At 71.8% G+C, this 57,671-nt stretch carries 50 protein-coding genes and 1 pseudogene (2 of these 51 running past the window's edge); 43 read left to right on the forward strand and 8 right to left on the reverse strand.

Annotated elements, in window-relative coordinates; all coding sequences use genetic code 11:
- On the forward strand, positions 1-1,866 hold the 3' portion of the coding sequence (locus HYQ63_RS35070) for a bifunctional (p)ppGpp synthetase/guanosine-3',5'-bis(diphosphate) 3'-pyrophosphohydrolase (RefSeq protein ID WP_179937762.1). Its footprint begins 663 nt before the window's first position; only the last 1,866 of its 2,529 coding nucleotides appear in the window; its start codon lies off the left edge, out of view; its stop codon occupies positions 1,864-1,866.
- A 68-nt stretch (positions 1,867-1,934) separates the two neighbouring features.
- Here the strand turns inward: HYQ63_RS35070 and HYQ63_RS35075 are convergent, their stop codons facing one another.
- A complete protein-coding gene (locus tag HYQ63_RS35075) occupies positions 1,935-3,164 on the reverse strand; it encodes a DUF349 domain-containing protein (RefSeq protein ID WP_179937763.1) in 1,230 nt (409 codons plus the stop codon).
- Between the two features lie 214 nt (positions 3,165-3,378).
- Positions 3,379-4,242 carry a peptidylprolyl isomerase gene (locus HYQ63_RS35080; protein ID WP_179937764.1) on the reverse strand — a complete coding sequence of 288 codons (864 nt, stop codon included), beginning with the start codon at positions 4,240-4,242 and terminating at the stop codon, positions 3,379-3,381.
- Between the two features lie 157 nt (positions 4,243-4,399).
- On the opposite strand from HYQ63_RS35080, the gene HYQ63_RS35085 reads away from it, so the two are divergent.
- The 4 genes from HYQ63_RS35085 (at position 4,400) to HYQ63_RS35100 (ending at position 8,776) form a co-directional block, all read left to right on the forward strand.
- Entirely contained in the window at positions 4,400-5,119 is a 720-nt protein-coding gene (locus HYQ63_RS35085) for an MBL fold metallo-hydrolase (protein WP_179937765.1), read from the forward strand.
- 14 nt (positions 5,120-5,133) lie between these two features.
- Entirely contained in the window at positions 5,134-6,396 is a 1,263-nt protein-coding gene (gene hisS, locus HYQ63_RS35090) for a histidine--tRNA ligase (RefSeq protein WP_179937766.1), read from the forward strand.
- A 271-nt stretch (positions 6,397-6,667) separates the two neighbouring features.
- Positions 6,668-7,324, forward strand: a complete 657-nt coding sequence (locus HYQ63_RS35095) for a vitamin K epoxide reductase family protein (RefSeq protein ID WP_179937767.1) — start codon at positions 6,668-6,670, stop codon at positions 7,322-7,324.
- Positions 7,325-7,408: 84 nt separating this feature from the next.
- The gene (locus HYQ63_RS35100; protein ID WP_179937768.1) at positions 7,409-8,776 is read left to right on the forward strand and encodes a replication-associated recombination protein A; all 1,368 of its coding nucleotides are present in this window, start codon (positions 7,409-7,411) and stop codon (positions 8,774-8,776) included.
- A 95-nt stretch (positions 8,777-8,871) separates the two neighbouring features.
- On the opposite strand, the pseudogene HYQ63_RS35105 reads toward HYQ63_RS35100, so the two are convergent.
- Positions 8,872-9,617, reverse strand: a pseudogene (locus HYQ63_RS35105) (DUF2470 domain-containing protein).
- 193 nt (positions 9,618-9,810) lie between these two features.
- Between HYQ63_RS35105 and rpsD the strand changes: the two are divergent.
- The 14 genes from rpsD (at position 9,811) to nusB (ending at position 23,890) form a co-directional block, all read left to right on the forward strand.
- Positions 9,811-10,422, forward strand: a complete 612-nt coding sequence (rpsD, locus tag HYQ63_RS35110; protein WP_009713641.1) for a 30S ribosomal protein S4 — start codon at positions 9,811-9,813, stop codon at positions 10,420-10,422.
- Between the two features lie 298 nt (positions 10,423-10,720).
- The gene (locus tag HYQ63_RS35115) at positions 10,721-11,161 is read left to right on the forward strand and encodes a DUF948 domain-containing protein (protein ID WP_179937769.1); all 441 of its coding nucleotides are present in this window, start codon (positions 10,721-10,723) and stop codon (positions 11,159-11,161) included.
- An 8-nt stretch (positions 11,162-11,169) separates the two neighbouring features.
- Positions 11,170-11,502 carry a DUF6167 family protein gene (locus HYQ63_RS35120; protein ID WP_179937770.1) on the forward strand — a complete coding sequence of 111 codons (333 nt, stop codon included), beginning with the start codon at positions 11,170-11,172 and terminating at the stop codon, positions 11,500-11,502.
- Positions 11,502-14,189: an alanine--tRNA ligase gene (alaS, locus tag HYQ63_RS35125; RefSeq protein ID WP_179937771.1), complete on the forward strand. Its 2,688-nt coding sequence runs from the start codon at positions 11,502-11,504 to the stop codon at positions 14,187-14,189. Before HYQ63_RS35120 ends, alaS begins: the two co-directional genes overlap by 1 nt.
- Positions 14,190-14,191: 2 nt before the next feature.
- A complete protein-coding gene (ruvX, locus tag HYQ63_RS35130) occupies positions 14,192-14,656 on the forward strand; it encodes a Holliday junction resolvase RuvX (protein WP_179937772.1) in 465 nt (154 codons plus the stop codon).
- A gap of 91 nt (positions 14,657-14,747) precedes the next feature.
- The gene (gene mltG / locus HYQ63_RS35135) at positions 14,748-16,505 is read left to right on the forward strand and encodes an endolytic transglycosylase MltG (RefSeq protein ID WP_179937773.1); all 1,758 of its coding nucleotides are present in this window, start codon (positions 14,748-14,750) and stop codon (positions 16,503-16,505) included.
- A 7-nt stretch (positions 16,506-16,512) separates the two neighbouring features.
- The gene (locus tag HYQ63_RS35140; protein ID WP_179937774.1) at positions 16,513-17,355 is read left to right on the forward strand and encodes a shikimate dehydrogenase; all 843 of its coding nucleotides are present in this window, start codon (positions 16,513-16,515) and stop codon (positions 17,353-17,355) included.
- A gap of 147 nt (positions 17,356-17,502) precedes the next feature.
- Positions 17,503-18,687 carry a chorismate synthase gene (aroC, locus tag HYQ63_RS35145; protein ID WP_179937775.1) on the forward strand — a complete coding sequence of 395 codons (1,185 nt, stop codon included), beginning with the start codon at positions 17,503-17,505 and terminating at the stop codon, positions 18,685-18,687.
- Positions 18,688-18,734: 47 nt separating this feature from the next.
- Positions 18,735-19,217: a shikimate kinase gene (locus HYQ63_RS35150; RefSeq protein WP_257232689.1), complete on the forward strand. Its 483-nt coding sequence runs from the start codon at positions 18,735-18,737 to the stop codon at positions 19,215-19,217.
- Complete coding sequence (gene aroB, locus HYQ63_RS35155) at positions 19,214-20,323, forward strand: 3-dehydroquinate synthase (RefSeq protein WP_179937777.1); 1,110 nt, start codon at positions 19,214-19,216, stop codon at positions 20,321-20,323. The genes HYQ63_RS35150 and aroB overlap by 4 nt, the downstream gene beginning before the upstream one ends.
- Before the next feature lie 268 nt (positions 20,324-20,591).
- Positions 20,592-21,533, forward strand: coding sequence for an AAA family ATPase (locus HYQ63_RS35160; RefSeq protein WP_179937778.1), 942 nt, complete (start codon positions 20,592-20,594; stop codon positions 21,531-21,533).
- A 112-nt stretch (positions 21,534-21,645) separates the two neighbouring features.
- Complete coding sequence (locus HYQ63_RS35165) at positions 21,646-22,752, forward strand: aminopeptidase P family protein (RefSeq protein ID WP_179937779.1); 1,107 nt, start codon at positions 21,646-21,648, stop codon at positions 22,750-22,752.
- A 95-nt stretch (positions 22,753-22,847) separates the two neighbouring features.
- On the forward strand, positions 22,848-23,414 hold the full coding sequence (efp, locus tag HYQ63_RS35170; RefSeq protein WP_179937780.1) for an elongation factor P: 567 nt from the start codon (positions 22,848-22,850) through the stop codon (positions 23,412-23,414).
- 2 nt (positions 23,415-23,416) lie between these two features.
- Complete coding sequence (gene nusB, locus HYQ63_RS35175; protein ID WP_179937781.1) at positions 23,417-23,890, forward strand: transcription antitermination factor NusB; 474 nt, start codon at positions 23,417-23,419, stop codon at positions 23,888-23,890.
- Positions 23,891-24,011: 121 nt separating this feature from the next.
- On the opposite strand, the gene bldD is transcribed toward nusB, so the two are convergent.
- Positions 24,012-24,512, reverse strand: a complete 501-nt coding sequence (gene bldD, locus HYQ63_RS35180) for a transcriptional regulator BldD (RefSeq protein WP_014056259.1) — start codon at positions 24,510-24,512, stop codon at positions 24,012-24,014.
- A 221-nt stretch (positions 24,513-24,733) separates the two neighbouring features.
- Here bldD and pyrR point away from each other — a divergent pair, with 221 nt between their 5' ends.
- The 14 genes from pyrR (at position 24,734) to HYQ63_RS35250 (ending at position 41,462) form a co-directional block, all read left to right on the forward strand.
- Entirely contained in the window at positions 24,734-25,318 is a 585-nt protein-coding gene (gene pyrR / locus HYQ63_RS35185) for a bifunctional pyr operon transcriptional regulator/uracil phosphoribosyltransferase PyrR (protein ID WP_179937782.1), read from the forward strand.
- A gap of 147 nt (positions 25,319-25,465) precedes the next feature.
- Positions 25,466-26,446 (forward strand): aspartate carbamoyltransferase catalytic subunit, encoded by a 981-nt coding sequence (locus HYQ63_RS35190; RefSeq protein ID WP_179937783.1) that lies wholly within the window; start codon positions 25,466-25,468, stop codon positions 26,444-26,446.
- A gap of 2 nt (positions 26,447-26,448) precedes the next feature.
- Positions 26,449-27,744: a dihydroorotase gene (locus tag HYQ63_RS35195; RefSeq protein WP_179937784.1), complete on the forward strand. Its 1,296-nt coding sequence runs from the start codon at positions 26,449-26,451 to the stop codon at positions 27,742-27,744.
- Between the two features lie 5 nt (positions 27,745-27,749).
- Entirely contained in the window at positions 27,750-28,352 is a 603-nt protein-coding gene (locus HYQ63_RS35200) for a hypothetical protein (protein ID WP_179940829.1), read from the forward strand.
- Positions 28,349-29,488 carry a glutamine-hydrolyzing carbamoyl-phosphate synthase small subunit gene (gene carA, locus HYQ63_RS35205; protein WP_179937785.1) on the forward strand — a complete coding sequence of 380 codons (1,140 nt, stop codon included), beginning with the start codon at positions 28,349-28,351 and terminating at the stop codon, positions 29,486-29,488. Before HYQ63_RS35200 ends, carA begins: the two co-directional genes overlap by 4 nt.
- Positions 29,481-32,792 (forward strand): carbamoyl-phosphate synthase large subunit, encoded by a 3,312-nt coding sequence (gene carB / locus HYQ63_RS35210; protein ID WP_179937786.1) that lies wholly within the window; start codon positions 29,481-29,483, stop codon positions 32,790-32,792. Before carA ends, carB begins: the two co-directional genes overlap by 8 nt.
- A 76-nt stretch (positions 32,793-32,868) precedes the next feature.
- Positions 32,869-33,969, forward strand: coding sequence for a quinone-dependent dihydroorotate dehydrogenase (locus tag HYQ63_RS35215; RefSeq protein ID WP_179937787.1), 1,101 nt, complete (start codon positions 32,869-32,871; stop codon positions 33,967-33,969).
- 95 nt (positions 33,970-34,064) lie between these two features.
- Complete coding sequence (gene pyrF, locus HYQ63_RS35220; protein WP_179937788.1) at positions 34,065-34,922, forward strand: orotidine-5'-phosphate decarboxylase; 858 nt, start codon at positions 34,065-34,067, stop codon at positions 34,920-34,922.
- A gap of 204 nt (positions 34,923-35,126) precedes the next feature.
- Positions 35,127-35,450, forward strand: coding sequence for an integration host factor (locus HYQ63_RS35225; protein WP_009713618.1), 324 nt, complete (start codon positions 35,127-35,129; stop codon positions 35,448-35,450).
- A gap of 39 nt (positions 35,451-35,489) precedes the next feature.
- Complete coding sequence (gene gmk / locus HYQ63_RS35230; protein WP_009713617.1) at positions 35,490-36,056, forward strand: guanylate kinase; 567 nt, start codon at positions 35,490-35,492, stop codon at positions 36,054-36,056.
- Between the two features lie 58 nt (positions 36,057-36,114).
- Positions 36,115-36,375: a DNA-directed RNA polymerase subunit omega gene (rpoZ, locus tag HYQ63_RS35235; RefSeq protein WP_020867048.1), complete on the forward strand. Its 261-nt coding sequence runs from the start codon at positions 36,115-36,117 to the stop codon at positions 36,373-36,375.
- A 96-nt stretch (positions 36,376-36,471) separates the two neighbouring features.
- Positions 36,472-37,689, forward strand: coding sequence for a bifunctional phosphopantothenoylcysteine decarboxylase/phosphopantothenate--cysteine ligase CoaBC (gene coaBC, locus HYQ63_RS35240; protein ID WP_179937789.1), 1,218 nt, complete (start codon positions 36,472-36,474; stop codon positions 37,687-37,689).
- 321 nt (positions 37,690-38,010) lie between these two features.
- Complete coding sequence (gene metK / locus HYQ63_RS35245) at positions 38,011-39,219, forward strand: methionine adenosyltransferase (protein ID WP_179937790.1); 1,209 nt, start codon at positions 38,011-38,013, stop codon at positions 39,217-39,219.
- A 92-nt stretch (positions 39,220-39,311) separates the two neighbouring features.
- Positions 39,312-41,462: a primosomal protein N' gene (locus HYQ63_RS35250; protein ID WP_179937791.1), complete on the forward strand. Its 2,151-nt coding sequence runs from the start codon at positions 39,312-39,314 to the stop codon at positions 41,460-41,462.
- A gap of 8 nt (positions 41,463-41,470) precedes the next feature.
- Here HYQ63_RS35250 and HYQ63_RS35255 read toward each other — a convergent pair whose 3' ends face one another.
- Positions 41,471-41,989 (reverse strand): hypothetical protein, encoded by a 519-nt coding sequence (locus HYQ63_RS35255; RefSeq protein ID WP_179937792.1) that lies wholly within the window; start codon positions 41,987-41,989, stop codon positions 41,471-41,473.
- Between the two features lie 234 nt (positions 41,990-42,223).
- Between HYQ63_RS35255 and fmt the strand changes: the two genes are divergently transcribed.
- From fmt to HYQ63_RS35275, 4 genes are all read left to right on the forward strand, one after another.
- A complete protein-coding gene (gene fmt, locus HYQ63_RS35260) occupies positions 42,224-43,156 on the forward strand; it encodes a methionyl-tRNA formyltransferase (RefSeq protein WP_179937793.1) in 933 nt (310 codons plus the stop codon).
- A gap of 151 nt (positions 43,157-43,307) precedes the next feature.
- Positions 43,308-45,236, forward strand: a complete 1,929-nt coding sequence (locus HYQ63_RS35265) for an ABC transporter ATP-binding protein (RefSeq protein ID WP_257232331.1) — start codon at positions 43,308-43,310, stop codon at positions 45,234-45,236.
- A gap of 51 nt (positions 45,237-45,287) precedes the next feature.
- Positions 45,288-46,736 carry an RsmB/NOP family class I SAM-dependent RNA methyltransferase gene (locus HYQ63_RS35270; RefSeq protein WP_179937794.1) on the forward strand — a complete coding sequence of 483 codons (1,449 nt, stop codon included), beginning with the start codon at positions 45,288-45,290 and terminating at the stop codon, positions 46,734-46,736.
- Positions 46,737-46,834: 98 nt separating this feature from the next.
- Entirely contained in the window at positions 46,835-49,054 is a 2,220-nt protein-coding gene (locus HYQ63_RS35275; RefSeq protein WP_179937795.1) for an NADP-dependent isocitrate dehydrogenase, read from the forward strand.
- Between the two features lie 81 nt (positions 49,055-49,135).
- Here HYQ63_RS35275 and HYQ63_RS35280 read toward each other — a convergent pair whose 3' ends face one another.
- Positions 49,136-50,056: a serine hydrolase gene (locus tag HYQ63_RS35280; protein ID WP_179937796.1), complete on the reverse strand. Its 921-nt coding sequence runs from the start codon at positions 50,054-50,056 to the stop codon at positions 49,136-49,138.
- A gap of 240 nt (positions 50,057-50,296) precedes the next feature.
- On the opposite strand from HYQ63_RS35280, the gene rpe reads away from it, so the two are divergent.
- From rpe to HYQ63_RS35295, 3 genes are all read left to right on the forward strand, one after another.
- Positions 50,297-50,995 carry a ribulose-phosphate 3-epimerase gene (gene rpe, locus HYQ63_RS35285; RefSeq protein WP_179937797.1) on the forward strand — a complete coding sequence of 233 codons (699 nt, stop codon included), beginning with the start codon at positions 50,297-50,299 and terminating at the stop codon, positions 50,993-50,995.
- 112 nt (positions 50,996-51,107) lie between these two features.
- Complete coding sequence (locus HYQ63_RS35290; protein WP_179940831.1) at positions 51,108-52,097, forward strand: sugar-binding transcriptional regulator; 990 nt, start codon at positions 51,108-51,110, stop codon at positions 52,095-52,097.
- Between the two features lie 83 nt (positions 52,098-52,180).
- A complete protein-coding gene (locus tag HYQ63_RS35295; RefSeq protein WP_179937798.1) occupies positions 52,181-53,629 on the forward strand; it encodes a GuaB1 family IMP dehydrogenase-related protein in 1,449 nt (482 codons plus the stop codon).
- Between the two features lie 77 nt (positions 53,630-53,706).
- Here the strand turns inward: HYQ63_RS35295 and HYQ63_RS35300 are convergent, their stop codons facing one another.
- Both HYQ63_RS35300 and HYQ63_RS35305 read right to left on the reverse strand, forming a co-directional pair.
- The gene (locus HYQ63_RS35300) at positions 53,707-54,507 is read right to left on the reverse strand and encodes a DUF2637 domain-containing protein (protein WP_179937799.1); all 801 of its coding nucleotides are present in this window, start codon (positions 54,505-54,507) and stop codon (positions 53,707-53,709) included.
- Positions 54,504-54,749, reverse strand: a complete 246-nt coding sequence (locus HYQ63_RS35305; protein WP_179937800.1) for a hypothetical protein — start codon at positions 54,747-54,749, stop codon at positions 54,504-54,506. Before HYQ63_RS35305 ends, HYQ63_RS35300 begins: the two co-directional genes overlap by 4 nt.
- Positions 54,750-55,061: 312 nt before the next feature.
- On the opposite strand from HYQ63_RS35305, the gene HYQ63_RS35310 reads away from it, so the two are divergent.
- From HYQ63_RS35310 to HYQ63_RS35320, 3 genes are all read left to right on the forward strand, one after another.
- Positions 55,062-56,534: an amino acid permease gene (locus tag HYQ63_RS35310; protein WP_179937801.1), complete on the forward strand. Its 1,473-nt coding sequence runs from the start codon at positions 55,062-55,064 to the stop codon at positions 56,532-56,534.
- A 10-nt stretch (positions 56,535-56,544) separates the two neighbouring features.
- Positions 56,545-57,000, forward strand: a complete 456-nt coding sequence (locus HYQ63_RS35315) for an Lrp/AsnC family transcriptional regulator (protein ID WP_179937802.1) — start codon at positions 56,545-56,547, stop codon at positions 56,998-57,000.
- A 188-nt stretch (positions 57,001-57,188) separates the two neighbouring features.
- On the forward strand, positions 57,189-57,671 hold the 5' portion of the coding sequence (locus HYQ63_RS35320; RefSeq protein ID WP_179937803.1) for a carbon-nitrogen hydrolase family protein. The gene runs 315 nt beyond the window's last position; only the first 483 of its 798 coding nucleotides appear in the window; it begins with the start codon at positions 57,189-57,191; the stop codon falls past the right edge of the window.

Below are 57,671 nucleotides of genomic sequence, written 5' to 3' on the forward strand. Positions count from 1 at the left end.
AAGATGGTCGTCGCGATGGCCAAGGACCCCCGGGTCCTGGTGATCAAGCTCGCCGACCGGCTGCACAACATGCGCACCATGCGCTACCTGAAGCGGGAGAAGCAGGAGAAGAAGGCCCGCGAGACGCTGGAGATCTACGCCCCGCTCGCCCATCGGCTGGGCATGAACACCATCAAGTGGGAGCTGGAGGACCTCGCCTTCGCGATCCTCTACCCCAAGATGTACGACGAGATCGTCCGGCTGGTGGCCGAGCGCGCCCCCAAGCGCGACGAGTACCTTGCCGTCGTCACCGACCAGGTCCAGGGCGATCTGCGGGCGGCCCGGATCAAGGCGACCGTCACCGGGCGCCCCAAGCACTACTACTCCGTCTACCAGAAGATGATCGTGCGGGGCCGGGACTTCGCCGAGATCTACGACCTGGTGGGCATCAGGGTGCTCGTCGACACCGTCCGCGACTGCTACGCGGCGCTGGGGACCATCCACGCGCGGTGGAACCCGGTGCCCGGGCGGTTCAAGGACTACATCGCGATGCCCAAGTTCAACATGTACCAGTCGCTGCACACGACGGTCATCGGGCCCAGCGGCAAGCCGGTCGAGCTACAGATCCGCACCTTCGACATGCACCGCCGCGCCGAGTACGGCATCGCCGCGCACTGGAAGTACAAGCAGGAGGCGGTCGCCGGGACCTCCAAGGTGCGCACCGACGTGCCCCGGGGCAAGGCGGGCAAGGACGACGCCGTCAACGACATGGCGTGGCTGCGGCAGCTCCTGGACTGGCAGAAGGAGACCGAGGACCCGGGCGAGTTCCTGGAGTCGCTGCGCTTCGACCTGTCCCGCAACGAGGTCTTCGTCTTCACGCCCAAGGGCGACGTCATAGCGCTGCCGGCCGGGGCCACCCCGGTGGACTTCGCGTACGCCGTCCACACCGAGGTCGGCCACCGCACCATCGGGGCCCGGGTCAACGGGCGGCTGGTGCCGCTGGAGTCGACCCTCGACAACGGCGACCTGGTGGAGGTCTTCACCTCCAAGGCGGCCGGTGCCGGGCCGTCCCGCGACTGGCTGGGCTTCGTCAAGTCACCGCGGGCCCGTAACAAGATCCGCGGCTGGTTCTCCAAGGAGCGCCGCGACGAGGCCATCGAGCAGGGCAAGGACGCGATCGTCCGGGCGATGCGCAAGCAGAACCTGCCGATCCAGCGGATCCTGACCGGCGACTCGCTGGTCACCCTCGCCCACGAGATGCGCTACCCGGACATCTCCTCGCTCTACGCGGCCATCGGCGAGGGCCATGTCTCCGCGCAGAACGTGGTCGGCAAGCTGGTCTCGGCCCTCGGCGGCGAGGAGGCCGCCAACGAGGACATCGCCGAGACCGCCCCGCCCATCCGGCGCTCCAAGCGCCGTTCCAGTGCCGACCCGGGCGTCGTGGTCAAGGGCGTCGAGGACGTGTGGGTCAAGCTGGCCCGCTGCTGTACGCCGGTGCCGGGCGACCCGATCATCGGCTTCGTCACCCGCGGCAGCGGCGTCTCGGTGCACCGCGCCGACTGCGTCAACGTGGACTCGCTGTCCCAGCAGCCCGAGCGCATCCTCGACGTCGAATGGGCGCCCACCCAGTCGTCGGTCTTCCTGGTCGCCATCCAGGTCGAGGCGCTGGACCGGTCCCGGCTGCTGTCGGACGTCACCCGCGTCCTGTCCGACCAGCACGTCAACATCCTCTCCGCGGCCGTCCAGACCTCCCGCGACCGGGTGGCCACCTCGCGCTTCACCTTCGAGATGGGCGACCCCAAGCATCTGGGGCACGTTCTGAAGGCCGTACGCGGCGTCGAGGGCGTCTACGACGTGTACCGGGTCACTTCGGCCCGCGCACGCTGAGAAAGCGCCGCAGAACGCGAACGGCGGCCCCGGTCTCCGGGGCCGCCGTTCGCGTCAGGTGTCGGGCGTCAGCCGCCGAACTCCTCCAGGCCCTTCAGCGCCTGGTCCAGCAGCGCCTGCCGGCCCTCCAGCTCCTTGGAGAGCTTGTCGGCCTTCGCGTTGTTCCCCGCCGCGCGGGCCGCGTCGATCTGGGAACGGAGCTTGTCGACCGCGTCCTGGAGCTGGCCGGTGAGCCCCTGGGCGCGCGCCCGCGCCTCGGGGTTCGTACGCCGCCACTCGGCCTCCTCGGCCTCCTGGAAGGCGCGCTCGACCGCGTGCAGCCGGCCCTCGATGCGGGAGCGGGCGTCCCGCGGCACATGGCCGATGGCCTCCCACCGCTCGTTGATCGACCGGAACGCCGCGCGGGACGCCTTCAGGTCCGAGATCGGCAGCAGCTTCTCGGCCTCGACGACCAGCTCCTCCTTGCGGGTCAGGTTCTCCCGCTGCTCGGCGTCCCGCTCCGCGAAGACCGCGCCCCGGGCCTGGAAGAAGACGTCCTGGGCGCCCCGGAAGCGGTTCCACAGGTCGTCCTCGTGCTCGCGCTGCGCGCGGCCCGCGGCCTTCCAGTCGGCCATCAGCTCCCGGTAGCGGGCCGCGGTCGGCCCCCACTCGGTGGAACCGGACAGTGCCTCCGCCTCGGCGACCAGCTTCTCCTTGGTCTGCCGGGCCTCCTCGCGCTGCGCGTCCAGCGCCGCGAAGTGCGCCTTGCGCCGCTTGGAGAACGCCGAGCGGGCGTGCGAGAAGCGGTGCCACAGCTGGTCGTCCGTCTTGCGGTCCAGCCGCGGCAGGCCCTTCCAGGTGTCGACCAGGGCGCGCAGCCGCTCCCCGGCCGCCCGCCACTGCTCGCTGGCCGCCAGCTCCTCGGCCTCGGCGACCAGCGCCTCCTTGGCGTGGCGCGCCTCGTCGGCCTGGACCGCCTTGGCCGCCCGGCGCTCCTCGCGGCGCGCCTCGACGACCTTGGCCAGCTGGTCGAGCCGCTTGCGCAGCGCGTCCAGATCGCCGACCGCATGGTGCTCGTCGACCTGCTGCCGGATGTGCTCGATGGCCGCCGTCGCGTCCTTGGCCGACAGGTCGGTGGTCTTGACCCGGCGCTCGAGAAGGTCGATCTCGACGACCAGACCGTCGTACTTGCGCTCGAAGTAGGCGAGGGCCTCGTCCGGCGATCCCGCCTGCCACGACCCGACGACCTGCTCACCGTCGGCCGTACGCACGTACACGGTCCCCGCCTCGTCGACGCGGCCCCAAGGCTCGCTGCTCACAGCGCCTCCTCCACATGATGCCGGGGCGGGCGTGCGGCCCGCGGGCATCGTCCACAGTTTCCAACGGCCGGGCAGCGACGCCCGGGCCGGTCTCCCAGCAGGGTGGTGCGGCCATCGCGGCAGACACCCTGCACAACGCCAACATAGGCGACCGGTGCCCCGGCTGTCCGTATCCTGCGCGACCGAAATTTCGCAGTACGCACGCCCGGCGACCTCAGGACTTGCCGACCGTCGCCTTGTTGATCACCACGCTGGCGTTCGGAGCGGTGTTCCCCATCTGATCCGGGGCCGCCGCTCCGGCGGAGGCGATCTTCTTCAGGACCTTCATGCCGTCCTCGGAGACCTTCCCGAAGGGCGTGTAGTCCGGCGGCAGCTGACTGTCCTGGTAGACCAGGAAGAACTGGCTGCCGCCGCTGTTGCGGCCCTGCTTGGTCTGCGCGTTGTACTGGTTCGCCATCGCGACCGTGCCCGCCGGGTACTTGCCGCCCTTGAGCGAGGGGTCCTTCAGGTTCTCGTCCGGCAGTTTGTAGCCGGGGCCGCCCGCGCCGGTGCCCTGCGGGTCACCGCACTGGAGCACGTAGATCCCCTGGTTCACCAGCCGGTGGCACTTGGTGTGGTCGAAGTACCCCTTCCCGGCCAGGAAGTCGAACGAGTTGACCGTGTGCGGCGCCTTGGCCGCGTCCAAGTCGATGGAGATGTCCCCGCAGGTGGTCTCCAGCTTCATGGAGTACGAGGCCGACTTGTCGATGGAGACCGCCGGCTCCTTCTTGAACGACATCTTCTTCGGCTTCTCGCCCGCGACCGCCTTCGCCTCCTTGGCGCACGGGTCCGGCGCCTTGCTGTTGGCGGGGGCCGAAGGAGTGGACGCGGCGGCGTCGTCCTTCTTCTTGTCCTTGTCGTCCCCGGAGAACGTGCCCGCGGCCGCCACGGCACCGCCGCCGGCCAGCACCACGGCCAGCACGGAGGCGATCACCACATTGCGCTGCCGGGACTTGCGCCGTGCCGTCTCGCGCCGCTGCTGCTGCCTCAGGTACTTCTCCCGGGCAAGTTGCCGCCGCCGCTGCTCGCTACTGACCACCGGGTCGTCTCCTCACGCCGTATGTCATCGGTGTCCTGCCGGAGGGCTCGGCCGTACCGTATACGGGTTCGCTGTGCCGGGCCCGCCGCCGGTAGGCTCTGGAGCTGCCGACATTCTTCCGCCGGCCGACTCTTCCGGACGACATTTAAGGACGATCGTGCTCATTGCCGGGTTCCCCGCCGGGGCCTGGGGGACCAACTGCTACCTGGTCGCCCCCGCCGCAGGCGAGGAGTGCGTGATCATCGACCCGGGCCACCAGGCGGCCGAAGGCGTCGAGGAGGCCGTCGCCAAACACCGGCTCAAGCCCGTCGCCGTCATCCTCACCCACGGCCACATCGACCACGTCGCCTCGGTGGTCCCGGTCTGCGGCGCCCATGACGTACCGGCGTGGATCCACCCCGCCGACCGCTACATGATGAGCGACCCGGCCAAGGCGCTCGGGCGGTCCATCGGTACGCAGCTGATGGGCGAGCTGACCGTCGGCGAACCGGACGACGTCAAGGAGCTGGCCGACGGCTCCGGACTGAAGCTGGCCGGGCTGGAGTTCACCGTCGCGCACGCGCCGGGCCATACCAAGGGGTCGGTGACCTTCAGGCTGCCCGAACAGGCGGACATCCCGTCCGTGTTCTTCTCGGGCGACCTGCTCTTCGCCGGCTCCATCGGACGCACCGATCTGCCCGGCGGCGACCACGCCGAGATCCTCGAGTCCCTGGCCCGTGTGTGCCTGCCGCTCGACGACTCGACCGTGGTGCTGTCCGGCCACGGCCCCCAGACCAGCATCGGCCGCGAGCGCGCCACCAACCCCTTCCTGCGGCAGGTGGCCGCCGGCCCCGGAGACGCCGCCGACGCGGCCGCGCCTCCGCGACGAGGAATGTGACGAGAGAACCCACGTTGAGCACCTTCAAGGCCCCCAAGGGCACCTACGACCTGATCCCGCCGGTCTCCGCGACCTACCTCGCGGTGCGGGACGCCATCGCCACCCCGCTCCGGCGGTCCGGCTACGGCTACATCGAGACACCAGGCTTCGAGAACGTCGAACTCTTCGCGCGCGGCGTCGGCGAATCCACCGACATCGTCACCAAGGAGATGTACACCCTCACCACCAAGGGCGGCGACGAGCTGGCGCTGCGCCCCGAGGGAACCGCGTCGGTGCTGCGCGCCGCGCTGGAGGCCAACCTGCACAAGGCCGGCAGCCTGCCCGTCAAGCTCTGGTACTCCGGCTCGTACTACCGCTACGAGCGCCCCCAGAAGGGCCGCTACCGCCACTTCTCGCAGGTCGGTGCCGAGGCGATCGGCGCCGAGGACCCGGCCCTGGACGCCGAGCTGATCATCCTCGCGCACGACGCCTACCGGTCGCTGGGGCTGCGCAACTTCCGGATCCTGCTGAACTCGCTGGGCGACGCCGAGTGCCGCCCCGTCTACCGGGCCGCCCTCCAGGACTTCCTGCGCGGGCTCGACCTGGACGAGGACACCCGGCGGCGCATCGACATCAACCCGCTGCGGGTGCTCGACGACAAGCGCGACGCCGTCCAGAAGCAGCTGGCCGGGGCGCCGCTGCTGCGCGACTACCTGTGCGACGGCTGCCGGGAGTACCACGCGCGGGTGCGCGAGCTGATCACCGCGCAGGGCGTGGTCTTCGAGGACGACGTGAAGCTGGTCCGCGGCCTCGACTACTACACCCGGACCACGTTCGAGTTCGTCCACGACGGGCTCGGCTCCCAGTCCGCGGTCGGCGGCGGCGGCCGGTACGACGGCCTGTCCGAGATGATCGGCGGCCCGGCCCTGCCGTCGGTGGGCTGGGCGCTCGGCGTCGACCGTACGGTGCTGGCGCTGGAGGCCGAGGGCGTCCGGCTGGACCTGCCCGACGCGACCAGCGTCTTCGCCGTGCCGCTGGGGGAGGAGGCCCGGAAGGTCCTCTTCGGCCTGGTCGGCGAGCTGCGCAAGGAAGGCGTGGCGACGGACTTCGCGTATGGCGGCAAGGGGCTCAAGGCCGCGATGAAGGCCGCGAACCGCAGCGGCGCGCGGTACGCGATCGTGGCGGGCGAGCGGGACCTCACGGAGGGCGTGGTCCAGCTGAAGGACATGGAATCGGGCGAGCAGGAGGCCGTTCCGCTGACCAAGATCGTGACCACGGTCCAGTCGAAACTGGGCTGACCGCCGGGGGCGGGGTCGTCGTCAACGCGGCGGGCCCGATTCATCCTGCCAATCGAGGCCGTCCCGCGCCTGCCGGTCCCGCCCCTCCCGGGGCGGGATATCGGCCCCTCGGGGCGGGTTCTCAGCCCCCTCCGCCAGTCCTTATCCCCGCTGAACGGGGGACCCGGGAAGATGGTCGGGCCCTGACAACGGGACGTTGCGGCGCCGTGGGTTGGGGCACAATGGCCGTGCCCGACGGGGCCGGACAGTGTGGAGAGCGACGGACGGCGATATGGCGACGACACTGATGGACGACGTGGAGTCCGACGAGGCGCGGGACGGCTCGCGGGCCGGAACGGGAGGCGGCCGCGCCTTCGCGCTCCTGCTCGTGATCACCGGCGCGATGGGGCTGCTGGCGGCCTGGGTCATCACGCTCGACAAGAACAAGATCCTCGAGTACAAGGCCGACGGCAAGGTCTTCACCCCCGGTTGCAGCCTCAACCCCGTGGTCTCCTGCGGCAACATCATGGAGAGCAAGCAGGCCGAGGCGTTCGGCTTCCCGAACCCGATGCTCGGCCTGGTCGCCTACGGCATCGTGATCTGCGTGGGCGTGTCCCTGCTGGCCGGGGCGCGCTTCCCGCGCTGGTACTGGCTGACGTTCAACGCGGGCACCCTCTTCGGCGCCGGATTCGTGACCTGGCTCCAGTACGAGTCGCTGTACGTCATCGGCTCGCTGTGCCTGTGGTGCTGCCTCGCCTGGGTCGCCACCATCGTGATGTTCTGCTACGTCACCGGCCACAACCTCAAGCACGGATACCTCCCGGCACCGGACGGGCTGCGGCGCGGGCTGCTGGAGTTCCACTGGGTGGTGCCGGTGATGTGGCTCGGCGTGATCGGGATGCTCATCCTGACCCGCTGGTGGGACTTCTGGACCGGAGCCCAGGGCTGAAGACGCTTCCGCTACACCATCGATGAGCACTGACGACGCCGCCGCCCCGGCGGCGTTGTCAGTGCGGTGTCATACGCTGCCGGGGTGGAGCCAGATCTGTTCACCGCCGCCGCCGAGGACCGCCAGGAGAAGGACCCGTCCAGCAGTCCGCTGGCCGTGCGCATGCGCCCGCGCACGCTGGACGAGGTCGTGGGCCAGCAGCATCTGCTGCGCCCCGGATCGCCGTTGCGGAGACTGGTCGGCGAGGGCAGCGGAGGACCGGCAGGGCCGTCCTCGGTGCTGCTGTGGGGCCCGCCCGGCATCGGGAAGACCACGCTCGCGTACGTGGTCAGCCAGGCCACCCAGAAGCGGTTCGTGGAGCTGTCGGCGATCACCGCGGGGGTGAAGGAGGTGCGGGCCGTCATCGACGGGGCGCGCCGCTCCTCGGGGGCGTACGGCCGGGAGACCGTGCTCTTCCTGGACGAGATCCACCGCTTCAGCAAGGCGCAGCAGGATTTGCTGCTGCCCGCCGTGGAGAACCGCTGGGTCACCCTGATCGCGGCCACCACCGAGAACCCGTACTTCTCGGTGATCTCCCCGCTGCTGTCCCGCTCGCTGCTGCTCACCCTGGAGTCGCTCACCGACGACGATCTGCGCGGGCTGCTGCGCCGAGCGCTGGCCGACGAGCGGGGGCTCGGCGGCGCGGTCACCCTCCCCGACGAGGCCGAGGCGCATCTGCTGCGGATCGCGGGCGGCGACGCCCGGCGGGCGCTCACCGCCCTGGAGGCGGGTGCCGGGTCGGCGATCGCCAAGGGCGAGGCGGAGATCACGCTGACCACGCTGGAGGAGGCGGTCGACCGGGCCGCGGTCACCTACGACCGCGCCGGTGATCAGCACTATGACGTGGCGAGCGCGCTCATCAAGTCGATCCGCGGCTCGGACGTGGACGCCGCGCTGCACTATCTGGCGCGGATGATCGAGGCGGGGGAGGACCCGCGGTTCATCGCGCGCCGGCTGATGATCTCGGCGAGTGAGGACATCGGGCTGGCCGATCCGACCGCCCTGCCCACCGCCGTGGCGGCGGCGCAGGCGGTCGCGCTGATCGGTTTCCCCGAGGCCGCCCTGACGCTGAGCCACGCCACGATCGCGCTGGCGCTCGCGCCCAAGTCCAATGCGGCCACGACGGCGATAGGGGCGGCGCTGGCGGATGTCCGGGCGGGGCTCGCGGGCCCGGTGCCGCCGCATCTGCGGGACGGGCACTACAAGGGCGCCGAAAAGCTCGGCCATGCCCAGGGCTATCTGTATCCGCACGATCTGCCGGGCGGCATCGCGGCACAGCAGTACGCGCCGGACAAGATCCACGGAAAGCGCTACTACGAGCCGACGCGGTACGGGGCGGAGGCCCGCTACGCCGATGTGGTCGAGCGGGTCCGGGCGCGGCTGCGCGGTGACCCGCCGCCGGAGTCCTCGTAGCGGAGCCCTCGTAGGGAGCGGGGGTTGCCCGCCGCCCCCGCACCCCTGGTCCGGGGGCGCCGTACGGGCTCGTCCGCTCCGGGCCGGACCCCGGCCTAGTCGGCGGCAGCCTCGAACAGGGCGTGCATCGCGCGGCGCAGTTCGGAGACGCTCCGCACCGGCTCCGGGAAGTCGAAGCGCGCGTCGAACGGCCGGTCGGCGTCGTCCGTGAAGCGGACCCGCAGGCCGAACCGGTCGAGGGCCACGGGGGTCGCGGGGCCGCGGGTGCACACCATGGACGAGCGCTCGCCCAGCAGGGCGCACAGCCCGCGCACCTGGTCGCTGTGGGCCGCGTGCAGGTGCTGGAGCAGCTCGGCCTCGTGCGGGGCGAGCGGGTCGGGGGTGGCCTGCGCGAAGTCGTCCGGCTCGACGCCGTCCGCACCCCACAGATCGTCCACACAGGCCTCGGCGACCTCCAGCCGCAGCAGCATCCAGGCGGCGGTCCGCGCGCGCGGACCGCCGGTGGAGTCGGGCTGGAGGGCCTCCCGAGGCCCAGCAGCTCGCCGACCGGATGGTGCTGGGCGAGCAGGGCCGCGCTCGCGGCGCGGTCGCCGCCGCGTACGGGGGTGAGCCAGCCGGCCACCCAGGCGCGGCCGCGGATGCGCTGGGGTACCGAGACCGGGGCGACATCCGTGATCTCCATCACGCAGGTCAGGTCGTCGTCCTGCGCGTAGGCCGCGGCGCGGGCCGCGGGTGAGCCGCCTGGCACCAGCAATAGCACATCGCCGTCCGGGGTGACGGTGCGAGCGGCCGGTCCGTCCGCGCCGAGATCGTCGGGGACCTCGATTCCGGGAATCGTCAACGACGCCGTAGCCTTGGCATCAACGAGAGTCCGTACACGCTCTGCCGCCGTCGGCCGCAGGGCGTCTTCCTTGGGACGCGGCTGACCCTCCTGAAGGCTCTGACCAGTGCTGGGCAGGGGGATCCCAGGTCGAAACATGCGTTCTCCTCGGCTAAGGTAAGGCTCACCTAACTTACATGGAGGTTCGTTCCACGTGAACCAGTCGCGTCCCAAGGTCAAGAAGTCGCGCGCACTCGGCATCGCGCTGACGCCGAAGGCCGTCAAGTACTTCGAGGCCCGTCCCTACCCGCCCGGCGAGCACGGCCGTGGCCGCAAGCAGACCAGTGACTACAAGGTCCGGCTGCTGGAGAAGCAGCGCCTGCGCGCTCAGTACGACATCAGCGAGCGCCAGATGGCCCGTGCCTACGACCGCGCTCGGAAGGTCGATGGCAAGACAGGCGAGGCCCTGATCATCGAGCTTGAGCGCCGTCTGGACGCGCTCGTCCTGCGGTCGGGAATCGCCCGCACGATTTACCAGGCCCGCCAGATGGTGGTCCACGGTCACATCGAGGTGAACGGCCGCAAGGTCGACAAGCCCTCCTTCCGGGTCCGCCCGGACGACGTGGTGATGGTCCGCGAGCGCAGCCGCGAGAAGCACCCCTTCCAGGTGGCCCGTGAGGGTGGGTACGCCCCCGACGGCGAGACCCCGCGCTACCTCCAGGTGAACCTGAAGGCGCTCGCCTTCCGCCTCGACCGGGACCCGAACCGCAAGGAGGTCCCGGTGATCTGCGACGAGCAGCTCGTCGTCGAGTACTACGCCCGCTGACCCAGCGGACCGTACGCACTCTGCATCGAGGCTCGGTTCGCCTCCGGGGCGCCTCAGCCCCTTCGGCTCACTCGCCATCCAGCCCGCGGGTTCCCCATCGACCGGTGTGTCGGGGGGAACCCGCGGGCTGTTTGGCCGAGCGGAATGCGTTTCAGCCGGGCCTGCCCGGCGCGATAGGGTCGATACCTGCCGCCCGCGCCCGGATGACCGCCCGAGAACGCCGGGCGACGGACGACTCGAACGACGGACGACCTGAACAACGACGACCGACGTGATCGGCAGCAGGGAGCGGTGCAACGTGTCCGGTGGAGAGGTGGCCGGGATCCTCGTGGCCGTCTTCTGGGCGATCCTGGTGTCCTTCCTCGCCCTCGCCCTGGTGAGGCTCGCCCAGACGCTCAAGGCGGCGACCCGGCTGGTGGCGGAGGTGACCGAGCAGGCGGTGCCCCTGCTCAGCGAGGCGTCCGCGACCGTGCGCGAGGCGAACACCCAGCTCGCCCGCGTGGACTCGATCGCCTCCGACGTCCAGGAGGTCACCTCGAACGCCTCCGCGCTGTCCTCGACCGTCTCCTCCGCCTTCGGCGGACCGCTGGTCAAGGTGGCGGCGTTCGGCTACGGCGTCCGGCGCGCGATCGGCCGAAAGGCAGCTCCCGAAGACGCGCCCGCGCGCACCGTCGTCATCGGCAAGACCCTGCCGTCCGCCCGCCGGGGCGGCCGCCGCAACCGTGGATCGAAGGGCTGAGAGACCGGATGTTCCGCCGCACATTCTGGTTCACCACCGGCGTCGCAGCCGGTGTGTGGGCCACCACCAAGGTCCAGCGCAAGCTCAATCAGCTCACCCCCGAGAGCCTGGCGGCGCAGGCCGCCGACCGGGCGGTGCTCGCCGGACGGCGGATCAAGGTCTTCGCGCTCGACGTGCGCGACGGCATGGCCGACCGCGAGGCGGCGCTCAAGGACGCCCTGGGTCTGACCTCGGCGCCGCCCGCCAACGACCTCACACAGCTGCCCGCCCAGCGCGGCCGGGCCCAGCTCACCCACACGTCTCCCTACCCCTACCCGAACGCCCGAAATGAGGACCACTGATGGAGTCGGCTGAAATCCGCCGCCGCTGGCTGCGCTTCTTCGAGGAGCGCGGGCACACCGTCGTGCCGTCGGCGTCGCTCATCGCGGACGACCCGACCCTGCTGCTCGTCAACGCGGGCATGGTCCCCTTCAAGCCGTTCTTCCTGGGTGAGGTCCAGCCGCCCTACAAGCGCGCCGTGAGCGTGCAGAAGTGCGTGCGTACGCCGGACATCGAAGAGGTCGGCAAGACCACCCGGCACGGCACGTTCTTCCAGATGTGCGGCAACTTCTCGTTCGGCGACTACTTCAAGGAAGGCGCCATCACCTACGCCTGGGAGCTGCTCACCGGCTCGGTGGCGGACGGTGGCTACGGCCTGGACCCCGAGCGGCTCTGGATCACCGTCTACGAGCAGGACGACGAGGCCGAGCGCATCTGGCGCGACGTCGTCGGCGTCCCCTCGACACGCATCCAGCGCCTGGGCATGGGCCCCAACTACTGGTCCATGGGCGTCCCCGGCCCCTGCGGCCCCTGCTCCGAGATCAACTACGACCGTGGTCCGGAGTTCGGCGTGGAGGGCGGCCCGGCCGTCAACGACGAGCGCTACGTGGAGATCTGGAACCTGGTCTTCATGCAGTACGAGCGCGGTCCGGGCGAGGGCAAGGAGAACTTCCCGATCCTCGGCGAGCTGCCCAGCAAGAACATCGACACCGGTCTCGGTCTCGAGCGCCTCGCGATGATCCTCCAGGGCGTGCAGAACATGTACGAGACCGACACCCTGCGCGTCGTGATGGACAAGGCCACCGAGCTGACCGGCGTCGCCTACGGCTCCTCCCATGACACCGACGTGTCGCTGCGCGTGGTCGCCGACCACATGCGCACCTCCGTCATGCTCATCGGCGACGGCGTCACCCCCGGCAACGAGGGCCGCGGCTATGTGCTGCGCCGCATCATGCGCCGCGCCATCCGCAACATGCGCATCCTCGGCGCCGCCGAGCCGGTCGTCGGCGAGCTGGTGGACACCGTCCTGAAGACGATGGGCCAGCAGTACCCGGAGCTGCTGACCGACCGCAAGCGCATCGAGACCGTCGCGCTCGCCGAGGAGTCGGCCTTCCTGAAGACCCTCAAGGCCGGCACCAACATCCTCGACACCGCCGTCACCGACACCAAGGCCGCGGGCGGCTCGGTGCTCCCCGGCGACAAGGCGTTCCTGCTCCATGACACCTGGGGCTTCCCGATCGACCTCACCCTGGAGATGGCCGCCGAACAGGGCCTCTCGGTGGACGAGGACGGCTTCCGCCGCCTGATGCGGGAGCAGCGGGAGCGCGCCAAGGCGGACGCCAAGGCCAAGAAGACCGGCCACGCCGACCTGTCCGCGTACCGCGAGGTCGCCGACACCTCCGGCTCGACCGAGTTCACCGGATACACCGACACCTCCGGTGAGTCCACCGTCGTCGGCCTGCTGGTCGACGGGGTGTCCTCGCCCGCCGCCTCCGAGGGCGACGAGGTCGAGGTCGTCCTGGACCGCACCCCGTTCTACGCCGAGGGCGGCGGCCAGCTCGCCGACACCGGCAAGATCAAGCTGGCCTCCGGCGCCGTCGTCGAGGTGCGGGACGTCCAGCAGCCGGTGCCCGGCGTCAGCGTGCACAAGGGCGTCGTCCAGGTCGGCGAGGTGACGGTCGGCTCCGGCGCGTACGCCGAGATCGACGTCAGGCGCCGCCGGGCCATCGCCCGTGCCCACAGCGCCACCCACCTCACCCACCAGGCGCTGCGCGACGCCCTGGGCCCGACCGCCGCCCAGGCCGGTTCGGAGAACTCGCCCGGCCGCTTCCGCTTCGACTTCGGCTCGCCGTCCGCCGTACCGGGCGGGGTGCTCACCGACGTCGAGCAGAAGATCAACGAGGTGCTCGCCCGCGAACTCGACGTCACCGCCGAGGTGATGAGCATGGACGACGCCAAGAAGCAGGGCGCCATCGCCGAGTTCGGCGAGAAGTACGGCGACCGGGTGCGCGTGGTGACCATCGGCGACTTCTCCAAGGAGCTGTGCGGCGGTACGCACGTCCACAACACCGCCCAGCTGGGCCTGGTGAAGCTGCTCGGCGAGTCCTCCATCGGCTCCGGTGTGCGCCGCGTGGAGGCCCTGGTGGGCGTGGACGCGTACAACTTCCTCGCCCGTGAGCACACGGTCGTCTCCCAGCTCACCGACCTGGTCAAGGGCCGTCCGGAGGAGCTTCCGGAGAAGATCTCCGGCATGATCACCAAGCTCAGGGACGCCGAGAAGGAGATCGAGCGGTTCCGCGCCGAGAAGGTGCTCCAGGCCGCCGCCGGGCTCGCCGAGGGCGCCAAGGACGTCCGCGGTGTCGCCCTGGCCGCCGGACGGGTGCCGGACAGCACGACCGCCGACGACCTGCGCAAGCTGGTGCTGGACGTGCGCGGACGGCTGGACCAGAAGTCGGGGGCCGTCGACCGGCCCGCCGTCGTCGCCCTGTTCACCGTGGCGAACGGCCGCCCGCTGACCGTCATCGCCACCAACGAGGCGGCCCGCGAGCGCGGTCTCAAGGCCGGTGATCTGGTCCGTACGGCCGCCAAGACGCTCGGCGGCGGAGGCGGCGGCAAGCCGGACGTCGCCCAGGGCGGCGGCCAGAACCCGGACGCCGTCGGCGACGCCATCGAGGCCGTCGAGCGGCTCGTCGCGGAATCGGGCCAGTAGCCGTGCGGCGCGGCCGGCGCATCGCCATCGACGTCGGGGACGCCCGGATCGGGGTCGCCTCGTGCGACCCCGACGGGATCCTCGCCACCCCCGTGGAGACCGTGCCGGGACGCGACATCCCGGCCGCCCACAAGCGGCTGGCGGCCATCGTCGAGGAGTACGAGCCCATCGAGGTGGTGATCGGCCTCCCGCGCTCGCTCAACGGGCGCGAGGGGCCGGCCGCGGCCAAAGTGCGCACCTTCGCCCGCGAGTTGGCGCGGCGGGTCCAGCCGGTGTCCGTGCGGCTGGTCGACGAGCGTATGACGACCGTCACAGCGGCGCATGGCCTCCGGGCGTCCGGGGTGTCGTCCAAGAAGGGCCGTTCGGTCGTTGACCAGGCAGCCGCGGTGGTCATTCTGCAAAGCGCGCTGGAGACCGAGCGGGTTTCCGGCCGGGCGCCGGGCGAGGCCGTCGAAGTGGTCATCTGATCGCGATACGGTAACGTTCCGCGCGACATGGCAGCCGTCGCTTGTGCCGCGAGCGCACTGGGCGGCTGCCACCGCCATCGCTAGGGGTTCGATGACTGAGTACGGCCGGGGACCCGGCTCCCAACCGTGGCATCCCGAGGACCCGTTGTACGGGGACCAGGGGTGGGGCGGCCAGCAGGCCGTGACCGGTCAGGACCCGTACCCGCAGGACCCGAACGATCCGTACGGGCAGGTCCCCTACCCCCGGGACGGATACGCGCAGGACGGCTACGCCCCGGGTGTCCACGGCCAGGACCTCTACGGGCAGGACCCGTACGGGCACCAGCAGTACCCGCACGGATACCCGCAGGACGCGCAGCCGTTCCCGCAGCAGCAACAGCAGCCCTCGTGGGACCAGCAGGTCCAGCAGGGACAGCAGGCACAGCAGGGATACGACAACGGCGGCTGGGACGGCTCGTACGGCGCCGGGATGGACCCGAACGACCCGTACGGCTACGCGGCCCAGGGCGGTGTCCAGGAGGGCTTCCCGCAGCAGGCGGCGCACGAGCCGCCGCAGGACGCGCAGATGCCGGGGGAGACCCAGCAGATGCCCCAGGTGCCGCAGGAGGCGGCGCAGGAGCCGCCGGAGGCCCCGCAGGGCCGCCCGGACGACCATCCGTTCTTCCGGGACGACACCGACGGCGGCGACAGCGCGGCAGACGACGACGAGAACGCTGCCTCCGAGGGCCGCTCGAAGAAGTCCAAGAAGTCCAAGAAGGCGGAGGCGAAGTCCGGGACCAAGCGCCGCAGCGGGGTCGCCTGCCTCTTCGTCACCGTCGTCCTGGTGGGTGCCGTCGGCGGTGGCGGCTACTTCGCCTATGACTTCTGGCAGACCCGCTTCGGCCCGGCGCCGGACTACGCGGGCCAGGGCACCGGTCAGGTCGAGGTGGAGGTTCCCGACGGTTCGGGCAATGCCGAAATCGGCAGCATCCTCGCCGAAAAGGGCGTGGTGAAGAGCAGCGGCGCATTCGTGGAAGCCGTCGAGGACAGCGGCAAGTTCGTCCAGCCCGGCAGCTACAGCCTCCGCAAGGAAATGTCCGGCGCGGCCGCGGTGAAGCTGATGCTGAGCCCCGCGGGCAACAATGCCCTGATCGTCACCGAGGGCATGCGCGACGTTGCGGTCTACGCGGCGATCGACAAGAAGACCGGCGTCAAGGCGGGCACCACGGCGGGCGTTGCCAAGAAGCAGGCCAAGAGCCTCGGGCTGCCTTCCTGGGCGAACGACAATGCGAAGATCAAGGATCCGCTGGAAGGATTCCTCTACCCGTCCCGCTACAGCGTGGGCAAGAACGCCAAGCCCGCGGACGTGCTGCGCAAGATGGTCGCCGAGGCCAAGCGGAACTACGCGCGGTACGACCTGGAGGGCAAGGCCGAGGAAGAGGGCCTCGACTCCCCGCTCCAGCTGCTCACCGTGGCGAGCCTGGTCCAGGCGGAGGGCATCACCCACAGCGACTTCCGGCAAATGGCCGAGGTAGTCTACAACCGGCTCGAGGTCGGCAACACCCAGACCAATGGCAAGCTGGAATTCGACTCGACGTACAACTACATCAAGAACCAGAGCAAGCTCGATATCCCGATCAGCGAGATCAAGGGATACGACAACCCGTACAACACCTACTTCTACAAGGGGCTGCCGCCCGGACCCATCGGCAATCCGGGTGCGGACGCGCTGAAGGCGTCCATGAACCCGACCGACAACGGGTGGTTCTACTTCATCTCGCTCGACGGCAAGACGAGCGAGTTCTCCAAGACCTACGCGGAGCACCAGAAGTTGGTCGACAAGTTCAACAAGCAGCGCAGGAACGGCTAGGAAACACATGTCCCACACCCGCCGCGCGGCCGTGCTCGGCTCGCCGGTCGCCCACTCCCTGTCCCCGGCGCTGCACAACGCCGCGTACCGGAAGCTGGGCCTCGACGGCTGGACTTACGGCGCCGTCGAACTGGACGAGGCCGCGCTGCCGGGCTTCTTCGAGCGGATCGGCGGGCCGGGGGAGCAGGGCTGGGCGGGGTTCTCGGTGACCATGCCGCTCAAGCGCGCGGTCATCCCGCTGCTGGACCGCATCAGCGACACGGCTGCCTCGGTGGAGGCGGTCAACACGGTCGTCCTGACCGACGACGGCCGACGGCTCGGCGACAACACCGACATCCCGGGCATGGTGGCGGCGCTCGGGGAGCGCGGCGTCCAGCGCGTGGAGCGGGCCGCCGTCCTGGGCGCCGGAGCCACCGCCTCCTCCGCCCTGGCCGCGCTCGCCCGCATCTGCGACGGCGAGGTCACCGCGTACGTCCGCAGCGACGCCCGGGCGGCCGAGATGCGGCAGTGGGGCGAGCGGCTGGGCGTGCCGGTGCGCACGGCGGACTGGGCCGCCGCGACCGAGGCGTTCGACGCCCCGCTGGTGATCGCCACCACTCCCGCCGGGACGACCGACGCGCTCGCCGCGTCCGTCCCCGAGCGCCCCGGCACGCTCTTCGACGTGCTCTACGACCCCTGGCCGACCGCGCTGGCCGCCGCCTGGTCGGCGCGCGGCGGCGCCGTGGTCGGCGGGCTCGACCTGCTGGTCCACCAGGCCGTGCCGCAGGTCGAGCAGATCACCGGGCGCGCCCCGGCGCCGCTCGCCGCGATGCGCGAGGCGGGCGAGGCGGCCCTCGCCGCCCGCTCCTGACGCCCGCGCGGCGTCTCACGCCCAGGTCCGTCTGGTGGACCACCGCCCCGGGCCCTTCGGCGGACGTGGGAGGATCGGTAGGAGGCGGGCCAGGGCCGCACCAGGTCCCGCCGGTACACGTCGAGGGGCAAGCATGAGGGAGCACCGTTGAGCAGGTTGCGCTGGCTGACCGCGGGGGAGTCGCACGGCCCCGCGCTTGTGGCGACGCTGGAGGGGCTGCCCGCCGGGGTGCCGATCACCACCGACATGGTGGCGGACGCCCTCGCGCGGCGCCGTCTCGGCTACGGCCGCGGGGCGCGGATGAAGTTCGAGCGCGACGAGGTCACCTTTATCGGCGGCGTCCGGCACGGCCTCACCCTCGGCTCCCCGGTCGCGATCATGGTCGGCAACACCGAGTGGCCCAAGTGGGAGCAGGTCATGGCCGCCGACCCGGTCGACCCCGAGATCCTGGACGGGCTGGCCCGTAACGCGCCGCTGACCCGCCCCCGCCCCGGCCACGCCGACCTGGCCGGAATGCAGAAGTACGGTTTCGACGAGGCCCGGCCCATCCTGGAGCGCGCCAGCGCCCGCGAGACCGCCGCCCGCGTCGCCCTCGGCACCGTCGCCCGCTCCTACCTCAAGGAGACGGCCGGGATCGAGATCGTCTCCCATGTGACCGAGCTGGCCGCGGCCAAGGCCCCGTACGGGGTCTACCCCAAGCCGTCCGACGTCGAGCGGCTCGACGCCGACCCGGTGCGCTGCCTGGACGCCGATGCGAGCAAGGCGATGGTGGCCGAGATCGACCAGGCCCACAAGGACGGCGACACCCTCGGCGGCGTCGTCGAGGTGCTGGCGTACGGCGTGCCGGTGGGCCTCGGCTCGCATGTGCACTGGGACCGCCGGCTGGACGCGCGGCTGGCCGCCGCGCTGATGGGCATCCAGGCCATCAAGGGCGTCGAGGTCGGCGACGGCTTCGACCTCGCCCGGGTGCCGGGCTCCCAGGCGCACGACGAGATCGTGTCGACCGACGAGGGCATCAAGCGCTCCTCCGGCCGCTCCGGCGGCACCGAGGGCGGGCTGACCACGGGTGAGCTGCTGCGGGTGCGGGCCGCGATGAAGCCGATCGCGACCGTGCCCCGCGCGCTGGCCACCGTCGACGTCACCACCGGCGAGGCCACCAAGGCCCACCACCAGCGCTCGGACGTGTGCGCGGTGCCCGCCGCGGGCATCGTCGCCGAGGCCATGGTCGCCCTGGTGCTGGCGGACGCGGTCGCCGAGAAGTTCGGCGGCGACTCGGTCGCCGAGACCCGCCGCAACGTGCAGGGCTTCCTCGACAGCCTGGCCATCCGGTGAGCGGCCCCAGCGCGCCGGAGGGGCCCGCGGCCGTCCTGGTCGGGCCCATGGGCGTCGGGAAGAGCACCGTCGGCCGGGTGCTCGCGGAGCGGCTGGGCACCACGTTCCGCGACACCGACACCGACATCGTGGAGACCGCGGGCAAGGAAATCTCCGAGATCTTCATCGACGAGGGCGAACCCCACTTCCGCGAGCTGGAGCGGCAGGCCGTGGCGACCGCCATCGCCGGGCACCCGGGCGTGCTGGCGCTCGGCGGCGGCGCGATCCTCGACCCGAGCACCCGCGCCCTGCTCACCGGCCTCCCGGTGGTCTTCCTGGAGATGGGCGTCGCCGAGGCCGTCAAGCGCACCGGCCTGGACGCCCCCCGCCCGCTGCTCGCCGTCAACCCCCGCCAGCGCTGGCGCGAGTTGATGGAGCAGCGCCGCCCGCTGTACACCGAAGTCGCCCGGGCCGTCGTGACGACCGAGGGCCGCACCCCCGACGAGGTCGCCGACGCCGTCATGGACGCACTGGAGCTGAAGAAGGCATGAGCACCGAAACCCCCACGCGCATCCAGGTCGGCGGCACCGCGGGCACCGCGCCGTACGAGGTCCTGGTCGGCCGGCAGCTCCTCGGCGAACTGCCCGGCCTGATCGGGGAAGCGGTCAAGCGCGTCGCCGTCCTGCACCCCGAGGCGCTCGCCGAGACCGGTGAGGCGATCCGCCAGGACCTCGCCGACCAGGGGTACGAGGCCATCGCGATCCAGCTGCCGAACGCGGAGGAGGCCAAGACCGCCGAGGTCGCCGCGTACTGCTGGAAGGCGCTCGGCCAGACCGGCTTCACCCGCAGCGACGTCATCATCGGCGTCGGCGGCGGCGCGACCACCGACCTCGCCGGGTTCGTCGCCGCGACCTGGCTGCGCGGGGTGCGCTGGATCGCCGTCCCGACGACCGTGCTCGGCATGGTCGACGCGGCGGTCGGCGGCAAGACCGGCATCAACACCGCGGAGGGCAAGAACCTCGTCGGCGCCTTCCACCCCCCGGCCGGGGTGCTGTGCGACCTGGCCGCGCTGGACTCGCTGCCGGTCAACGACTACATCAGCGGCCTCGCCGAGGTCATCAAGGCCGGCTTCATCGCCGACCCGGCCATCCTGGAGCTGATCGAGCAGGACCCGGCCGCGGCCCGCGTCCCCGGCGGTGCGCACACCGCCGAGCTGATCGAGCGCTCCATCCGGGTCAAGGCCGAGGTCGTCTCCAGCGACCTCAAGGAATCCGGCCTGCGCGAGATCCTCAACTATGGGCACACTCTCGCGCACGCCATCGAGAAGAACGAGCGCTACAACTGGCGGCACGGCGCCGCCGTCTCCGTCGGCATGGTCTTCGCCGCCGAACTGGGCCGTCTCGCGGGCCGCCTGGACGACGCCACCGCCGACCGGCACCGCGCCGTCCTGGAGTCCGTCGGCCTGCCGCTCACCTACCGCGGCGACCAGTGGCCCAAGCTGCTGGAGACCATGAAGGTCGACAAGAAGTCCCGCGGTGACCTGCTGCGTTTCATCGTGCTGGACGGCATCGCCAAGCCGACCGTGCTGGAAGGGCCGGACCCGGCGGTGCTGCTCGCCGCGTACGGGGAGATCTCCCGGGAGAGCTCGCAGGGCTGACCTCGTTCCGTCACAACTGTGTCATCGCCATGGAAGCCCGCGGCACCGCCGCGGGCTTTCCAATACCCCGGTACGCGCCCGCAGTTGCGGGCCTCCGCGGACGAATTGCCTGGCTGACGCGCCGAGACGGGCACGCATCGGGTTTCCGGGGCGTTCACACAGCGGCGGCCTGGGCAGGTACCGTTCGGTAGGAGCGGCCTCAGCGCCGCGTCACCACGCGACAGTTGTCCGTCACGACTGCCGCCTGTACGAGACGGAGTGCCACCGGATGCAGCACGCAGTGGGAGCTCCGCTGCCACCGTCCCACCGGCCGGCGGGGCAGGGGCCCGGGCCGCAGGACGCAGGCTGGGCCCAGAGCGCGAGTCAGCCCCCCGGTCCCCCTCCGCACCACCCGGCCCCGCCCGTACCTCCGATGCCCACCCCACCGGCCCAGCCCGCGCACCCCGCCGCGCCCATGCCGCCGGTGCCCGTGCCCCCGGTGCCCGCACCGCCCGCGCCCGCACCTCCGGTGGCGGGCCATCCGCAGACCGGGCACCCCACCCCGCAGCCGCCCGTCGAACACCCCGGCACCACCGGCCACATCCCGCTCCCGCCCGGCGGGCCCGTCCCGCTGCCGCACCCGCCCGCCGACCCGGCGATGGCCGACGCCTCGCAGGCCGCCGTCGCCGTGCTGCTCATCGGACCGGCCGGAGCGGGCAAGACCACCGTCGCCCGCTACTGGGCCGACCGGCGCCGGGTCCCGACCGCCCACATCAGCCTGGACGACGTCCGCGAATGGGTCAGGTCGGGCTTCGCCAACCCCCAGTCGGGCTGGAACGAGAACTCCGAGGCGCAGTATCGTCTCGCCCGCCGCACCTGCGGCTTCGCCGCCCGCAACTTCCTCGCCAACGGCATCTCCTGCATCCTGGACGACGCCGTCTTCCCGGACCGCCCCGTCGTCGGCCTCGGCGGCTGGAAGCGGCACGTCGGACCCGGCCTCCTCCCCGTCGTGGTGCTGCCGGGCCTCGAAATCGTCCTGGAGCGGAACGCGGCCCGCAGCGGCAACCGCCGCCTCAGCGACGAAGAGGTCGCCCGCATCCACGGCCGGATGGCCGGGTGGTACGGCTCCGGGCTGCCGATCATCGACAACTCGACGTACGACGTGGAGACCACCGCCCGCATGCTGGACGAGGTGGTGGCCCGCTCCATCGCGAGCCCGCCCTCTTTTTGAGGCTCGGTTCGCCTAAAGAACGGGGGGCCCAAGCGCCGGAGGCACCCAGGCCGGACCCCATCCGGACCCGTCCGAACGGCCGGGGCGAGCCGGAGTGCGTACGCTCAGGGACATGTCCCAGGTGTACGCGGCCCGACGTGCCCGCCTGCACGACCAGTACGCGGCGGCCGGGAGCGAGGCCGCCCTGGTCTCCCGGCCCGCCAATGTGCGCTATCTGTGCGGCGACGCGCCCCCGGGCGCCACCCTGCTCCTCGGGCCCGTCCAGGACGTCCTGGTGGCGCCCGAGGCGTCGTCGTGGGGGCCGGTGCCGGGACCGCATCCGGAGGATCTGCGGCTGCTGGTGCTGTCCGGGCCGGACGGCGACCCGGCCGTGGCCGCCGCCGACCTGGCGGCGGCCGACGGCGCCGAGTCGCTGGCCGTCGAGGAGCACCATCTGACCGTGGCCCGCCACCGGGCGGTCGGCTCCGCCGTGCCGCGGCTGCACCTCGCTGATCTGGGGCGGGCCGTCGAGCAGCTGCGGATCGTCAAGGACGACGAGGAGATCTCCTGCATGCGGATCGCCGGGGAGCTGGCCGACCAGGCGCTCGGCGAGCTGCTGGAGTCGATCCTGGTGGGCCGCACCGAGCGTCATCTCGCGCTGGAGCTGGAGCGACGGCTGGTGGATCACGGGGCGGACGGACCGGCGTTCCCCACCGTGGTCGCCGCGGGGCCGCACGCGGGCCGCGCCGGGCATCTGCCCACCGACCGGCGGGTGGAGGAGGGCGATTTCCTCACCATCTGCCTGGGCGCCGACTACCGCGGGTACCGCTGCCAGGTGGGCCGTACGTTCGTCATCGGCCCCTCGCCCGCGGACTGGCAGGTCGAGTTGTACGACGTCGTCTTCGCCGCTCAGCGGGCCGGGCGGGAGGCGCTGCTGCCGGGCATGGCGTACCGGGACGTGGACCGGGTGACCCGTCAGGTGCTGGACGCCGCGGGGTACGGGGAGGGGCTGGAGACGCGTACCGGACACGGCGTGGGCCTTGAAATCGACGAGGACCCTCGGCTGTCGCCGTCGGCCATGGGTAAACTGGACGCTTGTGTGCCGGTCACCGTCGAACCGGGGGTCCACCTCCCGGGACGGGGCGGTGTCCGGATCGACGACACGCTCGTCGTTCGCCCCGAGGCGGACGGCGGACCCGAGCTACTCACCATCACGACCAAAGAGCTGCTCGCGCTGTAGTTCTGGCTGACAGTTTCCGCTGGCGGCCCTGGCTGATAACGGCGCACCGCGGCTTTCTGGTCTCCACCAGCTGTAGTCCAGGAGATCCCGCAACCGTGGCATCCACGAACGACCTCAAGAACGGCATGGTGCTCAAGCTCGAAGGCGGCCAGCTCTGGTCCGTCGTCGAGTTCCAGCACGTCAAGCCCGGCAAGGGCCCTGCTTTCGTGCGCACCAAGCTCAAGAACGTGCTGTCCGGCAAGGTGGTCGACAAGACCTTCAACGCCGGCGTGAAGGTCGAGACGGCCAATGTCGACAAGCGCGGCATGCAGTTCTCGTACAAGGACGGCGAGAGCTTCGTGTTCATGGACATGGACACGTTCGACCAGATTTACGTCACCCCCGAGGTCGTCGGCGACAACGCCCGGTATCTGCTCGAGGGTTTCGAGGCGGTCGTGGCGATGTACGAGGGCAACCCTCTGTATGTCGAGCTGCCCGCCGCCGTCGAGCTGGTGATCGAGTACACCGAGCCGGGCGTCCAGGGCGACCGCTCGACCGGTGGCTCCAAGCCCGCCAAGCTCGAGACCGGCTACGAGATCGGCGTCCCGCTGTTCATCACCACCGGTGAAAAGATCAAGGTCGACACCCGTTCCGGTGAGTACCTCGGTCGGGTGAACAACTAACCGTGGCTGCCCGCAACAAGGCCCGTAAGCGTGCCTTTCAGATCCTTTTCGAGGCCGACCAGCGTGGCAGCTCCGTGCAGACCGTCCTCGCGGACTGGATACGGCACGCCCGGACCGACGACCGGCAGCCGCCGGTCAGCGAATACACGATGCAGCTCGTCGAGGGGTACGCGGAGCACACCGCCCGGATCGACGAGCTGCTCGCCACCTACGCGGTGGGCTGGACGCTGGACCGGATGCCGGTCGTCGACCGGAACATCCTGCGGCTCGGCGCCTATGAGCTGGTGTGGGAGGACGCGACTCCGGACGCCGTGGTGATCGACGAGGCGGTGCAGCTCGCCAAGGAGTTCTCCACCGACGACTCGCCGTCGTTCGTCAACGGTCTGCTGGGCCGGCTCAAGGAGCTGAAGCCGGGGCTGCGCCGCGACCAGGAGTCCCGCGACGGGGAGTCCCGCGACCAGGAGACCCAGGCGTAGGGCAGTCGGCAGGACCCCGTTACACAGCCGCCGGGGGCGGTGGAGGCCATACGGCACTTCCACCGCCCCCGGCGGCACGTTTCTGCTGGTGGAGAGGGTGCGAGAGCGCGACGGGCGCGCGTCACACATCCTCGTGCTGGACCGCGCGGCGCGCGTCGGCGCCCAGCACTCCCCAGCTGATCAGCTGTTCCGTCAGCACGGACGGCGACTGGTCGTAGATCACGGCGAGGGTGCGCAGATCGTCCTGACGGATCGAGAGCACCTTTCCGTTGTAGTCACCGCGCTGGCTCTGGATCGTGGCGGCGTACCGCTGGAGCGGGCCCGCCTTCTCGACCGGCACATGGGCCAGCCGCTCCAGGTCCAGCACCAGCTTCGGCGGCGGCTCGGCCGCCCCGGCCGGGCTGGTGCCCGGCAGCAGCTCCTGCACCGGGACGCCGTAGAAGTCGGCCAGTTCGGCGAGACGCTGGACGGTCACGGCGCGGTCACCGCGCTCGTACGATCCCACCACCACGGCCTTCCACCGGCCCTGGGACTTCTCCTCGACGCCGTGAAGGGAGAGGCCCTGCTGGGTGCGGATGGCGCGGAGCTTGGCCCCGAGCTGTTTGGCGTATTCGCTGGACATAAAGCTCCCCGGACACTGAATCGACGTGCGGCTCGGCCGCGCGGCTGGTAACTCACTGTGAAGGTTACGTAGCGTAATCTCCATTCGTCAAGCCGAATGGAGCGGAGGGGCTCTCGCCAGGGGTGTTGACGAGCGCCCCATGCGCCCCTGCTACTGTGAATGGCGCAAATCCGACGTCCTTTAAGGTCCGTCCCGTGAGGCGGAGAAGGAGGTCCGTAACCATGGACGCACGCACCTCGGACGCCGCGCGTTCCGTGCTGGAAGCACCGGACATCGCGCGCGTTCTGACCCGCATCGCCCACGAGATCGTCGAGCGCGCCAAGGGCGCCGACGACGTGGTGCTGCTCGGCATCCCCACCCGCGGTGTCTTCCTCGCCCGGCGGCTGGCCGCCCGGCTGGAGGAGATCACCGGCAGGTCGCCCGGTGAGCTGCCGGTCGGCTCGCTCGACATCACGATGTACCGCGACGACCTGCGACTGCGGCCCGCCCGCGCGCTGGCCCGCACCGACATCCCCGACGACGGCATCGACGGCCGCCTGGTCGTCCTCGTCGACGACGTGCTCTTCTCCGGCCGCACCATCCGCGCCGCGCTCGACGCCCTCGGTGACATCGGGCGGCCGCGCGCCGTGCAGCTCGCGGTCCTCGTCGACCGCGGGCACCGGGAACTGCCGATCCGGGCCGACTACGTCGGCAAGAACCTCCCCACGTCGCTGCGGGAGACGGTCAAGGTCCAGCTCACCGAGGAGGACGGGCGCGACAGCGTGCTCCTCGGCCTGCGCGAGACCACCCCCGCGGACGGAAAGTAGCGCCCCGGTACCGACGGCGACGGCTCCCGGCGATCCCGGGTACCCGGTCACCGTCGTCCACCGGTGCGAGGGCCCCGCGGCCCGGCACCGGACCAGGCGCCTGCCCGCCCGTACGCCCGCACACCTCCTCAACCACGGAGCAACCGGATGAAGCGTCACCTCATCTCGGCCGCCGACCTCTCGCGCGACGACGCCGTCCTGATCCTCGACACCGCCGAGGAGCTGGCCCGGCTCGCCGACCGGCCGATCAAGAAGCTGCCGACCCTGCGCGGCCGCACCGTCGTGAACCTCTTCTTCGAGGACTCGACCCGCACCCGCATCTCCTTCGAGGCGGCCGCCAAGCGGCTGTCCGCCGACGTCATCAACTTCTCCGCCAAGGGCTCCTCGGTCTCCAAGGGCGAGTCCCTGAAGGACACCGCGCTCACCCTGGAGGCGATGGGCGCCGACGCCGTCGTCATCCGGCACCCCTCCTCCGGCGCCCCGCACCGGCTCGCCACCTCCGGCTGGATCAACGGCTCGGTCGTCAACGCGGGCGACGGCACCCATGAGCACCCCACGCAGGCGCTGCTCGACGCGTTCACCATGCGCCGCCGCCTGGCCTCCGGGGCCTCCGGCGTGGGCCAGGACCTGTCCGGCCGCCGCATCACCATCGTCGGCGACGTGCTGCACAGCCGGGTGGCCCGCTCCAACGTCCACCTGCTGTCCACCCTCGGCGCCGACGTCACCCTGGTCGCCCCGCCCACCCTCGTCCCCTTCGGCGTCGAGAGCTGGCCCTGTGACGTCTCGTACGACCTGGACGCGGTGGTGGGCAAGTCCGACGCCGTGATGATGCTGCGGGTCCAGCGCGAGCGCATGAACGCCGCCTTCTTCCCCACCGAGCGCGAGTACGCGCGCCGCTACGGCCTGGACGCCGACCGGATGGCCCGCATGCCGGAGCACGCCATCGTCATGCACCCCGGGCCGATGAACCGCGGCATGGAGATCACCGCCGAGGTCGCCGACTCCGACCGCTGCACCGCCGTCGAGCAGGTCGCCAACGGCGTCTCGATCCGCATGGCCGTCCTGTACCTGCTGCTCGGCGGCAACGAGCCCGCCGTCACCGCCGCCCGCACCGAGGAGAACCAGTAACCATGAGCGACACGAACAAGACGCTGCTGCGCGGCGCGCAGGTGCTCGGCGGCGAGCCGCAGGACGTGCTGATCGAGGGCGAGCGCATCGCCGCCGTCGGCGCCGGCCTCGACGCGGACGGCGCCACCGTGATCGACGCCGCCGGGCAGATCCTCCTGCCGGGCCTGGTCGACCTCCACACCCATCTGCGCGAGCCCGGCCGGGAGGACTCCGAGACCGTCCTCACCGGCACCAAGGCCGCCGCGGTCGGCGGCTTCACCGCCGTCCACGCCATGGCCAACACCTTCCCGGTCGCCGACACCGCGGGCGTCGTGGAGCAGGTGTGGCGGCTCGGCAAGGAGTCCGGCTACTGCGATGTGCAGCCCATCGGCGCCGTCACCGTCGGCCTGGAGGGCAAGAAGCTCGCCGAGCTGGGCGCGATGCACGAGTCCGCCGCCGGTGTCCGGGTCTTCTCCGACGACGGCAAGTGCGTCGACGACGCCGTGATCATGCGCCGCGCCCTGGAGTACGTGAAGGCGTTCGACGGCGTCATCGCCCAGCACGCCCAGGAGCCGCGGCTCACCGAGGGCGCCCAGATGAACGAGGGCATCGTCTCCGCCGAACTGGGCCTGGGCGGCTGGCCGGCCGTCGCCGAGGAGTCGATCATCGCCCGCGATGTGCTGCTCGCCGCGCACGTCGGCTCCCGGGTGCACATCTGCCACCTGTCCACCGCGGGCTCGGTCGAGATCGTCCGCTGGGCCAAGTCCAAGGGCTGGCGGGTCACCGCCGAGGTCACCCCGCACCACCTGCTGCTCACCGACGAGCTGGTGCGCTCGTACGACCCCGTCTACAAGGTGAATCCGCCGCTGCGCACCGAGGCCGACGTCATGGCGCTGCGCGAGGCGCTGGCCGACGGCACCATCGACTGCGTCGCCACCGACCACGCCCCGCACCCGCACGAGGACAAGGACTGCGAGTGGGGCGCGGCGGCCATGGGCATGGTCGGCCTGGAGACCGCGCTGTCCGTCGTCCAGCACACCATGGTCGATACCGGGCTGCTGGACTGGGCGGGCGTCGCCGACCGCATGTCCACCCGCCCCTCCGCCATCGGCCGGCTCACCGGCCAGGGCCGCCCCATCGCCGCCGGGGAGCCCGCCAACCTCACCCTGCTGGACTCCGCTTACCGTGGTGAGGTGAACCCCGCGGGCTTCGCCTCCCGCAGTCGCAACACCCCCTACGAGGGCCGGGAACTGCCGGGCCGGGTGACGCACACCTTCCTGCGGGGCCGGGCGACGGTCGTGGACGGGAAGCTGGCGTGATATCTCTGACCCCCCTGACCTCCTTGGCCGCCGAGCAGCGGTCCCAGGACGTCACCGACTGGGCCGCCCGCATCGGCTGGGTCGTCGGGCTGCTGCTCTTCATCGCGCTGGTCTACTGGCTGATGCGCGAGGGCTGGAAGTGGCGCGGCACGCTCCAGGGCGACCTGCCCGAGCTGCCCGAGCTCCCGGCCGCAGCGGGCCCCGCGCGGCTGACGCTCACCGGCCGCTACCACGGCTCCACCACCGCGGGACAGTGGCTCGACCGCATCGTGGCCCGGGGCCTCGGCACCCGCAGCCGCGTCGAGCTGACCCTCACCGAGGAGGGCGTGAGCGTCGTACGGCCCGGCGCCCAGGACTTCTTCATCCCGGCCGGAAGCCTCCGCGGCGCCCGGCTTGACAAGGGCATCGCGGGCAAGGTCCTCGCCGAGGGCGGGCTGCTGATCGTCACCTGGCAGCTCGGCGACCGGCAGATCGATTCCGGTTTCCGCTCCGACCGCGCCGCCGAGCACGCGGCCTGGGTCGAAGCCCTCGGCGCCACGAACCTCGACGCCCCCGACGTCACCGGCGACGTCAAGCACACCGAGCACAACCAGGAAGGCGCACGATGACGACCTCCACCAGGGGGGCCCAGACCCCCGCCGTTCTCGTCCTGGAGGACGGCCGTACCTTCCGTGGCCGCGCCTACGGGGCCGTGGGGGAGACCTTCGGCGAGGCCGTGTTCTCCACCGGGATGACCGGCTACCAGGAGACCCTGACCGACCCGTCCTACCACCGCCAGGTCGTCGTCATGACCGCCCCGCACATCGGCAACACGGGCGTCAACGACGAGGACCCCGAGTCCGGGCGCATCTGGGTCTCCGGCTATGTGGTGCGCGACCCGGCCCGTACGCCGTCCAACTGGCGCTCCCGCCGCTCGCTGGACGACGAGCTGATCGCCCAGGACGTCGTCGGCATCAGCGGCGTCGACACCCGCGCCCTCACCCGCCATCTGCGCGAGCGCGGCGCCATGCGCGTCGGCATCTTCTCCGGCGAGGCCATCTCGGACGAGGCCGCGCTGCTCGCCAAGGTGCGGGCCGCCCCGCAGATGAAGGGCGCCGACCTGAGCGCCGAGGTGGCGACCCAGGAGACCTACGTCGTCCCGGCCGTCGGCACCAAGCGGTTCACCGTCGCCGCGATCGACCTGGGCATCAAGGGCATGACCCCGCACCGCATGGCCGAGCGCGGCATCGAGGTGCACGTCCTGCCCGCCACCGCCACCGTGGACGACATCTACGCGGTGAACCCGGACGGGGTGTTCTTCTCCAACGGCCCGGGCGACCCGGCCACCGCCGACCACCCCGTCTCCCTGATGCGCGCCGTCCTGGAGCGGTCCACCCCGCTGTTCGGCATCTGCTTCGGCAACCAGATCCTGGGCCGTGCGCTCGGCTTCGGCACCTTCAAGCTGAAGTACGGCCACCGCGGCATCAACCAGCCGGTGCAGGACCGCACCACCGGCAAGGTCGAGGTCACCGCGCACAACCACGGCTTCGCCGTGGACGCGCCGCTCGACGCGCCCAGCGACACCCCCTACGGGCGGGCCGAGGTCTCCCACGTCTGCCTCAACGACAACGTGGTCGAGGGGCTGCGCCTGCTCGACCGCCCCGCATTCAGCGTCCAGTACCACCCCGAAGCCGCCGCGGGCCCGCACGACGCCGGGTACCTGTTCGACCGCTTCGTCACCCTGTTGGAGGGCCAGCGTGCCTAAGCGCACCGACATCCAGTCCGTCCTGGTCATCGGCTCCGGCCCGATCGTCATCGGCCAGGCCGCCGAGTTCGACTACTCCGGAACCCAGGCCTGCCGGGTGCTGAAGGCCGAGGGCCTGCGGGTCATCCTGGTCAACTCCAACCCGGCCACGATCATGACCGACCCGGAGATCGCCGACGCCACGTACGTCGAGCCGATCACCCCGGAGTACGTCGAGAAGATCATCGCCAAGGAGCGCCCCGACGCGCTGCTGCCCACCCTCGGCGGCCAGACCGCCCTGAACACCGCCATCTCCCTGCACGAGGCGGGCACCCTCGACGAGTACGGCGTCGAGCTGATCGGCGCCAACGTCGAGGCGATCCACAAGGGCGAGGACCGCGACCAGTTCAAGGAGGTCGTCGAGGCCGTCAACGCCAAGATCGGCCACGGTGAGTCCGCCCGCTCGGTCATCTGCCACTCCATGGACGAGGTCCTCGCGGGCGTCGACGAGCTCGGCGGCTACCCCGTCGTCGTCCGCCCGTCCTTCACCATGGGCGGCGCCGGTTCCGGCTTCGCGCACGACGAGGACGAGCTGCGCCGCATCGCCGGCCAGGGCCTGAACCTCTCGCCCACCACCGAGGTGCTGCTGGAGGAGTCGATCCTGGGCTGGAAGGAGTACGAGCTGGAGCTGATGCGCGACAAGCACGACAACGTCGTGGTCGTCTGCTCCATCGAGAACTTCGACCCCATGGGCGTCCACACCGGCGACTCGATCACCGTCGCCCCGGCGATGACGCTGACCGACCGCGAGTACCAGGTGCTGCGGGACATCGGCATCGCCGTCATCCGCGAGGTCGGCGTGGACACCGGCGGCTGCAACATCCAGTTCGCGGTCAACCCCGAGGACGGCCGAGTCATCGTCATCGAGATGAACCCGCGCGTCTCCCGCTCCTCCGCGTTGGCCTCCAAGGCCACCGGCTTCCCGATCGCGAAGATCGCCGCCCGGCTGGCCGTCGGCTACACGCTGGACGAGATCCCCAACGACATCACCGAGAAGACCCCGGCGTCCTTCGAGCCCACGCTCGACTACGTCGTGGTCAAGGTGCCGCGGTTCGCGTTCGAGAAGTTCCCGGCCGCCGACGCCCGCCTCACCACCACCATGAAGTCGGTCGGCGAGGCCATGGCCATCGGCCGTAACTTCACCGAGGCGCTCCAGAAGGCGCTGCGCTCGATGGAGAAGAAGGGCAGCCAGTTCGACTTCACCGGCGAGCCCGGCGACAAGGCCGAACTCCTCCAGCGGGCCGTGATCCCCACCGACGGCCGGATCAACACCGTCATGCAGGCCATCCGCGCCGGGGCCACCCCGCAGGAGGTCTTCGACACCACGAAGATCGACCCCTGGTTCGTGGACCAGCTCTTCCTGATCAAGGAGATCGCGGACGAGCTGGCGACCGCCGACAAGCTCGGCCCCGAACTGCTCGCCGAGGCCAAGCGGCACGGCTTCTCCGACGCCCAGATCGCCGGAATCCGCTCGCTGCGCGAGGACGTGGTCCGCGAGGTGCGGCACGCGCTCGGCATCCGGCCCGTCTACAAGACGGTCGACACCTGCGCCGCCGAGTTCGCCGCCAAGACCCCGTACTTCTACTCGTCCTACGACGAGGAGTCCGAGGTCGCGCCCCGCGAGACCCCGGCCGTGATCATCCTCGGCTCCGGCCCCAACCGCATCGGCCAGGGCATCGAGTTCGACTACTCGTGCGTCCACGCCTCGTTCGCGCTGAGCGCCGCGGGCTACGAGACCGTCATGGTCAACTGCAACCCGGAGACCGTCTCCACCGACTACGACACCTCCGACCGGCTCTACTTCGAGCCGCTCACCCTGGAGGACGTCCTGGAGATCGTCCACGCCGAGCAGGCGGCGGGCCCGGTCGCCGGTGTGATCGTCCAGCTCGGCGGCCAGACCCCGCTCGGCCTCGCCCAGGCCCTCAAGGACAACGGCGTGCCCATCGTCGGCACCTCGCCCGAGGCCATCAACCTCGCCGAGGAGCGCGGCGCCTTCGGCCGGGTGCTGACCGAGGCCGGGCTGCCCGCCCCCAAGTACGGCACCGCCTTCTCCTTCGAGCAGGCCAAGGGCATCGCCGCCGAGATCGGCTACCCGGTCATGGTCCGCCCCTCGTACGTGCTGGGCGGCCGCGGCATGGAGATCGTCTACGACGAGTCCTCGCTCGCCGAGTACCTGGAGCGCCACGCGGGCCTCATCTCCGAGCACCCGGTGCTGATCGACCGCTTCCTCGACGACGCGATCGAAATCGACGTCGACGCGCTCTACGACGGCCAGGAGCTGTACCTCGGCGGCGTCATGGAGCACATCGAGGAGGCCGGTATCCACTCCGGCGACTCGGCGTGCGCGCTGCCCCCGATCACCCTCGGCGGCTTCGACATCAAGCGGCTGCGCGCCTCCACCGAGGCCATCGCGCGCGGTGTCGGCGTCCGCGGACTGATCAACATCCAGTTCGCCATGGCCGGGGACATTCTCTACGTTTTGGAGGCGAACCCGCGCGCCTCCCGCACGGTCCCCTTCACCTCCAAGGCCACCGCCGTACCGCTGGCCAAGGCCGCCGCCCGGATCTCGCTGGGCGCGACCATCGCCGAGCTGCGCGCCGAGGGCCTGCTGCCCGCGACCGGTGACGGCGGCACGCTGCCGCTGGACGCGCCGATCTCCGTCAAGGAGGCCGTGATGCCCTGGTCGCGGTTCCGCGACGCCTCGGGGCGCGGGGTGGACACCATCCTCGGCCCGGAGATGCGCTCGACCGGCGAGGTCATGGGCATCGACTCGGTCTTCGGCGCGGCGTACGCCAAGTCGCAGGCCGGGGCGTACGGGGCGCTGCCCACCAAGGGGCGCGCCTTCGTCTCCGTCGCCAACCGCGACAAGCGCTCGATGATCTTCCCGGCCCGGGAGCTGGTCGGCCTCGGCTTCGAGCTGATGGCCACCTCGGGCACGGCGGAGGTGCTCAAGCGCAACGGCATCAACGCCACCGTCGTCCGCAAGCACAGCGAGGGGGAGGGGCCGGACGGTACGAAGACCATCGTCCAGCTCATCCACGACGGGGACGTCGACCTGATCGTCAACACCCCGTACGGCACCGGCGGCCGCCTCGACGGCTATGACATCCGTACGGCGGCCGTCGCCCGCGGCGTCCCGTGCCTGACCACCGTCCAGGCCCTCGCCGCCGCCGTCCAGGGCATCGAGGCCCTCGGCCGGGGCACGGTCGGCGTCCGGTCGCTCCAGGAACACGCGGAACATCTGACCGCCGCCCGCGAGGAGTGAGGCGAGGGAGGGGGACACCGGCCGGTGTCCCCCTCTTCGCGAGCCCACCCGTCCCCTCGTGTGCAGAAAGCTCCCCATGTACTCGCTGCTCTTCAACCTGCTCTTCCGGCGCATGGACCCGGAGAAGGCCCACCACCTGGCCTTCGGCTGGATCCGGCTGGCCGCCCGCATCCCCGTCCTGCGCACGTACCTCGCGGCCGTCCTCGCCCCGCGTGACACGGCGCTGCGCACCGAGGCGCTGGGCCTGCGGATGCACGGGCCGTTCGGGCTCGCCGCCGGGTTCGACAAGAACGCCGCCGGGATCGACGGCATGGCCATGCTCGGCTTCGACCATGTCGAGATCGGCACCGTCACTGGCCGGCCGCAGCCCGGCAACCCCAAGAAGCGGCTCTTCCGGCTGGTCGGCGACCGTGCGCTGATCAACCGCATGGGCTTCAACAACGAGGGCTCGGCCGCCGTCGCCGCCCGTCTCGCGGCCCGCCGCGCCGCGTTCCGTACGACGGTCGGCGTCAACATCGGCAAGACGAAGGTCGTCCCGGAGGCGGAAGCGGTCGCCGACTATGTGACCTCGACCGAGCGACTGGCCGCCCACGCGGATTACCTCGTCGTCAACGTCTCCTCGCCCAACACCCCCGGACTGCGGAACCTCCAGGCCGTCGACCAGCTGCGCCCGCTGCTGACCGCGGTCCGCGAGGCCGCCGACCGGACCGTGACCGGGCGCCGGGTGCCGCTCCTGGTAAAGATCGCGCCAGATCTCGCCGACGCGGACGTGGACGCGGTCGCCGACCTCGCCGTCGAACTGGGCCTGGACGGCATCATCGCCACGAACACGACCATCGCGCGGGACGGGCTCGGACTGACGTCCCCCGCGGCTCTTACCGGGGAGACCGGTGGCCTGTCCGGGGCGCCCCTCAAGGCCCGCTCGCTGGAGGTGCTGCGGCGCCTGTACGCGCGGGTGGGGGACCGGCTCACGCTCGTGGGCGTGGGCGGGATCGAGACGGCCGACGACGCGTGGGAGCGGATCCTCGCGGGGGCGACGCTGGTGCAGGGCTACAGCGCGTTCATCTACCGCGGGCCGTTCTGGGCCCGCGAGATCCACCGGGGGCTGGCCGCCCGGCTCGCCGCGTCCCCGTACGACACCCTGGCCGACGCGGTGGGGGCCGAGGCGGTCGCGTAGTGGGTGGGGCTCCGCCCCCACACCCCCGCTGGGGCTCCGCCCCAGACCCCGCTCCTCAAACGCCGGAGGGGCTGGAATTTCCCGAGGAGAGAACCATGACCGCACCCACCCCCTTCGGTACGCGCCTGCGCCGGGCCATGGACGAGCGTGGTCCGCTCTGTGTCGGCATCGACCCGCACGCCTCCCTGCTCGCCGACTGGGGGCTCGGGGACGATGTCGCGGGGCTCGAGCGGTTCACGCGGACCGTCGTGGACGCGCTCGCCGGGCGCGTCGCCGTCCTCAAGCCGCAGTCTGCCTTCTTCGAGCGCTTCGGCTCGCGCGGCATCGCCGTGCTGGAGCGCGCCGTGGCGGACGCCCGGGACGCCGGGGCGCTGGTGCTGATGGACGCCAAGCGCGGCGACATCGGGTCCACGATGGCCGCGTACGCCGCCGCCTACCTCGACCCCACCAGCCCGCTGTTCTCGGACGCGGTCACCGTCAGCCCCTACCTCGGCTTCGGCTCGCTGCGCCCCGCGCTGGACGCCGCGCGGGCGAGCGGCGCGGGGGTCTTCGTGCTGGCGCTGACGTCCAACCCCGAGGGCGCCGAGGTGCAGCACGCGACGCGGCCCGACGGGACGACCGTCGCCGCGTCCGTGCTGGCCCACCTCAAGGCCGAGAACGCCGAGGAGGCCGCAAAGGGCGCCCTCGGCTCGTACGGCGCGGTCGTCGGGGCGACCCTCGGCGCCACGGCGGAACGGATCGGGGCGGAGCTGGCGATCGACGGCCCGCTGCTGGCCCCCGGCATCGGCGCCCAGGGGGCGACCCCCGCGGACCTTCCTCAGGTGTTCGGAGCGGCGGTCCGGAACGTCGTCCCGAGCGTCAGCCGCGGGGTCCTCTCATACGGACCGGATGCCTCCGCACTGGTCGAGGCGGCGGCCCGAATGGCTGATGACGTGCGTGCCGTGGCCGAATAACCGGGCTATTTTGTCCCTGAATGTCCCAGTCGAGAGAGTCTGACCAGGACTTTTCGTCTGTTCTCGCTGACTGGAGCGGGATCGGCCGCTAGTCTCCGACGAGAGCGAACGCGCTGTTGCGTTGCGCGTTGCTCCGCAGGTGAGGGCCGACTAGGTTCCTCACCGGTCCATATCCGACAGTTCGACATCCGAGGTGACGTAGGCGTGGCTCTTCCGCCCCTTACCCCTGAACAGCGCGCAGCCGCGCTCGAAAAGGCCGCCGCGGCTCGCCGGGAGCGCGCCGAGGTCAAGAATCGGCTCAAGCACTCCGGCGCGTCTCTGCACGAGGTCATCAAGCAGGGCCAGGAGAACGATGTCATCGGCAAGATGAAGGTCTCCGCCCTCCTGGAGTCCCTGCCCGGCGTCGGCAAGGTCCGCGCCAAGCAGATCATGGAGCGGCTCGGCATCTCCGAGAGCCGTCGTGTGCGCGGGCTCGGCTCCAACCAGATCGCATCCCTCGAGCGTGAGTTCGGCGGCGCCGCCGGCTGACGTTTTCCGGCACTGCCGGGAACCTGGATAATCTGCTGCATGGCAGCACATCCAGTACGCCCGCGGCTGACCGTGCTCTCCGGCCCCTCCGGGGTCGGTAAGAGCACGGTCGTCGCGCATATGCGCAAGGCACATCCCGAGGTCTGGCTCTCGGTCTCCGCCACGACCCGTAGGCCCCGCCCCGGTGAGCGGCACGGTGTTCAGTACTTCTTCGTGGACGACGGGGAGTTCGACAAGCTCATCGCCAACGGTGAGCTGCTGGAGTGGGCCGAGTTCGCCGGCAACCGCTACGGCACCCCCCGCGAAGCGGTCATCGACCGGCTCGACGCGGGCGAGCCGGTGCTGCTGGAGATCGACCTCCAGGGCGCGCGGCAGATCCGCGAGTCCATGCCGGAGGCCCAGCTGGTCTTCCTCGCGCCGCCCAGCTGGGAGGAGCTGGTCCGTCGGCTCACCGGCCGGGGGACCGAGGCTCCCGAGGTCATCGAGCGGCGGCTGGAGGCGGCCCGTATCGAGCTGGCCGCCGAATCCGAGTTCGATACCACCCTGGTCAATACCTCCGTCGAGGACGTGGCGAGTGAGCTGCTAGCCTTGATGCGAGTGGCTTGATCTTCAATTCATTCTTGCCATGAGGCGTAATAAGGAAGGCTAGAGAGTGTCCTCTCCCATGACCGCGCCCGAGGGCATCATCAACCCTCCGATTGATGAGCTGCTCGAGGCGACCGACTCGAAGTACAGCCTCGTGATCTACGCGGCCAAGCGTGCCCGTCAGATCAACGCGTACTACTCGCAGCTCGGTGAGGGTCTGCTCGAGTACGTCGGCCCCCTGGTGGACACCCACGTCCACGAGAAGCCGCTGTCGATCGCGCTCCGCGAGATCAACGCGGGTCTGCTGACCTCCGAGGCCATCGAGGGCCCGGCTCAGTAAGGTCCGAAATCGCTCATCACCGGCCCGGCGGCCTCGCCGCCGGGCTTGTGGTGTGTCATGGGTACGTAACGCCGGACGGCGGGGAAGAGGCGAGCGATGACCATGGCGGACAAGCCCCGGGTCGTGCTGGGGGTCGGCGGCGGGATCGCCGCCTACAAGGCGTGCGAGCTGCTGCGGCGGCTGACGGAGTCCGGGCATGACGTCCGCGTCGTGCCGACCGCCTCGGCGCTGCACTTCGTCGGCGAGGCGACCTGGTCGGCGCTCTCCGGGCATCCGGCCGGTACCGAGGTGTGGGAGTCCGTCCACGAGGTGCCGCACGTGCGCATCGGCCAGTCCGCGGAGCTGGTCGTGGTCGCCCCCGCCACCGCCGATCTGCTCGCCAAGGCCGCCCACGGCCTCGCCGACGACCTGCTCACCAATACGCTGCTGACCGCCCGGTGTCCGGTCGTCTTCGCCCCCGCCATGCACACCGAGATGTGGGAGCACCCCGCGACCCAGGAGAACGTGGCGACCCTGCGCCGCCGCGGCTGTGTGGTCATCGAGCCCGCCGTGGGGCGCCTGACCGGTGTGGACACCGGCAAGGGGCGGCTGCCGGACCCCCAGGAGATCTTCGAGGTCTCCCGCCGGGTGCTGACCCGCGGGCCCGAGGCGGTCCGTGCCGATCTGGCCGGACGCCATGTGGTGATCAGCGCCGGAGGCACCCGCGAGCCGCTGGACCCGGTGCGCTACCTGGGCAACCGCTCCACCGGCAAGCAGGGGTACGCCCTGGCCCGCGCCGCCGTGGCCCGGGGCGCCAGGGTGACACTTGTCTCCGCCAACAGCGAGCTGCCCGCCCCGGCCGGTGCCGATGTGGTGCGGGTGGGGACCGCGGTCCAGCTGCGGGAGGCGGTCCTGAAGGCCGCCGCCGACGCCGACGCCGTGGTGATGGCGGCCGCGGTCGCCGACTTCCGGCCCGCCCACTACGCCCCGGGGAAGATCAAGAAGCGGGACGGGCAGGAGCCCGAACCGGTCGCTCTGGTGCGTAACCCGGACGTTCTGGCGGAAATCTCCGCGGAGCGTGCGCGTCCCGGACAGATCGTCGTCGGCTTCGCCGCCGAGACCGATGACGTCCTCGTCAACGGCCGCGAGAAGCTCGCCCGCAAGGGCTGCGATCTGCTCGTGGTGAACGAGGTGGGGGAGCACAAGACCTTCGGCGCGGAGGAGAACGAGGCGGTGGTGCTCGCGGCGGACGGCGCCGAGACGCCCGTTCCGTACGGCCCGAAGGAGGTCCTGGCCGACCGGGTCTGGGACCTGGTGGCGGCCCGTTTCGAGTGAGCCGGTGACCGGCCTTCGCGTGATCTTCACAAGACATTCGCGTGACCTTCGGCCGTACGTGGGTAGGCATTGCCGGCACCGTGGGTTGATCCAGGGCAGGGAGCGCCCGATCGGACCATGACAGCGATCTGTCATGGGGGCCTTGCTGTATTTCAGCTCGAGGCGAGGTATGTTCCAGGTCATGGCCTGCCCGTTCTGTGGGACGGGGATGCTCTACCGGCGGAAACGCCGGATAAACTGGCCCAGGAACCGCACCGGGCGCAGCCCCCGGGCGGTCCCGCCCATGATCAGCCAGCAGCCGCTGCAACCCCAGGGAGCGATGTGTCCCGCCGCCTGTTCACCTCGGAATCTGTGACCGAGGGTCACCCCGACAAGATCGCTGACCAGATCAGCGACTCCATCCTCGACGCGCTCCTCAAGGAGGACCCGACCTCCCGGGTCGCCGTCGAGACCCTGATCACCACCGGCCTGGTCCACGTCGCCGGTGAGGTGACCACCAAGGCGTACGCCGATATCGCGACGCTCGTCCGCAACAAGGTCCTCGACATCGGCTACGACTCGTCGAAGAAGGGCTTCGACGGCGCCTCCTGCGGCGTCTCGGTGTCCATCGGCTCGCAGTCCCCCGACATCGCCCAGGGCGTCGACTCCGCCTATGAGCTGCGGGTCGAGGGCGACGAGGACGAGCTGGACAAGCAGGGCGCGGGCGACCAGGGCCTGATGTTCGGCTACGCGTGCGACGAGACGCCCGAGCTGATGCCGCTGCCGATCAACCTGGCGCACCGGCTCTCCCGCCGGCTGTCCGAGGTCCGGAAGAACGGGACCATCCCGTACCTGCGCCCGGACGGCAAGACCCAGGTCACCATCGAGTACGACGGCCACAAGGCGGTCCGCCTGGACACCGTCGTCGTCTCCTCGCAGCACGCCTCCGACATCGACCTGGACTCGCTGCTGGCTCCTGACATCAAGGAGTTCGTGGTCGAGCACGTGCTGAACCAACTGGTCGAGGACGGCATCAAGCTGGACACCGAGGGCTACCGGCTGCTGGTCAACCCGACCGGCCGCTTCGAGATCGGTGGCCCGATGGGTGACGCGGGCCTGACCGGCCGCAAGATCATCATCGACACCTACGGCGGCATGTCCCGCCACGGTGGCGGCGCCTTCTCCGGCAAGGACCCGTCCAAGGTCGACCGCTCCGCGGCGTACGCGATGCGCTGGGTAGCCAAGAACGTCGTGGCCGCGGGTCTCGCGCAGCGCTGCGAGGTCCAGGTCGCGTACGCGATCGGCAAGGCCGAGCCGGTCGGTCTGTTCGTGGAGACGTTCGGCACCGCCACGATCGACGCCGAGAAGATCGAGAAGGCCATCTCCGAGGTCTTCGACCTGCGTCCGGCCGCGATCATCCGCGACCTGGACCTGCTCCGCCCGATCTACGCCCAGACGGCGGCCTACGGTCACTTCGGCCGTGAGGACTCCGACTTCACCTGGGAGCGCACCGACCGCGTCGACGCCCTCCGCGCGGCGGCCGGTCTGTAAGGACCACCGCACCTCCGGCTTGCGGTACGGCCCGGACGCCCTTGCGGCGTCCGGGCCCTCGCATGTCCGAGTCCTCTGCTAAGACTTGATCTGTGAGCAGGGACGACGAGCAGCGCAAGGCCCCGGCGGAGGAGCCGCAGGGGGGTGAGCAGCTCGCGCTCATCCGGGACAGCGTGCGCAAGGCCAAGGTGCCGCGGGCCAAGCCGCGGACCTGGCGCGGAGCCGCGCTGGCCAAGGAGCGGCCGGTGGCCAAGGTGCTCGTGGACAAGGGCCCGGTGCACCTCGACAAGCTGTGGGACTACGCGGTCCCGGCCGAGATGGACGCCGAGGCCCGGCCCGGGGTGCGGGTGCGGGTGCGGTTCGGGGCCGGTACCGGCAAGGTGCGCGAGGGGCGGCGCGAGGGCGGCGGGCTGCTCGACGGGTACATCGTCGAGCGGGTCGCCGAGTCCGACTACCGCGGGCCGCTGGCCGCCATCGCCCAGGTCGTCTCGCCCGAGCCGGTGCTCGGGCCGGGGCTGCTCGCGCTGTGCCGGGCCGTCGCCGACCGGTACGCCGGATCGCTGGCCGACGTCCTCCAGCTGGCCATGCCCAAGCGGAACGTCCGCGCCGAGTCCGAGACCTCTCCGCCGCCGCTGCCCCCGCCCGGGCCGCCCGCGCCCGGCAGCTGGGCCCGCTACCCGGCCGGGCCCGGATTCCTGGAGGCGCTCGCGAGCGGCGGCACGCCCCGCGCCGTATGGACCACGCTGCCCGGCCCGCACTGGCCGGACGAGTGGGCCGCCGCGGTCGCCGCCACCCTCTCCTCCGGGCGCGGCGCACTGATCGTCGTGCCGGACGGGCGCACCGCCGCCCGGGTCGACGCGGCGCTCACCCGGGCGCTCGGCGGCGCGGGGCGCCATGTGCTGCTCACCGCGGACCTCGGGCCCGAGGAGCGCTACCGGCGGTGGCTGGCCGTCAGCCGCGGGTCGGTGCGGGCCGTCGTCGGCACCCGCGCGGCCATGTTCGCGCCGGTCCGTGACCTCGGCCTGGTGGGGATCTGGGACGACGGCGACCAGAGCCACAGCGACGACCACGCCCCGCAGCCGCACGCCCGCGACGTCCTGTTGCTGCGCGCCGTCCACGAGAAGACGGGTTTCCTGCTGGGCGACCTCGGCCGCACCGTGGAGGCCGCCCAGCTGGTGGAGAACGGCTGGGCCCGCCCCCTCGAAGCCGACCGCGAGCAGGTTCGCGCGGCGGCCCCGCTGATCCGCACCGTGGACGAGGGCGAGGTGGCCCGGGATGCCGAGGCCCGCGCCGCCCGGCTGCCCACGCTCGCCTGGCAGACCGTGCGGGAGGCGCTGAACCGCGGCCCGGTCCTGGTGCAGGTGCCGCGCCGGGGGTACGTACCCCGGTTGGCGTGCGAGCGCTGCCGCGAGCCCGCCCGCTGCCGCCACTGCGCGGGTCCCCTGGAGGCGCGCGACGCGGACCGGCTGGCCTGCGGCTGGTGCGGGCGGGCCGAGACCGCCTGGCACTGCGCCGAGTGCGGGGGCGGACGGCTGCGGGCGAGCATCGTGGGCGCGCGGCGCACCGCGGAGGAGCTGGGCCGCGCCTTTCCCGCCGTCCCGGTCCGCACCTCGGGCCGGGACCACGTCCTGGACACCGTGCCCGACCGCCCGTCGCTCGTCGTCAGCACTCCGGGCGCCGAACCGGTCGCCGAGGGCGGCTACGCGGCCGCCCTGCTGCTCGACGGCTGGGCCCTGCTCGGCCGCCCCGACCTGCGCGCGGGCGAGGACGCGCTGCGCCGCTGGCTGGAAGCGGCCGCGCTGGTCCGGGGGCAGGAGGACGGCGGTCTCGTCGTGGTGACGGCCGAACCGACGCTGCGGCCCGTCCAGGCGCTGGTGCGGTGGGATCCGGCCGGTTACGCGGCGCGCGAACTCGCCGAGCGGTCCCAGCTGGGCTTCCCGCCGGTCTCCCGGATGGCGGCGGTGGCCGGACCCGGGGAGGCGGTGGCCGAGCTGATCGCCTCCGCTCCGCTGCCGGAGGGGACCGAGACCCTGGGCCCGGTTCCGCTGCCCCCCACCCCGCCGGGCCGCCCGCGCCGCCCCGGCGACCCGCCGCCCGGAGCGCAGTGGGAGCGTGCCCTGCTGCGGGTGCCCCCGGGTCAGGGCCGCGCCCTGGCCGCGGCCGTCAAGGAGGCCAAGGCGCTCCGACTGGCCCGCGGCGACAAGGACCCGACGGTCCGGGTCGACCCCCTGGATATCGGTTGAGAGGTTTCTCAGCCGTTGCGGGGGCCCGGGAAGACGCCGGGGCGGGCTTCGGGGAGGGCCGGGGCGGACTGCGGGGGGACGGAGCGGGCGGCCGGTACGGATGGGACCGGCGGCACGGCGGCGGGCTCGGGGCCGTGCCCCGCCGGGGGCTCGCCGCCCTCCGCGGGGCTCGCCGCCGAGGCGCGCCGCGAGCCGTAACGGCGGTGCACCGCCTGCTTGGTGACGCCGAGCGCGGAGCCCACCGCGTCCCAGGAGAAGCCGAGCGAGCGGTCGAAGTCGACCGCGGCGGTGACCAGGGTCTCGACGCTGTCCCGCAGCTCCTGGGCGAGCCGCACGGTGGGTGCCGGGGCGCGGCCGTAGACGACGAAGCCCGCGGACGGTCCGGTGCGCCGCGGCCGGTAGACGTTGCCGAGCTGGGCGGTGAGGGTGCGCAGCGCGTCCACCTGTCGGCGGACCCGCTCGATGTCCCGGACCAGGAGGTGCAGGCTGGCCCGTGCCTGGGCGTCGTGAGTTGCGTGGTCGGCCATGAACAAGCCTCTCGAACCGGCGGTGAAGGGGCAGGCGGGAAGGGTGCCGGGCCGCGGGGTGCGGCCCGGCGCGGTCAATCTCTCTTGACCAACGCGGCACCCGCCCGTCGGTCACGGTCCGGGGCGTGCGGGAGTCGGCCCGTACGCCCCCTGGGGCGTCGGACCATAGACTGAGGTCGCGTTTTTGCCGTTCTTCGCCGTTCTCCGCCCTGTATGAGAGGTCGTTCGCCACCCATGAGGCTCGTCTTCGCCGGTACCCCCGAGGTCGCCCTGCCCGCGCTGGACGCACTGATCGCGTCCGACCGGCATGAGGTGGTGGCCGTCGTGACCCGTCCCGACGCGCCCGCCGGGCGCGGCCGTCGGCTGGTGGCCAGCCCCGTCGCGGAGCGGGCCGAGGAGGCGGGCATCGAGGTGCTGAAACCGGCCAAGCCGCGGGACGCGGACTTCCTCGCCCGGCTCGCCGAGATCGCCCCCGACTGCTGCCCGGTGGTGGCGTACGGCGCGCTGCTGCCCAAGGCGGCGCTGGAGGTCCCGGCGCACGGCTGGGTCAATCTTCACTTCTCGCTGCTGCCCGCGTGGCGCGGTGCGGCGCCGGTGCAGCACGCGGTGCTCGCGGGCGACGAGGTCACCGGGGCGTCGACGTTCCAGATCGAGGAGGGGCTGGACTCCGGGCCGGTGTACGGGGTGGTCACCGAGGACGTACGGCCCACCGACACCAGCGGCGATCTGCTGACCCGGCTGGCCTTCGCCGGGGCCGGGCTGCTCGCGGCGACGATGGACGGCATCGAGGACGGTTCGCTGCGGGCGGTGCCGCAGTCCGCCGAGGGCGTCTCGCTCGCCCCGAAGATCAACGTCGAGGACGCGGAGATCGACTGGTCGGCGCCCGCGCTGCGGGTCGACCGCCTGGTGCGGGCGTGCGCCCCGGCGCCGGGCGCGTGGACGACGTTCCGCGGGGAGAGGCTGAAGGTGGTCTCGGCGGCGCCGGTGGCGGACCGTACGGATCTGGCCCCCGGTGCGCTCGCCGCGACCAAGAAGGCGGTGTACGCGGGCACGGGCAGCCATGCCGTGGAGCTGACCTCGGTCCGGCCGCAGGGCAAGAAGCCGATGGCCGCGGCGGACTGGGCCCGTGGCGTGCGGATCGCCGAGGGCGAGCGGCTCGGCGGCTGAGCGGAGACCGGGACGGACGCGGACGCGCCGGGCGAGGCCGATCGTTGACCTCAACCTTGGTTCAAGTTCTACCGTCCTTGGTACGTGCCGCCGGTCCGGACCCACCGGCGTAATCACCGTGGCGGCACCCCGAACCCTTCGGAGGTGCGCGATGAGCATGGAAGTCACCGCGTGGCATTCCCTGTACCAGGCCACACACGCCAGCGACGACCGGCGGCCCTTCTCCCGTGCGACGCTGCGCCGCATCGGGGCCTTCGCCCGCCCGCACCGCCGCCCGCTGGTGCTGTTCGTCCTGCTGAGCACGGTGGTGGCGGTGACCGCGGTCGCCACCCCGCTGCTCGCGGGCAGGGTGGTGAACGCGATCGACCGCCATGCGCACGAGTCCACGGTCCTCGGTCTTGCCGGGCTGATCGCCGCCATCGCCGTGGCCGAGGCGGCGCTCGGGCTGCTGACCCGGCGGCTGTCGGCGAACATCGGCGAGGGGCTGATCCTCGATCTGCGCACCGCCGTCTTCGACCACGTGCAGCGGATGCCGGTCGCCTTCTTCACCCGCACCCGCACCGGTGCGCTGGTCAGCCGCCTCAACAATGATGTGATCGGCGCGCAGCGGGCGTTCAGCGACACCCTCTCCGGAGTGGTGAGCAACGCGGTGACGCTGCTGCTCACGTTCGTCGTGATGGTCGGCATCTCCTGGCAGATCACGCTCCTCGCGCTGCTGATCCTGCCGGTCTTCCTGCTGCCCGCCCGCCGGGTCGGCGGACGGCTCGCCAAGCTGCGGCGCGAGGCGGCGGCGCACAACGCCGCGATGGGCACCCAGATGACCGAACGGTTCTCCGCGCCCGGCGCGACGCTGGTGAAGCTCTTCGGCCGCCCCGCCGACGAGTCCGCCGAATTCGCCGCGCGGGCCCGCCGGGTGCGGGACATCGGCGTCCGTACGGCCATGGTCCAGGTCTCGTTCGTCACCGCGCTGACCCTCGTCTCCGCCCTGGCCCTGGCCCTCGTCTACGGCCTCGGCGGCTACTACGCGCTGCGCGGCAGCCTCAACCCCGGCGCCGTCGTCGCCCTCGCGCTGCTGCTCACCCGGCTGTACGCGCCGCTGACCGCGCTGGCCGGGGCGCGGGTGGAGGTGATGAGCGCGCTCGTCAGCTTCGAGCGGGTCTTCGAGGTGCTCGATCTGAAGCCGCTGATCACCGAGAAACCGGACGCCCGGCAGGTCCCGGACGGGCCGGTGTCGGTGGAGTTCGACCACGTCGACTTCGGCTATCCGTCGGCCGACAAGGTGTCACTCGCCTCCTTGGAGGAGGTCGCCCACCTGGACACCCGCGGCGGCGTCCAGGTGCTGCACGACGTGTCCTTCCGCGCCGAACCCGGCCAGATGGTCGCGCTGGTGGGATCCTCCGGCGCGGGCAAGTCGACCATCGCGCAACTGCTGCCGCGCCTCTACGACACCGACGCGGGCGCCGTCCGGCTGTCCGGCGTGGACGTCCGCGACCTGACCGCCGCCTCGCTGCGCGAAGCCCTCGGCATGGTCACCCAGGACGGCCACCTCTTCCACGACACGATCCGCGCCAACCTGCTGCTGGCCCGCCCCGAGGCGGCCGAGGAGGAGCTGTGGGAGGTGCTGCGCCGGGCCCGGCTGGACGGGCTGATCGCGTCGCTCGCGGACGGTCTCGACACGGTCGTCGGCGAACGCGGCTACCGCCTCTCCGGCGGCGAGCGGCAGCGGCTGACCATCGCCCGGCTGCTGCTCGCCCGCCCCCGGGTGGTGCTCCTCGACGAGGCCACCGCCCATCTGGACTCCACCTCCGAGGCCGCCGTGCAGGAGGCGCTCGCCGAGGCCCTGAACGGGCGGACCGCGGTGGTGATCGCCCACCGGCTGTCCACGGTGCGGGCGGCGGACCTCATCCTCGTCGTGGAGGACGGCCGGATCGTGGAGCGCGGTACCCACGACGCGCTGCTCGCCGCCGGGGGGCGCTACGCGGAGCTGTACCGCACCCAGTTCGAAACCCGGTCCGGTCCCGCCGGGATGCCCGGGGACGAGCCCGGGGAGCCCAGGGAGGCGGCCGGGGCGCTCAGCTGAGCCGCGTAGGCTAGGGAGTGATCACCCCATACCTTCCGGAGCACATTTCCCGTGAGCCCCCAGCCCGGCCCTCCCCGTCGCAGCCGCCCCGGCAAGCCCTACCGCCGACCGAAGAAGGACCCCGTACGGGTCCTCGCCTTCGAGGCGCTGCGGGCCGTCGACGAACGGGACGCGTACGCGAACCTCGTCCTCCCGCCCCTGCTCCGCAAGGCGCGGGAGGACGGCGGCTTCGACGCCCGGGACGCGGCGCTCACCACCGAGCTGGTCTACGGCACCCTGCGCCTCCAGGGCACCTACGACGCGATCATCGCCGAATGCGTGGACCGCCCGCTGCGCGAGGTGGACCCGCCCGTCCTCGACGTGCTGAGCCTGGGTGCCCATCAGCTGCTGGGCACCCGCATCCCCACCCACGCCGCCGTCTCCGCGAGCGTCGAACTCGCCCGGGTGGTGCTCGGCGACGGGCGCGCCAAGTTCGTCAACGCGGTGCTGCGCAAGATCGCCGCCGAGGACCTCGACACCTGGCTGGAGCGGGTCGCCCCGCCGTACGACGAGGACCCCGAGGACCATCTCGGCGTCGTGCACGCGCATCCGCGCTGGATCGTCTCGGCCCTGTGGGACGCGCTCGGCGGCGGCCGGGCCGGGATCGAGGACCTGCTGGAGGCCGACAACGAACGGCCCGAGGTCACCCTCGTCGCCCGCCCCGGCCGGGCCGCGCCCGACGAACTCGTCGCCGCCGTCGGCGAGGAGTCCGCGCTGCCGGGCCGCTGGTCCCCGTACGCCGTGCGGCTCGCCGAGGGCGGCGAACCCGGCGCGCTGGACGCGGTCCGCGAAGGGCGCGCCGGGGTGCAGGACGAGGGCAGCCAGCTCGTCGCCCTCGCGCTCGCGGCCGCCCCGCTGGACGGCCCCGACCGGCGCTGGCTGGACGGCTGCGCGGGCCCCGGCGGCAAGGCCGCGCTGCTCGGCGCGCTCGCCGCGGAGCGCGGCGCCGCCCTGCTGGCCGCCGAGAAGCAGCCGCACCGGGCCCGGCTGGTGGAACGGGCCCTCGCCGGAAACCCCGGCCCGTACCAGGTGATCGCCACCGACGGGACCCGGCCGCCGTGGCGGCCGGAGAGCTTCGACCGGGTGCTGGTCGACGTGCCGTGCACCGGCCTCGGCGCGCTGCGCCGCCGCCCCGAGGCGCGCTGGCGCCGCCGCCCCGAGGACCTGGCCGGGTTCGCCCCGCTCCAGCGCGGACTGCTGCGCGAGGCGCTGACCGCCGTACGCATCGGCGGCGTCGTCGGCTACGCGACCTGCTCCCCGCACCCGGCCGAGACCCGCGCCGTGGTCGAGGACGTGCTGGGGGAGGCCCGCAAGGGCCAGGGCGCGACGGCGGAGTGGATCGACGCCCGCCCCCTGATGCCGGGCGTCCCCGCCCTCGGCGAGGGCCCCGACGTCCAGCTGTGGCCGCATCTGCACGGCACCGACGCGATGTACCTGGCCCTGCTGCGCCGCACGGGCTGAAGGTGCGGGGGGAGCGTTCGACGCCCCCTTTAGGCCCCCGCCGGATCACGGGATATCTTGATGTCGAGCAATGTTACAGACGTGGAGCGGAGCACCCGGTGACTGACTCGACCATCATCTATACGCACACCGACGAGGCCCCGGCCTTGGCGACGTATTCGTTCCTGCCTGTGGTCGAGGCCTACGCCTCGACGGCCGGGGTCTCCGTGGAGCGGCGGGACATCTCCCTGGCCGGGCGCATCATCGCTCAGTTCCCCGAGCGCCTCGAGGCGAGCCAGCGCATCGAGGACGCCCTCGCCGAGCTGGGCGAGCTGGCCAAGACGCCCGGGGCCAACATCATCAAGCTGCCGAACATCTCGGCGTCCATCCCGCAGCTGAAGGCGGCCATCGCCGAGCTCCAGGAGCAGGGTTACGCGCTGCCGGACTACCCGGACGACCCGAAGACCGACGAGGAGCGGGACATCCGCGCCCGGTACGACAAGGTCAAGGGCAGCGCCGTCAACCCGGTCCTGCGCGAGGGCAACTCCGACCGCCGTGCCCCGGCGTCGGTGAAGAACTACGCCAAGGCCAACCCGCACCGCATGGGCGCCTGGTCGGCCGATTCGAAGACGAACGTCGCCCACATGACCGGCGACGACTTCCGCTCCACCGAGAAGTCCGCGGTGATCGCCGAGGACGGTGCGCTGCGCATCGAGCTGACCGGTGACGACGGCTCCACCACCGTGCTGCGCGAGTCGGTGCCGGTGCTCGCGGGCGAGGTCGTGGACGCGTCCGTGATGCGCGTGGCGGTGCTGCGCGAGTTCCTGAAGGAGCAGGTCGCGCGGGCCAAGGCCGAGGGCGTGCTGTTCTCGGTGCACCTGAAGGCCACGATGATGAAGGTCTCCGACCCGATCATCTTCGGCCACGTCGTACGGGCCTTCTTCCCGAAGACGTTCGCCGCGTACGGCCAGGAGCTGGCCGCGGCCGGGCTCACCCCGAACGACGGGCTCGGCGGCATCCTCAAGGGCCTGGAGTCGCTGCCCGAGGGCGCGAAGATCAAGGAGTCCTTCGAGGCGGAGCTGGCCGAGGGCCCGGAGCTGGCCATGGTCGACTCCGACCGCGGCATCACCAACCTGCACGTCCCGAGCGACGTCATCGTCGACGCCTCCATGCCGGCCATGATCCGTACCTCGGGCCACATGTGGGACACCAAGGGCGAGGAGGCCGACACCCTCGCGGTCATCCCGGACAGCAGCTACGCGGGCATCTACCAGGTCGTCATCGACGACTGCCGCGCCAACGGCGCCTTCGACCCGTCGACCATGGGCTCGGTGCCCAACGTCGGCCTGATGGCGCAGAAGGCCGAGGAGTACGGCAGCCACGACAAGACCTTCGAGATCCCGTCCACCGGCACGGTGCGGGTGACCGACGGCCAGGGCAACCTGGTCCTGGAGCAGACGGTCAGCGAGGGCGACATCTTCCGGATGTGCCAGACCAAGGACGCGCCGATCCGGGACTGGGTCAAGCTCGCCGTCACCCGCGCCCGCGCGACCGGCGACCCGGCGGTGTTCTGGCTGGACGAGGGCCGCGCCCACGACGCCAACCTCATCGCGAAGGTCAAGCAGTACCTCCCGGAGCACGACACCGAGGGGCTGCGGATCGAGATCATGTCGCCCGTCGACGCGATCGCGTTCTCCCTGGAGCGCATCCGCCGCGGCGAGAACACGATCTCGGTCACCGGCAACGTGCTGCGTGACTACCTGACCGACCTGTTCCCGATCCTGGAGCTGGGCACCAGCGCCAAGATGCTGTCGGTCGTGCCGCTGATGAACGGCGGCGGGCTGTTCGAGACCGGCGCCGGCGGCTCCGCGCCCAAGCACGTGCAGCAGCTGGTCAAGGAGAACTACCTGCGCTGGGACAGCCTGGGCGAGTTCCTCGCGCTCGCGGTCAGCTTCGAGCACCTCGCGCAGACCACCGGCAACGCGCGGGCCCAGGTGCTCGCCGACACCCTGGACCGGGCGACCGCGACGTTCCTCCACGAGAACAAGTCGCCCAGCCGCCGGGTCGGTGGCATCGACAACCGCGGCAGCCACTTCTACCTGGCCCTCTACTGGGCCCAGGAGCTGGCCAAGCAGACCGAGGACACCCAGCTCGCGGAGTCGTTCAAGGCGCTCGCCGCGACGCTGACCGAGCAGGAGCAGACCATCGTGGACGAGCTGCTCGCCGTCCAGGGCTCGCCGTCCGACATCGGTGGCTACTACCAGCCCGACGCGGCCAAGGCGTCGGCCGTGATGCGTCCGTCGAAGACCCTCAACCAGGCGCTCGCCGCCCTGCGCTGACGGTCCTCACGTACACCCGGGTTCCGCCCCGGCCGGTGCTCGCGCCCGGCCGGGGCGGTCCCTTATCCGCCCGCACCCCCGCTACGGGACGGCGGGCATCGCTTCCTGCGGGGCGCGGGTCGGGGTGTACGGCTTCGCCGTCCCCGCTTTCGGGTTGAGGTCCTTGTGGACCGCGCGCGCCACCGCCTGGATGGTGGCGACCCCGTCCTTCATGCGGGCGTTGTCCTGGGTGAGCACCGTGAGCGTGTAGTCCTGGCCGCGCCCGGTGAACGCGCCGATGCTGTGCACCCGCCAGCCGTGGGTGGCGCGCGACAGCCAGCCGTTCTTCACCTGGATCGTGGTCCCTCGCGGCGCGCCCGCCGGGGTGCCCCAGCGCTGGGACGGGACGACCTCGCGCATCAACTTGCGGATGTACGCACGGGAGTCCTCGTCGAGCACCGTGTTGGGGCGGGTCACCCGCTCCAGCAGCTTCTCCTCGTCGTTCGCGGTGATCTGGGTGAGCCCCCAGTAGCCGCCGCTGCCGGGCACGGTCCTGGTCATCCCGGCGGCCCGAAGGAACGCCTTCACCTTGGCCACCTTGAGCTGCCGCCACAGCGCGCTGGTGGCGTCGTTGTCCGACTTCGTGATCATGGCGGTGGCGAGCCGGGTCTCGCGCCGGGTCAGATCGCGGTCGTGCTTCTCGGCGTCCCACAGCAGCGTGGCCAGCACCGTCACCTTCACCACGCTCGCGGAGTCGAACGGCCGGTCCGCGCGCAGCGTGCAGCGGGTGTGCGTGGCGGGGACGTGCAGGCTGACCGCGGTGGTGGCGGACCGGCCGCGCAGCGCCGCGCCGATGTCCCGGGACAGCTCGGCGGCCTGACCCGCCCGGTCCGAGGTGCAGACCGTCCGCGGGGTCGCGGCCGTGGCGGTCTCCGCACCGGCGAGCGCCGGGGCGAGGAGCCCGGCAGCCAGCGCCACGGAGAGTGCGGCGCGGGGCCGCCGGCGTATTCGCTGTCGCGTCATGGTCGGTTGCCTCTGTCCTTACGTGTTCCCGCCCGTCACACGGGCATCCCTGGTCACTCATCCCTCATGACCCACAACCGACAGTGCGGGTTGCCTCGGAGGTCCAGGGTTTCGATCACCCCATCGCGGCTCCCGCGCGGCGGCAACCGGGGCGGGCCAAAGGGGCGGGCGACCGGGCGGCGGCCGTATCGTGATCATCCCGGGTCCATGGCCCGGCGGCGGGCGTGGCAGGCTGGTCCCATGGCCGTGCAGATCAATCCCAGCATCCTGTCCGCGGACTTCTCCCGCCTGGCGGACGAAGCCAAGGCCGTCGAGGGTGCCGACTGGCTCCATGTCGACGTCATGGACAACCACTTCGTGCCCAATCTGACCCTCGGAGTGCCGGTGGTGGAGGCGCTGGGCAAGGCGACGGACACGCCCATGGACTGCCACCTCATGATCGAGGACCCGGACCGCTGGGCCCCGGGTTACGTGGAGGCGGGGGCGGGCTCGGTCACCTTCCACGTGGAGGCCGCGGCCGCGCCCGTACGGCTGGCGCGCGAGATCCGCGCCAAGGGCGCGCGGGCGGCGATGGCGCTCAAGCCCGCGACCCCCATCGAGCCGTACGAGGACCTGCTGCCCGAGCTGGACATGCTGCTGGTGATGACCGTGGAGCCCGGCTTCGGCGGGCAGGCGTTCCTCGACATCATGCTGCCCAAGATCCGCCGCACCCGTGAGCTGATCTCCCGGCACGGGCTGGAGATGTGGCTCCAGGTGGACGGCGGGGTGTCCGCCTCGACCATCGAACGGTGCGCGGAGGCGGGCGCCGATGTGTTCGTGGCGGGTTCCGCGGTCTACGGGGCCGAGGACCCCGACAAGGCCGTGCGCGAGCTGCGCGCCCTGGCCGAGAACGCGAAGGGCACCACCGGACTGTGCGGCCACCAAGCTGCCGGTCGGTGAACGTCACGGTAAAGCACGAACCAACTCCACCGTTTCTGACAGGATGAACGGTGAGGCCGGAACATTGACAAGTGAGGAGACCGCGGTGTCGACGGGCCGTTCAGCCACGCGGATGGGACCCGCCGAACTGGTGCAGGCGGCGGCCATGGCGCGCCGCTTCTACCTCGAGGGCAAGTCCAAGATCCAGATTGCCGAGGAGTTCGGGGTCAGCCGCTTCAAGGTCGCGCGCGTGCTGGAGACCGCGCTCGAACGCGACCTGGTGCGGATCGAGATCCGGGTTCCCGCCGAACTCGACGCGGAGCGCTCCGACGCGCTGCGCGCCCGCTACGGGCTGCGCCACGCCGTCGTCGTCGAGTCCCCGGCGGACGCCGAGGCCGACACCCCGGACCCGGAGAACCTGGGCGAGGTCGCCGCGGACCTGCTCGGCGAGCTGGTGAACGAGGGCGATGTGCTCGGGCTGGCCTGGGGCCGTTCCACCATCCACATGGCCGCGGCGCTGCACCGGCTGCCCCCCTGCACCGTCGTCCAGCTCACCGGCGTGTACGACGCGGGCACGGCCGAGCGCGGCTCGGTCGAGGCGGTCCGGCGCGCCGCCGCCGTCTCCGGCGGCGAGGCCCACCCGATCTACGCGCCGATGCTGCTGCCGGACACCGCGACGGCCGACGCGCTGCGCGGGCAGACCGGGATCGCCCGGGCCTTCGAGTACTTCGACAAGGTCACCGTGGCGTGCGTGTCCATCGGCTCCTGGGAGGCCGGGATCTCCACGGTGTACGACATGCTCACCGAGGAGGAGCGGGCCCACTACGAGAGCCTCGGCGCCGCCGCCGAGATGTCGGCCCACCTCTTCGACGCCGAGGGTCGCCGCATCGGCCGCGACCTGGGCGAGCGGTGCATCACGGTGGAGGCCGACCGGCTGCGCCGGATCCCCGAGGTGGTGGCGATCGCGGGCGGCCGCCGCAAGGCGGAGGCGATCGGCGCGGTGCTGCGGTCGGGGCTGGTCACCAGCCTGGTGACGGACACGACGGCGGCCGACCACCTGCTGCTGGAGGCGGACCCGGGCCCCCGCCCCGCCCTCGACCGGGCGGACCCCGACGGCGTGTAGGACCCCGCTCCCGGCGCCCTCGGGCGCCGGGCCCGCCGTATCCGGGTTCGTACCACGGTTTGTGTCATTGCCCGCATGGGACAATGAAGTACGTGCGTTTCCTCAATGATCAGAAGCCGCCGTACGACCTGACGTACGACGATGTGTTCATGGTGCCGAGCCGCTCCGCGGTCGGCTCCCGCCAGGGCGTCGACCTGGCCTCACCCGACGGCACCGGTACCACCATCCCGCTCGTCGTCGCCAACATGACCGCGATCGCGGGGCGCCGGATGGCCGAAACGGTCGCCCGGCGCGGCGGTCTCGTCGTCATCCCGCAGGACATCCCGATCGACGTCGTCGCCGACGTCGTCCGCTGGGTCAAGAGCCGCCACCTGGTTCTCGACACCCCGATCGTGCTCGCCCCCTCCGGCACCGTCGCCGACGCCCTGTCGCTGCTGCACAAGCGGGCGCACGGCGCGGGCGTCGTGGTGCAGGACGGCCGCCCGGTGGGCGTGGTGACCGAGTCCGACCTGACCGGGGTGGACCGGTTCACGCAGCTGTCCGAGGTGATGTCCCGGGAGCTGCTGCTGCTCGACGCCGACATCGACCCGCAGGACGCCTTCGGCCGCCTCGACGCGGCGCACCGCAAGTTCGCCCCGGCCGTCGACGCCGACGGCAGGCTGGCCGGAATCCTGACCCGCAAGGGCGCGCTGCGCGCCACGCTGTACCAGCCCGCCGTGGACGCGGACGGACGGCTGCGCATCGCCGCCGCCGTGGGCGTCAACGGCGATGTGGAGGGGCATGCCAAGGCGCTGCTCGACGCCGGGGTGGACACCCTGGTCGTGGACACCGCGCACGGCCACCAGGAGTCGATGGTGGGCGCGCTCAAGGCGGTCCGCGCGCTCGGCCCGCGGGTGCCCATCGTGGCGGGCAACGTGGTCGCCGCGGAGGGCGTGCGCGATCTGGTCGAGGCGGGCGCCGACATCGTCAAGGTCGGCGTCGGCCCGGGCGCCATGTGCACCACCCGCATGATGACCGGCGTGGGCCGCCCGCAGTTCTCCGCGGTGCTGGAATGCGCCGCGGAGGCGCGGAAGTTGGGCAAGCACGTCTGGGCGGACGGAGGGATCCGGCATCCGCGCGACGTGGCGATGGCGCTGGCGGCCGGGGCGTCCAACGTCATGGTCGGCTCGTGGTTCGCCGGTACGTACGAGTCCCCCGGCGACCTCCAGCACGCCGCCGACGGGCGGCCGTACAAGGAGAGCTTCGGCATGGCGTCCGCGCGCGCCGTGCGCAACCGCACCAGCGAGGAGTCGCCCTACGAGCGCGCCCGCAAGGCGCTGTTCGAGGAGGGCATCTCGACCTCGCGGATGTTCCTGGACCCGACCCGGCCGGGCGTCGAGGACCTGATCGACTCGATCATCGCGGGGGTGCGCAGCTCCTGCACCTACGCGGGCGCGGGCTCGCTGGAGGAGTTCCACGAGCGCGCCGTGGTCGGCGTGCAGAGCGCCGCGGGCTACGCCGAGGGCAAGCCGTTGCACGCCAGCTGGGAGTGACGAGACGGTGCCCCGCAGGGCACCACATGACGGTGGCCCCACTCGGCTCGGGTGAGTGGGGCCACCGTCATGTCGCGCTACCGGATGACGCCACGCGGGTCACCGCCCCGCCGGGGCAGGGCGTGCCGGGGCGGGCTGGTGAGCGTGATCTGGCGCACCAGTTGGTGGAACGAGACCAGCGCGGCGACCGGGGGGAGTCCGGCGACGGCCATGCTGGGCGCGTTCTTGGGGGCGTGCGCGACGCACAGGAACACCGCGATCGTCGAGAAGAGCACGACCACCGCCCACGAGTGCGCCGCCCCGCGGCGGTGCAGCGCGGCCCGCAGCACGGACAGCGAGGCGACCAGCCAGGGGCCGTAGACCAGCAGGGGCCACCACGCCGCCATGGACTCCGAGGTGCTGGGGGAGGCCAGATAGCGCAGCGGGGGGTACGAGATCATCCCGCCCAGCACGCTCAGCATGGCGACGATCACGGTGGTCATCGCGGCGAAGATCAGGCTCGTCATCTGGAGCCACGGCATCGTCGGCAGCCGGAAGCGGACCCGGCGGCGCTTGCCGCGCCCGCGCACATGGGCGGGGGAGGGGGACCGGATGGGGATCGGACCGGTGGCGTGCACCGGGTCCTCGACGGGAACGGAAGGGGGGACGGACGAGGAAGCGGGCGGGGAGACGGTGGGGACGGCCCCGGTGCTCTGGAGCAGCCGCGCCAGGTCTCCTTCCAGGTCCCAGCGGCCCTCGAGGGAATCCGGGTCCGGCAGGGGGAAAGGATTCATCTCGTAGTCGACGCCCACGTCGAACCGCTCGGAGGGGATGGGCGGCGGGAAGTGGCCGGTGGGAGGGGGCCCGTAGCCGCCCGGCCTCGGCTCGGTGTACGTCATGCCTGGACGCCCGCCTCGACGCCCGGCTCCGCCGAACCGGAGCCGTTCGTACCGGAGCGCTGGAGGAAGTCGTCTTCGATCCTGCCCAGGGTCCTGAGGAAGTCCTCCCAGACCCTCGAGCAGTATTCGAGGGGGTAATCGTGCGGGAACCGCTCCTCCTCCGTTCCGTGGTCCCGGGCCCGGAACACGGGTTCGGTCGTGAGCGGAGCGTGGTCAGGGGGTTGCAGCCTGTCAGTCGTCACGTCCCCACCAACGACCGCCAAATTGGTGCCGTATCGCGGCATTCGGGTGAACCGGGGGGTGACGCGCGCGCGGGTGTCGCAATGATTCCCTGGCGAGCGCCCCCGCGCGCAATGTTCGGACAGGTATGCGCAAGGATGGTGCATTACGGCCACGGCCGGACGACTCATAGGGTCTTGCGCTGACGCTGAGTGGCGGAGGCCGACTGCTTGGCGATTCCCACCTGCGGATTTGTCACCGGGCATCCCTATGCCCGCGTTCGGTCGTACGCCACCAGACACCAAGCCGATGGCAGCGATTAAGGAGCCACCCACGTGTTGGAGCACGGCACAGCCCCTCCCACCGCCCAACGACCGGAGGCAGGGCCTCCGGCCGGCGGGCTCGGCGCCCGACTGATGCGGCGCAAACCGGTGGAGCGGCTGGTCGCCGAGGGCGGCCAGGGCGAGGGCGGGAGCCTGCGGCGCTCCATGGGCGTCTGGCAGCTGACCATGATCAGCATCGGCGCGACGCTGGGCACCGGCATCTTCGTCGTCCTCGGCGAGGCGGTGCCGGACGCGGGCCCCGCGGTCATCGTGTCCTTCGTCATAGCCGGGCTCACCGCGCTGTTCTCCGCGCTCTCGTACGCGGAGCTGGCGGGCACCATCCCGGTCTCCGGGTCCTCGTACTCGTACGCGTACGCCACCATGGGCGAGCTGGTCGCCTGGGTGTGCGGCTGGTGCCTGATCCTGGAGTACGGCGTCTCCGTCGCGGCCGTCGCCGTCGGCTGGGGCGAGTACCTCAACGAGCTGCTGAACGGCACGCTCGGCATCACCATCCCCGACGCGCTGGCCGCCCCGCCCGGCGACGGCGGCATCTTCAACCTGCCCGCGCTGCTCGTGGTGCTGCTGTCCATGGCCTTCCTGCTGGGCGGCGCCAAGGAGAGCGCCCGGGCCAACGCGATCATGGTCGGGGTGAAGGTCGCCGCGCTGATCCTGTTCTGCGCCGTCGCCTTCACCGGCATCCGGGCCGGGAACTACACGCCGTTCATGCCGCTGGGCATGGCGGGCGTCAGCGCCGCCGGGGCCACCCTCTTCTTCTCGTACATCGGCTTCGACGCCGCCTCCACGGCCGGTGAGGAGGCGAAGAACCCGCAGCGCGACCTGCCCCGCGCGATCATGCTCTCGCTCGTCATCGTCACCGCCCTGTACTGCCTGGTCGCGGCGGTCGCGGTGGGCGCCCTGCCGTGGAAGAGGTTCTCGGGCACCGAGGCCGCGCTCGCCGGGATCATGGAGGACGTGACCGGCCAGAGCTTCTGGGGCGTGGTGCTGGCGGCCGGCGCGGTCGTCGCGATCGCCTCCGTGGTGCTGACCGTGCTCTACGGCCAGACCCGCATCCTCTTCGCGATGTCCCGCGACGGGCTGGTGCCCCCGGTCTTCTCCAAGGTCCACGCCGGGACCGGGGTGCCGCGCGCCAACACCGTCATCGTCTCGCTCTTCTGCGGCATCCTCGCCGCCGCGGTCCCGCTCGGCCAGCTCGCCGACGCCACCAGCATCGGCACGCTCTTCGCGTTCGCGCTGGTCAACATCGCCGTGATCGTGCTGCGCCGGACCCGGCCCGATATGACGCGGACCTTCCGGGTGCCGCTGTCGCCGCTCTTCCCGCTCATCGGCTTCGGGCTGTGCCTGTGGATGATGAACAGTCTGGAACTCGTGACCTGGGTGGTCTTCGGTGTCTGGATGGCCGTCGGGCTTGTGCTGTACTTCGCATACGGCATGCGCCGATCCCGACTGGCCACAGCAGAGAAGTGACTCCCCCGCAGTGCGACTGAACGACCTCGACGAACGCATCGTCCACGCCCTCGCCGAAGACGCCCGCCGCTCCTACGCCGACATCGGCGAACTGGTCGGCCTGTCCGCCCCCGCCGTCAAACGGCGGGTGGACCGGCTGCGGGCCGACGGCGCCATCACCGGCTTCACCGTACGGGTGGACCCGGCGGCGCTGGGCTGGGAGACCGAGGGGTTCGTCGAGCTGTACTGCCGCCACAACACCTCGCCCGACGACATCCGCCGGGGCCTGTCGCGCTACCCGGAGGTGGCGTCCGCGTCGACCGTCACCGGCGACGCGGACGCCGTCGTCCAGGTCTTCGCCGCCGACATGCGCCACTTCGAGCGGGTGCTGGAGCGGATAGCGGGCGAGCCGTTCGTGGAGCGCACCAAGTCGGTGCTGGTGCTGTCGCCGCTGCTGCGGCGCTACACCTCGGGCGCCCCCGCGTAGGCGCGCCCCCGCGTAGTGCCCCGGGGCCGGAGCGGCTGTTGTCGCTCCGGCCCCGGCGCAACGAATCGCCGTACCGGGCCGAAAACCCGTAACGGATCCACGGCGAGCGCGCAACGATCGCGCCTTGTCGGTCGTTCTCGGCGCAACGTACCGTTTTCTGCGTACGTCACGTCTCCCCAGAGGTCTCCATGCCGCCGCTGCGCACCGCCCTGCTCCAGAGCTCCGGTCACCCCGGCGACCCCGCCCGTAACCTCAAGGCCCTCGACGCCGCCGCCGAGCGCGCCGCCGCGGACGGGGCCAAGCTGCTGGTCACATCCGAGATGTTCCTCACGGGCTACGCCATCGGCGACGGTGTGCACCGGCTGGCCGAGCCCGCCGACGGGCCCAGCGGCCGGGCCGTGGCCGAGATCGCCGCCGAGCACGGCATCGCCGTCCTCTACGGCTACCCGGAGCGCGCCGGGCAGGCCGTCCACAACTCCGCCCGCCTGGTCGGCCCGGACGGTGCCCCGCTCGCCAACTACCGCAAGACCCACCTCTTCGGGTGCTTCGAGAACGACTGGTTCACCCCGGGCGACGCCCCCGTCGTCCAGGCCGAGCTGGGCGGGCTGACCATCGGCATCCTGATCTGCTACGACGTGGAGTTCCCGGAGAACGTCCGGGCCCACGCCCTG

This window comes from Streptomyces sp. Rer75 (genome assembly GCF_013414305.1).
GTDB classification, from domain to species: domain Bacteria; phylum Actinomycetota; class Actinomycetes; order Streptomycetales; family Streptomycetaceae; genus Streptomyces; species Streptomyces himastatinicus.

Coding starts and splice junctions, on each gene's coding strand:
- HYQ63_RS35140 (WP_179937774.1), top strand. CDS start 16,513: ATGTCCCACACCCGCCGCGCGGCCGTGCTCGGCTCGCCGGTCGCCCAC.
- mltG (WP_179937773.1), top strand. CDS start 14,748: ATGACTGAGTACGGCCGGGGACCCGGCTCCCAACCGTGGCATCCCGAG.
- pyrR (WP_179937782.1), top strand. CDS start 24,734: ATGGACGCACGCACCTCGGACGCCGCGCGTTCCGTGCTGGAAGCACCG.
- carA (WP_179937785.1), top strand. CDS start 28,349: ATGACGACCTCCACCAGGGGGGCCCAGACCCCCGCCGTTCTCGTCCTG.
- HYQ63_RS35265 (WP_257232331.1), top strand. CDS start 43,308: ATGAGCATGGAAGTCACCGCGTGGCATTCCCTGTACCAGGCCACACAC.
- HYQ63_RS35215 (WP_179937787.1), top strand. CDS start 32,869: ATGTACTCGCTGCTCTTCAACCTGCTCTTCCGGCGCATGGACCCGGAG.
- rpe (WP_179937797.1), top strand. CDS start 50,297: ATGGCCGTGCAGATCAATCCCAGCATCCTGTCCGCGGACTTCTCCCGC.
- rpoZ (WP_020867048.1), top strand. CDS start 36,115: ATGACCGCGCCCGAGGGCATCATCAACCCTCCGATTGATGAGCTGCTC.
- aroB (WP_179937777.1), top strand. CDS start 19,214: ATGAGCACCGAAACCCCCACGCGCATCCAGGTCGGCGGCACCGCGGGC.
- HYQ63_RS35290 (WP_179940831.1), top strand. CDS start 51,108: ATGGGACCCGCCGAACTGGTGCAGGCGGCGGCCATGGCGCGCCGCTTC.
- HYQ63_RS35190 (WP_179937783.1), top strand. CDS start 25,466: ATGAAGCGTCACCTCATCTCGGCCGCCGACCTCTCGCGCGACGACGCC.
- pyrF (WP_179937788.1), top strand. CDS start 34,065: ATGACCGCACCCACCCCCTTCGGTACGCGCCTGCGCCGGGCCATGGAC.
- alaS (WP_179937771.1), top strand. CDS start 11,502: ATGGAGTCGGCTGAAATCCGCCGCCGCTGGCTGCGCTTCTTCGAGGAG.
- gmk (WP_009713617.1), top strand. CDS start 35,490: ATGGCAGCACATCCAGTACGCCCGCGGCTGACCGTGCTCTCCGGCCCC.
- HYQ63_RS35195 (WP_179937784.1), top strand. CDS start 26,449: ATGAGCGACACGAACAAGACGCTGCTGCGCGGCGCGCAGGTGCTCGGC.
- HYQ63_RS35255 (WP_179937792.1), bottom strand. CDS start 41,989: ATGGCCGACCACGCAACTCACGACGCCCAGGCACGGGCCAGCCTGCAC.
- HYQ63_RS35095 (WP_179937767.1), top strand. CDS start 6,668: ATGGCGACGACACTGATGGACGACGTGGAGTCCGACGAGGCGCGGGAC.
- fmt (WP_179937793.1), top strand. CDS start 42,224: ATGAGGCTCGTCTTCGCCGGTACCCCCGAGGTCGCCCTGCCCGCGCTG.
- HYQ63_RS35300 (WP_179937799.1), bottom strand. CDS start 54,507: ATGACGTACACCGAGCCGAGGCCGGGCGGCTACGGGCCCCCTCCCACC.
- coaBC (WP_179937789.1), top strand. CDS start 36,472: ATGACCATGGCGGACAAGCCCCGGGTCGTGCTGGGGGTCGGCGGCGGG.
- HYQ63_RS35165 (WP_179937779.1), top strand. CDS start 21,646: ATGTCCCAGGTGTACGCGGCCCGACGTGCCCGCCTGCACGACCAGTAC.
- HYQ63_RS35150 (WP_257232689.1), top strand. CDS start 18,735: ATGGGCGTCGGGAAGAGCACCGTCGGCCGGGTGCTCGCGGAGCGGCTG.
- HYQ63_RS35280 (WP_179937796.1), bottom strand. CDS start 50,056: ATGACGCGACAGCGAATACGCCGGCGGCCCCGCGCCGCACTCTCCGTG.
- HYQ63_RS35120 (WP_179937770.1), top strand. CDS start 11,170: ATGTTCCGCCGCACATTCTGGTTCACCACCGGCGTCGCAGCCGGTGTG.
- bldD (WP_014056259.1), bottom strand. CDS start 24,512: ATGTCCAGCGAATACGCCAAACAGCTCGGGGCCAAGCTCCGCGCCATC.
- HYQ63_RS35160 (WP_179937778.1), top strand. CDS start 20,592: ATGCAGCACGCAGTGGGAGCTCCGCTGCCACCGTCCCACCGGCCGGCG.
- HYQ63_RS35295 (WP_179937798.1), top strand. CDS start 52,181: ATGAAGTACGTGCGTTTCCTCAATGATCAGAAGCCGCCGTACGACCTG.